Genomic DNA, 57,671 nt, shown 5'->3' on the forward strand with positions numbered 1-57,671 from the left:
GACCGAATTCCTTTTCAATTCATTGTCTCTAAACCTAAAATTGGGCCCGGAAGTGTAAAAAATCAAAGTTGCCTAATTACTTTTTCAAATATAGACGCAATTGGTGAAAACAGTGGGGTATACGCATTCCAAAGCTCTGACAGTGATGTAATTAACAATCTTGCTGCAATCTACAACACTTACAAAAACCAACAGTTAACAAGAAACAATTCTGAAGAATTCACAAACTGGATTACTTTTATAAAACTTTTTGATTTAAATGAAGATAGTGAAGTTTACACTGTACTAAAATTTAAGCCGATTGATGAAAAAGAAATTGAATTACATCACGGAGTAGCTTTGTCAGACTTATTAGCTTTTTCCGAAATAGAAAAATTATTTTTAAATTTCCATGACAAACTCGCAATTGAACAAATGCCTCTATTAAAATATCATTCGAGAAAGGATGAATCAGGAAGAATTACGAGCAATGATTTTGGACTTTTTTCATTTAGGAGAGCAATTTACTTTGCTATTGGGTTATTTGGAAGCGCTAAAAGCGAATCAACATTGGCTGAATACATCTGCAATAATTTTTCGAATGGAATAATAAATCTTCAAAGAAAACCTTTAGAAGGGAATGAGGCAGAAAAGAACACCCTCATAATAAAAAACTTAGGAACCTTCGAAAGTATTTGGAAATTTAACAAACCAGAAGATATAGGAATGATCGCAAAACTACAAGTACATATAAACGGAGGAAATTCTACTTTTTTTATTCTTGGAGGACTTAATCATTATGGTACAGAAAAAATAGCAAACTATCTACGAGACAACTGGTTAAGTATTGCAAAGGAAACCGAAGGAAAACCATTTGTAAAAACTTACAAAATCACTGGAAATTTAATTGAGAAAAATGGTTTCACATTTTTGTAACCTGAAAATTTTAAAACTTTAAGGTAGCCTTTTTCCTGTATAAATCAATTTATATTACTACAACATATTTTGAATTTTTTCTATTTTAGCTTTAACTAGCGATGTTACTATAATTATTTCGACATTTTAAATCCTAGAACAAATCTTGTCCTATCAATTAGTTCCAACAACTTAGATTTTCGCCAGAAACCATCTAATACATGATGCTTTCCGGCGATTTTACTTCCTACTTGGACTACTTCCGGCAGTGGGCTTCGGCCCACCCCGATCTGAAATTCTTCCTCTACGGCGGGGTCGAAAAGGGTATGGATTACGCCCGATCCTTTCCCGATTTCGATTACCCCCTGGCCTGGCTCGAACAGCCCATCATCCTGCCCGGCGACAACTTTGCCGCCAACCACATGGCCGTCTACAAAACCGGCCTGTCGGTGCTGGTGCAGGCCCCGCTCGACGACAACGACGCCCAGGTGGCCGCCTATGATGACTCGTTCCGGATCATGCTGGCCCTGGTGAAAAAACTACGGCTGGACAACCGCAGCAAAACCATCCTCTGTGATCTCAACAGCATCCGGCTCGAAGCCGTCAGCCTGCTCTGGGTCGACTCGCATTACGGCTGGCGCATGGAACTGAATGTGGAAATGAACCTCAACGAATTTCTGTACTGACCTATGGACGCCCTGGCCACCCTGACCCATTACCCGGTCCACCTGACCGGCAACCCCATCGTCGTCAACACCGAAGCCGCCGACCCGATCACCTATCCCGACCGCACCGGCTTGCGCTACGGACTGACCCTGATGACCCCGCCCTATTTTCTGGCCAACACCTTCGAGGAGCTCGATACACTTGTGGCCTCAGAAATCCCCCCCGAGGTGCTGGCCACCGGTTCGGTGTACAAAGGCGCGTATTTCGATATTGCCCGGCACCTGGATTCGCTCTTGATCCGCACCCCGCCCACCTTCCGGCAACCCACCATCGGGATCTGTGAGAGCCTGACGACGCCCTACTACGTGCGCCGGATTCGCACCCACGACGATGCGCTGATCGACCAGGTCGATTCGCCGGTGGCCTATGCCATCAAAGCCGGGGTGGCCGAGCGGGATTACGCAGCTTACCACGATTTCTTTTTCACCGAGTACATCGGCAAAGGCAAACGGTTTCTGACTTGGGCTGCCAACGCCCGCACCGTCCACGCCGATCAGCCCGAATACCTCTACCTGCTGACCCACTTTTCACCCCTGCCCACCAGCCTCAAGCTGATCAGTCAGGTTTATTACACCGATGGCACCTCGGAGCGACTCGTGGCCAATCAGCTCACGACGGTGTACCCCTACAAAGTCTACTGCTTTCCGGTAGGACCCCAAGCCCTGGAGCTGACCAGTCGCCCCAAACCGGTGAGTCCTTACGAAGTCTGGGTCAGCAACCAGGACGACGAGCGGCTCACCGAAATCCGCTGGTACCGGCTGGAAACCCAGTACCGCCGAACTGTGCGGTTTCTGCTGTTCGCCAACAGCCTGGGCGGATTCGATACGCTTTACTGCACCGGTAAAGGCGTCGAGCAGGTCAGGTACGTGCGCCAGATCACCGAACGCTTTACCGGCTATGATTACCGACCCGAATTCTCCGAAAAGGAAATCAACGAGGTCACCGGTGAACGGGAACTGACTGTCTCAACCGGCTGGCTGAGCAAAGCCCAGGGCGACTATTTGCAGGAGCTGGCCCTATCACCCGAAATCTACCTGGTCACCGATCGGGCCTACCTGCCGGTGATCCCGGTCACCGACAGTTTGAAAACCGCTGATGACGACGAGACGCTGCTGGGCCGCAACTTTGTGTTCCGCTACACCAATCCGGAACAGCACTACAGCCGCCTGCCCTCGCCCGACCACCTGCCGAAGCGCCCCACTGGCTGGCGACCCAAAGCCATTACCTGTTTGCTGGATGCCAACGGCAAACGCACCGGCATGAAAGCCGCCGTCTTGCTGGAGAAGTATTACGTGGATGACAACACCCGCGTACCGGAAGCTCCCATCAAATCCAACGTGCCCGGCACGGAAGGCTACTTGCCCCCCGTCCCCAGCGCCGACTGTCTGGCGTCGCCCTTTCTGAGCGCGGCCATCAGCCGGTCGGGCACCTTTCAACGGAGCAACTGTGGTGCCGATCAGGTGGGTGGTCCCGCGCTGATCACCGTTCCCGCCGGTTTGTTTGGTTCCGAGGTCAGCCAGGCCGATGCCGACAGCAAGGCGGAAGCGGAGTTTACCCGGCTCATCACCCAAAGCTACGCCGATCAGTATGGCTCCTGCACGACGGCTCCGAAGCTGTACGCCTGGGACGTTCCCGCCGGTCACTGGCATTACCGTTCGGGCAGCCCCCAGCAGATGCAGGTGTATTTCGGCTCGCAGCCCTGGGGCAATAGCTGGACAGAGCAGGGCCAAACCGGCCCGTACGTTTTCCCGCAAAATGCCAACGATCTGAATTTCCCGGTGCAGGGCGATCTCTACTGGTGGTTCCTGATGCTTACCGGCAAAGCGGGCCAAACCTACCGCATCGAAGTATTTTCAAATGGAACACTTGTCATCGACCGGTCGGTGGTGCTCAACCACGAAGGGGGCGAACACCTCTGGCTGTTCGGTACAGACGGCGTAAGCTTCTACAACCCGCTCAGCGGGTCGAAGGTGTACGTTAAAATGACGGAGCAATGAGCGACGATCTGGATTTACTCGATGAGCTGGCCGATCTGGCGCAGGAAATCGTGCACGACGGCGTGGTGATGTTCCAGCGGGCCATTGAAGAAAAAGGGTTGGTACTGACCGAAGAGCTGCTCCAGCAGTTCCAGGCCACCGTCAGCCGCTCGGCGTTGCAGTTGGTGGCAGAAATCTCCTTCCATGAATACGGCCGCTTCAAGGATATGTCCCAGGTGCGCTACGGCGACAAGTTGCCGCCCCTCGATGCGCTCGAGTCTTTTGTGAAAACCGTGGGGCTGGGGCAATTCGGGCGGGTGCCGGGCTACCGGGGCCGCTCGGTGAGCAGCATCAACGAAGCCGCCCGCCGGATTGCGGCCGCCATCCTATTCACCCGCCGGAAAGTGCCGGTAGTTAAAAAACAGTACAGCGGCACCTGGTACAACAGCACCAAGATGCGGCTGATCAACTCGGCCCGCTACCGGCTGCGGGTTCGGACGGCGGAAGTGGTTAATGGGTGGTATACCAGGTTACTGGAACGGGCGGGCGAGAATCAGGTTAATTAAGGTTCAGAGAATCTACAGGGCTATTTGGTAAAACAATCGTAAAGGTTGTTCCCAGCCCTTCATCACTTTGTACACTTAGGGTACCCCCGTGAAGTTCTACAAACTGACGGGCGATGACAAGCCCCAAGCCGGTTCCCTGAATAGAGGTGGTATTACCAGCTCGAAAAAAGGGTTGGAACAAGGATGAAAGATCACTGGCGGGAATGCCGATACCCGTATCGATCACCTGAATCATAACCGTTTCGGACGTAAAGCGTAATACCAGTTGCGGGTTGTCCGGAGCGAATTTAAAAGCATTGGATAGCAGGTTGACCAGGACATGACTCATCAGTTTTTCATCCAGGAAAGTGTTAGATGGTTCCCCTTCCACCGAAAAATCGACTACCCGGCCATCAACTCGGTTACTAAAATACCGGTCAATAATGTGTTGGCATACCATTACGGCATCGGTCCAACGCGGATGAAACGCAATTTTTCCCGCTTCAACGGTTCCCATAGTCAGCAGATCCGTCATCAACTCGTTTAAATGCCCAATCTGTTTAGCAATAACCCCTGTGTATTTTACGATGGCGGGCGTAGCAATATCCGGGGGTTTGACTAGATACAGTTTGATCAAATCCGTACTACTCTGGATGACAGTCAGGGGCGTGCGAAACTCATGAGAAGCGATGGAGACAAACCGGGATTTGAGTTGGTTAAGCTCCTGTTCCCGCTGCAAGGATTGTTGCAGGATGAGTTCATTTTCTTTTTGAGAAGTCACCTCGGCAGCCAAAATCATCACCCCGATGATGGTGTCGGATTCATCACGAAGAGGTGTATACGTATAGTTAAAATAAGCCTCCTGAAACGTTCCGTTCCGCTTTATCCGAACCCGCTCACCCGAGCCGAAGTAGGGCACTCCGGTGTCGTAAACCGTCTCCAGTAGTTCGATAAACCCCTGCCCTTTGAGCTCGGGCTGAAATTGAATCAATTCCATACCAACAACGGAGAAACGTTCCTGCCAGATTTCGTGCATGGCTTCATTCACCACATTAATGACCATATTCCGACCACTCAAAAGAGCAATTCCCAGAGGAGCCTGTTCAAAAAGGGTACGGAAGCGTTCTTCACTTTGCCGTATTTTTTGTTGAGCAATTACCAATTGCGTGGTTTCCTGGCAAACGACCAAAATTCCACCGATTTGGCTAGAATCCGTCAAAACGGGACTGTAACCAAACGTCCAATAAACATTCTCAATTTGACCATTTCGGTAAATAGGAAGGAGTTGGTTTTCACTCCTGGTAGATTCCCCACCGGCAAGCACCTGATCGATCAGGGGCTTTATGACCGGCCAGATCTCAGGCCAGCAATCCTGACCCCGCTGGCCCAACGCCCCCGGATGTTTCCCCAGATTGCCTAAGCTAGGCCGGAAAGCGTCGTTATAGAACTGAATCAACTCGTCACCCCAATACAGTACCATGGGAAACTTGGATGAAAGGAGTAGTGATACCGTGGTAAGCAGACTTTGGGGCCACACATCGGGATTGCCCAATGGGGAATTTTCCCAATCAAAAGCGCGAGTTAGAGCACCCATTTCTCCCCCACCACTCAGGAAATTGACCGATCGTGTGCGATTTTCCGACATAAGTTCAAACTAAAAAAGATTTAATTAGCCTATGAACTGGGCATAGCGTGCAGTGAGGATCAAACTGGATGAGGCTTGGTGCAGATAAATTTACTTCTTTAATTTGATTAATACACCCCTTATTTTACCGCTTTTTAACGACTGATCGATGTGAATGGACATGGATCGGGGGTTTAAACTATCCACTCTGGTTAAAGTTTGGTTTGGTAGACCAAATCGAAAATCCCTTTATAACCAATGGGGCACTTGGTTATACGTACTTTCTGAAATCATAATTATCCTTACCTCTGTAATTTCGGAGTGAATACCCTTTTGCTCGGGTCTATTTAATCATGACCCGCCTGGGTAAAGGATTTTAAATTTTACATAATTTTTGAGTCGTCCCGAAAATATCGACATAGGCGTGCTTTAGGTTTCCGAATTCAAACTGGCAATTACAGGCTCGCTTGGCTTCAAGTCGGCATAAAAAACTAATGTTTTTATGCCGACTTGAAGGACTTAATTTAATTTCCAGTCTTAAGCCGTCCTGTTTCCACTCAGGGCGGCTTTTCAATTTGGTGGCCAGTCCACTACTGCCACCCCATGAATCAGGTTGAAGAGAGTAAAATCAAGCTCATCATCGACGGCGAGGATGCCGAGCGGAGCCTGGCCGGACTGCGCCAGGAAGCCCGCGAAATCACCGCCGAAATGCGCCGGATGAAGGAAGCCGGGGAAGAAAACACCGGCGCCTACCCCCAACTCGCCGAGCAGAAAAAGCAGCTCAACGTCGAGACCCGCGAATACCCCCAGAATCTGGACCTCGAAAACGCGTCGATCAACGAACTCCGGGCCCGCAAGCGCCTGCTCATTGGCGAGCTAAAAGACCTCAAAGTCAACTCCGATGACTGGCTGGACAAACTGAAGGAGGTCGCCGATGTCGATCAGCGGCTCGACGCCGTCAACGCCGAAATGCGCGCCCTCAAAGACCACACCGACGACAACGTTTTGGTCTGGAGCCGCCTGAAAGAAACGTTTCTGGGTACTTTCGCGGCTTTTGCCCTGGACGACATCATTCAGGAGGTCGTTCAGTTTGGCCGCGAGTCGATCCAGGCGGCCGCCGAAACCTCGGATGCCTTCGCCGATATCGCCAAAAGCACCCAGATGACCACCGACGAAGTCGCGGCCCTGGATGCCCAGATCCGGCAGATCGACACCCGCACCGCCCAGGCTGAGCTGCTGGAGATTGCCAAAGTCGGCGGGCAAATCAATATTGCCAAAGACGAGATGCTGGGCTTCGTGCGGGCCACCGACCAGGCCGTGGTGGCCCTGGGCGATGAATTTTCCGGCGGGGTCGAAGAAGTCACGTCCAAGCTGGGAACGATGAAAAATCTCTTTCAGGAAACCAAAGAGATGGATGCCGGAACGGCTATTTCCAAAATCGGTTCGGCCCTTAATGAACTTGGCTCAGCGGGTACCGCTACCGCCCCGGTGGTCGCTGATTTCACCACTCGAATGGGGCAACTCGGCGATCTGTCGCCCCAGATCAGCCAGACGCTGGGATTAGGGGCCGCCTTTCAGGAACTGGGTCTGAGTGCCGAAATCTCCGCCGGTGGTCTATCCAACATCCTGCTGACGGCCGCCCAGGACACGGCCACCTTCGCCCGCCAGCTCGGTCTCACGGAAGGTGTGATGAAAAAGCTCATCAACACCAACCCCAACGAGTTTCTGTTGAAACTGGCCGAAAGTCTCCGGGGTTTACCCGCCGATCAGGTCGCCAAACAGTTGTCCGATCTGGGCATCAAATCGCAGGAAGCCACCAAAGTCATGTCGCTGCTGAAAGACCAGACCCAACTGGTGCGCGACAATCAACTGCTGGCCAACACGGCGATGAAGGACGGCACGTCTCTGACCAAAGAGTTTGAAATCAAGAACCAGACGGCGGCCGCCCAACTCGCCAAATTCGGCAAGGAAGTGCAATCGGCCTCGGTCGATCTGGGCAATAAACTCCTACCGGCGGTGCTCAAAGGGGGTGAACTGGCCCTGACCTTTGGCAAAGCCATCGGAGCCTTACCCGGTTTTTTGAACGAAAACAAAGTCTCGATCGGTTTGCTGGCTGCGGACCTGATTACCTTCAACGCCCAGGCCATTCTGGCCGAAGCCAACTCCCTGCGCCTGGCAGCCGCCGAGAAAATCCGCACCATCGCCACCGAAGGAGCCGCCATCGCCCAGCGGCTGTTGAACGTGGCGATGTCGGCTAACCCCATCGGGGCCGTCATCGCCATTCTGCTCACGCTGGGGGCGGCCCTGGTGGCGGCTTACCAGCACAGCGAAACCTTCCGGGCGAGCGTCAACGGACTCTGGCAGGCGATGAAAACCGCGGCTGACGTCGCCATCCAGTTTGTCAAAGCCTTTGTCACGATGGACATCAAGGGCATGGCCGACGCCATGCTCAACAGCGGCAAACGGGTGGCCGATGCCTTCAGTACCACCTACCAGGCCACCCTCAAAGCGGGTCACGCCAAAACCGAAGCCGATCACCAGACCCACGTCGACAAAAAAGCCACGGCCTCCAAAACCGGGGCCGAGAAAGCCGCTAAAGATGCCCAACTCGCCAACCAAACGGGTCTCACCCAGATCACGCTGGACAATGCCGGTTTTCTTTCCGAGGATGCCAAAAAGCGCCAGGAGCACGAAAGGCAGCGGGCCGAAGAAAAGAAAAAGGCCAATCAGGACGCCATCGATGCGGCCCGCAAAGCCACGATCGAAGCCATCGCCGATGAAAAGGAGCGCAAAATCGCCCAGCTTCGTTTCGAAACCGATCAGGAAAAACAGCGTATCTGGGAAAGTGAAGCCGACCACAAATTGAAGCTGACGCAGTTTGCGGCCGCCGAAAGTGCCTACGAAACCTGCAAAGCCCAAATTGAAAAAGAGTACCGGGATAAAAAAGAGAAAGAGGATCGCGAAGCCGCCGAGAAACAGCAGAAACTGCTCATCAGTCTGATCGCCGATGAACACGAGCGGAAACTGGCCGAGCTGACCTTCCAGGCCACCCAGGCCCGGGCCGAAGTCGAACTTACCATCACCGATGGAAAAAAGAGGGCCGACGCGCTCGACCAGATTAACAAGAAACTGTCGGCGGATATTCAGAAAGAAAACGAGGACCACCGCCAGCAGGAGCTGAAACGTAACCAGGAGAAGCGCGACAAGGAACTGGCCGCCGAAAAACAACTGTTCGATCTGCAGTTTCAGGCCGCCGTTGCCAATGCCGAGCTGTACCTGAATCTGGCCAAGAATAACGCCCAGGCCATCTACGACGCCAAAAAACAGCGGCTCGATGCCGAATACCAGTACAACCGTCAGAAGCTGCAGAACGAAGCCGCCGAAGAAAAGGCCAAGAACGCCGAGCTGATCGCCGATCACGACAAACTTGCGGCCGCCGACAAAGCCATCGACGACCGGCTGAAAGCCCAGCTTACGGCCAACGACCAGAAGTACGAAGCCGACAAAACGACGCTGACCCAGGAACGCACCGCCCAGCGGCTGGCCAACCAGCAGCAGTTTTTCAATGCGGTGGATGGCCTGATGAAAGGCGACTATACGTCGTTCATGACCCTTTTGAATCAGAAACTCGCCAACGAGCAGGCCAGGAACCAGAAAGCCCTGCAGGACTTCACCGCCAAAGGCCAGGAAACCCTGCAGGTGGCCGGCCAGGCCGTGGCGTCTCTCCAGCAGCTCAACCAGAAATACCTCGACAGCCAGCTCAAAAAGATCGAGAAAGAGAAGGAATCCCAGCTCAAATCGTGGAAGGACCAGTACGACAAAGGCAAGATCTCCAAGGAGCAGTACGAGAAAACCATTGCCAAGATCAACGCCGATGCGGCTGAGAAAGAGAAGAACGAAAAGGTCAAAGCCTGGAAACGGGATCAGGCCATGCAGATTGCCATGGCGCTGATCAATGCCGCGATGGCGGCTCTCAAATCGCTGGCGACGATGGGTTTCCCGCTGGGGCTGATCGGTGTGGCGGCCCCGGCGGCTATGGGGGCTATCCAGATCGGGATCATCAAATCCCAGAAACCGCCTTCCTTCGCCCAGGGTGGCTATTTACGCAACGGCGGGGTGCCGAACGGACCCGGCCACGGAAGTGCCTACGGCCAATCGGGCATTGCGCTGGTCCGGCGCGATTCGGGTCAGGAGGTCGGCGAAATGGAAGGGGGTGAACCCATCATGATTCTGTCACGTAACACCTACCGCAACAACCGGCCCATCATCGACAAACTGCTCAACTCCTCGCTGCACCGCAACGGCGCACCCATCATGGCCCGAAACGGTGCCTTGTATACCGATGGCGGAGATTACCGCTCCTACCTGGAGCCGCTACAAGGCGGGCGTAAGTATCTGTTTGGGTCGAAAAAAGCCAAGAAAGCCGCCAAAGAAGCCGAAGAAGAGGCCAAACGAATGGCGGCCGAAGCCGAAGCGGAAAGTGCCAGCTATGATACGGGCGGTTACGATGCAGGGGACTACGGTGATTACGGCGGAGGTGGCGATTTGGAAGGCGTCGATGGCGATGCGGCCGGAGCGGTCTCGATGACCAACGCCGAGATTGGCAAGTCCCAGCAGATGATGACGGCCATCGCCCAAAACACGGAAGAAACCGTCGAGATGCTGTCATCCACCAACGCCACCCTGGTCGGTCTTGCCAACCAGTTGAGCACGGCCAACGGCTACCTCGACCGCATTGCCGCCAAAGAACTCAGCGTCAGCGTGCACAACGTGGTCAACGTCATGAATGCCATCAACGTAGTCAATAACGACAGCAACCTGAAATAATGTTAGACATTCGCATCGAAGGCGTGTCGGTCGACCGCAAACCCGGCATGGTGCTGACGCTGGAGCAATTCAGCCCCTTTTTGATTTTTCGACCGTGCAGGGCAGTCGCATCTATGATTTCCAGTTGCCCAGCACCCCCACCAACCGGCGGGTGCTGGGGCACCTGCACAACCCGCAGGTGGAAAGCAGTAAACGGCGCTGGTACTGCGAGAAGTACCATAACAGCACCATCGTCGAGCAGGGCTACGTCAAAATTCGGGAAACCACCCCCGATTACAGTCTGTATTTCACCCAGAACCTGGGCGATATTTTCGGCGATTACCAACTAATCCCGCTTTCGCAGCTCACCGCACTGGGCAGCGAACCGGTTCCGGCATCGCCGGTCGCCAGCGTCGATCCGCTGGTGGACCGGTATTGCTTTCCCACCCTTCATAACCCGGCCTTCTACGGCAACCAGGTCGTGGGCGGTTTTACCGGCAAAGTCAATGAGCAGGAAGCAGGGCTTTATAAAACGACCGCTCGCGTGCCGATGTTCTTCGTGCACCAGATCCTGAAACGCTACGGGGAACTGACGGGCTGGCGGTTTGAGGGGGCCTTCATGGATAGCCCCGCCATGCAGCGGCTGGTGTTTTACAACCTGTACCCGCTCGATGAGCAGACCACGCTCACCTACAGTAATCATTTGCCGGAAATTACGATGGGCGGACTCTTGATCGAACTGCGGAAACTCTTCAACCTGTGGCTGGATTTCAACGTGCGTCGAAAGATCTGCACGATTGACTTTGTCGATGACGTGCTGGCGCAGCCCACGCTCACCAACTGGAGCTACAAAACCGGCCCGGCCCACCTGCGCATTCCCGACCAGCACGGAAGGCTGGAGCTGAGCTACGAGATCGACGGCAATGATGCAACCATGAAACCCATTCCAGCGGTAATGGACAAGTACCAGACGCCGGAGAACGACGAGAAAGCGGGCGGGGTGCTGTTGCCCGTCAAGTCACGGTTTTCCACGCTGCTGACTGACCCAGCCACAGGCCTGGCCACCACCAGCCAGACCGGGTTTAGTGTCCTGAACAAAGACAGCAAACCGGTTCTGAGCAACCGGCTGTTGTTCTACAACGGTCTGGTGGCCGGGGTGCCCACGGCCACCAATGCCTACGCGGGCCAGACCCTGCTGTGGTCGGGGGCGGGCAACCTGGTGGACACCCACTGGCGCCGGTTCGAGCGTTTCAAGGGCCGCACCTTCCCGATCCGGCGGAATCTGTATCTGTCGGCGGCCGATCTGGCCCGCTTCACCCTGCGCCAGAAGGTCCACATCCAGGGCGTCGATTACCTGATCAGCTCCCTGAAAACCGCCCTGGGTGATGATCCGATCCTGATCTGCGAAGCGGAGCTGTGGCGGGTTTAGATGGTCGGAAACTCGTTGAGCTTTTCGGGTCGGATGACCAGGCCCAGCTTGCGCAGATAGCGATCGGTTTGGTTGATCGTGGAATGGCCGCACTGCTCCTGGATCAGCTTCATGTCCAGGGTGGCACTCCAGAGCGCAATGACCCCGGTCGGTTTCCAGGAATAGATATCGTAATCCTTGCCGAATAAACCCAGTTTCTTCAGGTGCCGGACGTGGCGGTTGTAATAGCTATTCTGGCCCGGCGGGGTGGGTCCCGGAACCACCTTGAAATTATCCGGATGATTGGGGTTGTCCGAATTACTGGCGTTGCTGAACACGAAGTAGTCCGGCGGATATTTCCGTAAACCGAGACGAATGATTTCGGCCTCAAGGGCCGGGGAAAGAAAAGGGTACCGAAACCGGTTCGTTTTTCCCCGTTTTGCCGTAATCCGGATGCTGGTTGGCATCAAGTCTTTCACCTGGAGCAAGCGAATCTCCTGCCCCGGCCGGGCGAAGGTGTAGTAAATAAACTGGCAGAAAAGCCACAACTGCTCGTCGCCCCGCTCCAGAATCGATTCCTTCAATTCACGGATCTGCTCCGGGGTAAAGGGCAAGTGATCCTCCGATTCCTCCAGGGAGTCTTTTCGGATCTTTGCCGCCGGATTCTTCTCGATCACTTCCCGCTCGACGTACATCTCAAAAAACGAGTGCATAAAACCCAGGATGTTATTGCGGGTCTTGCCCGCCAGCCTGACCTGGTCCATGAACGCCAAAACGACGGGTTTGGTGATCTGGCGTAACTGCACCTGGGCATTCCCCCGTTCCTTGAAAAACGCCAGGAAATGGTTGCTGTAATTGGTGTACAGGATCGCCGTACTGTCGGCAATATCGCGTTTGGTTTGAAAGAAGTAGGCCACCGCCTGGGTCAGCGTCAGGTTTTTACTGAGGGTAACGTCGGAGGCCGCGGGTTGGGGACTCGGTTTGGGGGTGCCGACATAGGCCCCGCTTTGTAGTTCTTTGCTTACCCAAGCAATTATTTCCGACGCATCCTGCTCGCGTTCGGCGTCGGTACGCCCTTCGACCGAAACGCGCTTGCGAACGAGCTTCTGGGTATCCACATTCCAGACGTAGTACAGGATATACCAGACATTGGTGGTTTTGATCAACCGGGGGAGTTTGTAGGGGTAGGGACTACGGTTCGAATTTTGGGTTCTTTTTGTCACAATTCACTCTTGGAAAAGTACAATTACGGGCAGTTGTTACAAAAAAAACCGCCCAAATCGTTAAATTTAGGCGGTTTTTAGCGTCGGGGTGGCAGGATTCGAACCTACGACCTCCTGGTCCCAAACCAGGCGCGATACCGGGCTACGCTACACCCCGATTACTTTCGAGAGCACAAAGGTACGATTTTAATTCGGAAAAGAAAATCGGGGCCTCTAAAATCCCTTCTATTTAAATTCTGGCGGAGAGAGAGGGATTCGAACCCTCGGTACCGTTGCCAGTACGACAGTTTAGCAAACTGTTCCTTTCGGCCACTCAGGCATCTCTCCAGAACAATCCCAAAGCCGCTTTGGCGTCATTGGGGTCACAAATATAGAGGTATTCCCACCGTTTCGCCAAGATTTCAGCCAAAAAAGTTTCGCAGCAATTTGTGATCTCCGGTAGCGCATCCGGTCATTTCCTCCTAATTTCGCAGCTTCACGGAGTCAATCCAACGGCCTACAGTTCGTTGATGTCCTGATCCTTTGCGAATTGCATGAACTGGAATCACAGCCTGACCCAAACCGAATACCTCTTCATAGCCGTCTTCGTGCTGCTCTATGGCTATTATTTTTTTCGAACCTTTCGGGTTGCGCGCTTGCTGGGCAGCACCGCCTGGGCCACCATTCCGAAGTTTTTTCTGCGAACCGGCTACTTCATCCTCCTGCTGATTGCGTTGCTCGGCCCCTCTTTCGGGGTCGTTGAAAAAGAACTGGTTTCAGAAGGAAAAGATATTTACATCGCCGTCGATCTTTCCAAATCAATGGACGCGACCGACATTCCGCCCACACGGCTGGAAAAAGTAAAGTATGAACTGAAACGGCTGGTCGATGCGCTGCCCGGCAACCGGTTTGGCCTGCTGGTTTTCTCCACGGAAGCCTACGTTCATGCCCCGCTCACGTCGGATCAGGGGGCACTGACGCTGTTCATTCAATCTCTCAATACCAAGCTCGTCCCCGAATCCGGCACCAACCTGTGTTCCGCCGTGGAACTGGCCCTGCGGAAACAACTGGCCGAAACCTCGGATCTGACCCAAACCAAAGTATTAATTCTGCTGACGGACGGCGAAGATTTTGGGGAATGTGACCCGGCCCTGGCCGGTCAACTGCGGAGATACGGTATTGCGCCTTTTGTCGTTGGCGTCGGTACCGAAAACGGCAGCACCATTCCGACGCCTAAAGGAAACCTGCGCGACAAAGACGGCAAGGTTGTGCAAACCCGCCTGAATCGCAGCTATTTACGGCAGTTTGTGAAGGAAACCCGCGGCTCATACCTAGAACTGGCGTCGTCGTCCGGCGACCTGACTCCCCTCATTTCGGCCATCCAGACGATGGAAAACCGGCTGGTCGACCAGCGCAAACTGGAGGTGACGACCAATAAATACTATTACTTTCTGGTCGTGGCGCTGGTTCTGATCGCCATCGACATCCTGGTGACGGTTCGAACGTTTAAGCTGTAAACCCGTTCCAGTTGTCCAAAAGAGTTCGTATTTTTGCGAACGTTTCAAGCCCAAACATGACCTACCTGATTTTATCGGTTTTGCTCTGGTTGTACGACAATCGTTCTTTCGATAAGATTTCGCATGATAACATCGCGCGGATTGAAGGGCTACGGGCCTACCAGGCCGGTAATTACAAACGGGCTACCGAGCAATACGTCGCCCTGGTCAACTCGGCGCTATTTGTGGAGCCATCGGCCCGGCTGAATCTGGCTCACTCCTATTTTCAACTCCGGCAATACGCCCAGGCCCAGAAACATTACCGGTTGGTGGCGCAGGTCAGCCAACCCGACCTGGCCGCGGCTGCCGAAATCCAACTGGGTGTTATTGCGGTTTTGCAAGGCGATTCAACCGCTGCGCTGACCTTGTTCCGGAAAGCACTGAATACGGTTCCGGCCCTTGAGCCCGCCCAGTTTAACTATGAACTGATCAAAAAAACCTACTCCGGCAAGCCCATTCCCAATAGCGCTCAGCGACCTAAACCCAAACCGCGTCAATCACAGCAGGAAACGGAAACGGCGCTGGAACGGGGAAAAGAAAGTGGTACGGAAGTGGAACAGGGGGATACTAAAAACGAGTTGTTGCGTCGGCTTCGGTCGCTGAATCTGTCGGAAGAACAGGCTTTGTCGATTCTGAATTCCATGCAGGCCAATGAAGTGCAGTACATCCACCAGCGAAAACAAACGGCCAAAACGAAAGACCGGCTTACATTCAACACCTATTAGATCGCCCAGACAAACCCATTGACTATGAATGATGTAGTGATTGTCTCGGCTGTCCGCACGCCGATTGGTAGCTTTGGAGGAACGTTGGCTCCCCTGACGGCTACCGAACTGGGTGCGATGGCGATCCGGGCGGCATACCAGCGAGCCGGACTTCTTCCCGATCTGGTGGAAGAAGTCATTATGGGGAACGTCGTGTCGGCCAATCTGGGGCAGGCCCCGGCGCGGCAGGCGGCTTTGAAAGCCGGTTTGCCCGTAACCGTCCGCTGCACGACGGTCAATAAAGTGTGTGCGTCGGGAACAAAAGCCATCATGATAGCGGCTCAAACCATTCAACTGGGCCAGGCCGACGTCATCATTGCCGGTGGTATGGAAAGCATGTCGAATGCGCCTTATTACATCCCGAAAGCGCGGTTTGGGTATAAATATGGCGACGGGCAGTTGATCGACGGGCTGGCAAAAGACGGCTTGGTCGATCCGTTTGACCAAAATGCCATGGGCGTTTTTGCCGATCAAACCGCCATCAAATACAACATCAGTCGCGAAACCCAGGACGCGTTTGCGATTCAGTCATACCAGCGGGCGGCAGAAGCCACGAAAAATGGTAGTTTTGGAGCCGAAATCATCCCGGTTGACGTTCCGACCAACAAAGGCAACCTGACAGTGAGCGAAGATGAGGAATATAAAAACGTATTTTTTGATAAAATTCCGAAGCTGAAACCGGCATTTTCGCCCGACGGTACCGTCACGGCGGCCAACGCATCGACCATCAACGACGGAGCATCGGCCCTAGTGTTGATGAGTCTGAAAAAGGCGGAGGAACTGGGACTGAAACCCATCGCCCGCATTCTCGGCTATGCCGATGCCGAACAGGAACCGGCCCTGTTTACGACCTCCCCCACGCTGGCCATTCCGGCTGCTTTGAAACGGGCGGGGGTAAAACCGGAAGACGTTGACTATTACGAAATTAATGAAGCGTTTTCAGTCGTGGCCCTGGCGTGCAGCCAGATTCTGGAAATACCGCAGGCAAAACTGAATGTCAACGGCGGGGCGGTTTCACTGGGGCATCCGCTGGGCGCGTCTGGTGCGCGAATCGTAACGACCCTGGCTAATGTCTTGCAACAACGAAATGGTCACATTGGAGCCGTTGGCATTTGCAACGGTGGCGGGGGCGCGTCGGCGCTGGTGATTGAGAAAATATAATTTTAAATGTAAAATGTAAAATGAGGAATGATAAATGTAAAAGTTAGAAATCGAGACCCGCACTTTTACATTTATCATTCCTCATTTTACATTTATAATTGTTTTGACTTCGAAAATGAGTAATCCCAAGCAGGCGATAAAAGAAACCAATTTTAAGTTTGACGGACAAACCGGTTTCTACCGGGGTAAAGTTCGCGATGTGTACCATTTCGACGACCGCCTGATTATGGTGGCCAGCGACCGGATTTCGGCTTTCGATGTGGTGTTGCCCGTCCCGATTCCGTACAAAGGACAGGTGCTCAACCAGACAGCAGCCCATTTCCTGAAAGCCACCGCCGACATCGTCCCGAACTGGCTGCTGGACGTTCCCGACCCGAACGTGAGTGTGGGCCTGAAATGCCAGTCATATCCCGTCGAGATGGTGGTGCGGGGCTATCTGGCCGGTCATGCGTGGCGCGAATACCGCGCGGGAAAACGGACGCTCTGCGGAGTGGCGTTGCCCGACGGTCTGAAAGAAGCCGATCAACTTCCCGAGCCGATCATTACGCCCTCCACCAAAGCTCAGGAAGGACACGATGAGGACATTTCGCGGGAAGAGATTCTGGCTCAGGGCATTGTCCCCGAAAACGAATACGTTCAGCTTGAAAAATACGCCCTGGCCCTGTTTAATCGCGGCACCGAAATGGCCGCCGAACGCGGGCTGATTCTGGTCGATACCAAGTACGAATTCGGGATGCTCGATGGGCAGATTTATTTGATCGACGAGATTCATACCCCGGATTCATCCCGGTATTTTTACGCGGATTCCTACGCCGAGAACCAGGAGAAAGGCATACAGCAGAAGCAGTTGTCGAAGGAGTTTGTCCGGGAATGGCTGATCGCCAACCAGTTCCAGGGCAAAGAAGGCCAGACGATTCCGGCGATGAGTGACGAATGGATCGACCAGATTTCCAATCGCTACATCGAACTCTACGAGACCGTGACCGGCCAGCCTTTTATCCGGTCGGAAACTGATAATATTTACGACCGCATTGAAGAAAATATCCGCCGTTCGCTAACTGTTACTTATTTTTGAAACGGACCAAGGTTATCCACTATGAATTATGCCATTGAAAAAAACGAGCAGTATTCGCTCGTTACGCTAAATGAAACGGTATTTGGCGGGGAGGTTCCGACGACCTTCGAAACCCTCAGCCGAAACCTCTTCCGGGAAGGCTACAGCAACATCATCGTCGATTTTACGGCGGTTCAGGAAATCGAAGATGGCGGGGTTCCCACCATCCGGAAAATCAACCGGCAATGCTCCAATGAATCCGGTTTGTTGATTCTGGTGACGAAAAACGAGGATGTCATCGACTTTCTGGACGGTTCAAAAATTCCGGATCTGACCATTTTGCCAACGGTTGAAGAAGCCGTCGATGCCGTGTTTATGAATGAACTCGAAAACGACTTCCGCAGCGAAGACGACGACAGTTACGAATTTGGGGGAAGTTCAGACGATTAAGTTGTCATAGAGAGCCATTCCATTTTTCCTTGTTTATTGTAACCTCATCCTTGAAATTTAAAGATTGAATTTTTAAATTTCAAGGATGATATATCGGCAATTCACGCAAAGATTTTCGTTCGGAAATCCAACTTTCTACCGTTCCGCCGACGCGTAAATCCGCTCCACGACTTCCTGCAAAATCGCGCCCTGCTCCGCCGTGCAGACGTTGGACGGTTTTCCCAGACAGGCATCCAGAAAAGCCGCCGTATTCTTGAGCTGAATATCAACATCTTCCAAATACGGAAAGTGAACATCTGCCAGTTCGCCGGCCACTTCGGTGTAGAGTGAAAACGGAAACAGCTTTGCCCCGCCTTTGCTGCCAAACACCTCCAGATTACGGTCTATATCGGTTTTCGTATTCAACGCAAACGAAGCCGAGAGCATAATGGACGCTTTGTTCGGGAACGACAGATAGGCCATGCAGGCATCTTCCACTTCAAACTTCTGCGGGTCCCAGGAACCCATCAGCCCTTTGCCCCCGGTTTTCCCGATGAAATCGTAGGTGTTCGCCAGAATGTTTGCCGGAACCGCATAGTCGAGCGCACACAATGCCAGATCGAGCACGTGGACGCCCAGATCCATCAACGCTCCTCCGCCCTGCATTTCCTTGTTCGTAAAATATCCCCAGCCCGGAATGCCCCGCCGACGCAGAAAATTCGCTTTGATGTGGTAAATGTCGCCCAGTTGACCGTTGGCTTTGCACCGCATCAGCAACTCCCACTCGCTCGTTTGCCGCAGTTGCAGGTTATAGGCCAGAATCAGTCCTTTTTGAGCCGCCAGATTAGCCATTTCACGAGCCTGGTGAGCGTGGAGCGCAGGCGGTTTTTCGCACAAAACGTGGCAATTGTTTTCCAGCGCCTGCATCGTGAACGGATAATGCAGGGTATTCGGGGTGCAGTTGATGACCACGTTTGGTTGACACGTCCGGTACATTTCCGCAGCGTCGGCAAAGGCGTGCGGAATCCCGTGCTGATCGGCCAGCGCCCGGGCTTTCGATCCGTCGCGGCTGCAAACGGCCACGATGTCGACCAAATCCGAAAGATTTTTCAGCGCCGGAATGTGGTTTTTATCGGCAATACTTCCTCCGCCAATGATGGCAGCTTTAAATTTCGACATGCGGGTTACGGAAATTAAGTTAGGGAAAGAGTTGTTTCGCAGAGTTAAGCGGAGGAAAGCAGAGTTACGCAGAGTTTTTTCTCTAATGAACTCTGCGTAACTCTGCTTTCCTCCGCTTAACTCTGCGAAACAAAAATCAATATCAGGCCAGAAACTGGCTCAGGTAATTGCGTGCGGTGAGAATGGCCGTCTGTACGTCTTCGGGACTGCCTTCGTAGGCTTTGTCTTCCACTTCGATGCAAACCGGGCCGCGGTACCGGACGTCGGTCAATGCCGTGAAAAATTCCCGCCAGCGGACGTCGCCCAAACCGGGTAGTTTCGGCGAATGGTATTCCAGCGGATTGGCCATGATGCCGACGCGGTTCAGCTTGTCACGATACAGTTTTACGTCCTTGAGGTGAATGTGGTGGAGCCGGTCTTTGTAGTCGTAAATGGGCCGCACTTCGTCCATGATCTGAAAAATCAGGTGCGACGGATCGTAGTTGAGACCCAGAATCCGCGACGGAATGATCTCGAACATCCGGTCCCAGATCGCGGGCGTCGTCGCCAGATTCTTCCCGCCTGGCCATTCATCATTCGTGAACCACATGGGACAGTTTTCGATGCCAATTTTTACGTTATTTTCCTCGGCAACTTTCACAATTTCGGGCCAGTGAGCCGCGAACAACTTCAGGTTTTCCGTGATGTTGAGCGACGGATTCCGACCAATGAAGGTATTGACTACCGGCACATTCAGCTTCGCAGCCGCCCGGATCACTTTCTTGATGTGTTCGCGGAAGTAGGCGGCTTTTTCCGGATTCGGATCGAGCGGATTCGGATAATAGCCCAGGCCCGAAATGTAAACACCATATTTTTGCGTCAGTAACTGAATGTGTTTGACATCCAGGTTGTCGACGTCGATGTGCGACACGCCCGCATACCGCCGGGCGTCCGCGTGATCCGTCGGCCAGCACATGACCTCCACGCATTTGAAGCGTTGCTCCGATGCAAATTGTAACACATGTTCCAGATCGTAGTCCGCCAGAATGGCACTTACAAAACCAAGATGCAGCATAGAGTGGGTTTTACGGTTTTCAGTTATAAAGGTTTCAGGGATGCGCATCTGATGCGCATCCCTGAAAGAATAAGTTGAGATTCGGAAACTGAATGGATTCCCGGCAAGTTTACAAAAAATATGACATTCAACCTGACTATACTTGGCAGCGGTTCAGCAACGCCCATCCTGAATCGCCACCCGACCGCCCAGGTCGTTGCGATTGAAGGCGATTATTTTCTGATCGACTGTGGGGAAGGAACGCAATACCGTTTGATGGAAAACCACCTCCGGCCCGGTCGGCTCAAATACATTTTCATCAGCCACCTCCACGGTGACCACTATTTCGGGCTCGTCCCGTTGCTGTCGAGCCTCAACCTGTCCGGCCGAACCGATGATCTGTGGCTGTTCGGCCCGCGCGGGCTTTGGGAGATTATCACCACGCAGTTCCGGTACTCGGACACGAAGCTGAATTATCCGCTTCATTTTCAGGAAACCGACCCGCACCAGCCAACGCAGCTTCTCGACCACCCGAACGTCCGGGTTGAAACCATCCCGCTCCAGCACCGCATCGACTGCACCGGTTTTCTGTTTCGGGAGAAAAACCGCAAACGGAAACTGATTGCCGAAAAACTGCCCGCTGATTTGCCGGTGGCTTTCTACCGGCATTTAAAAGATGGCAACGATGTTCTGGATGACCTTGGGCAGGTTCTGTACCGTGCCGAAGACTACACCATCCCCGCCCCACCGGCTCGCTCCTACGCGTTTTGCTCCGATACGCGCTACCATGAAGCCATGTTCGACCAGATTCGGGGCGTAGATTTGCTGTACCACGAAGCCTCGTTTCTGGACGATATGGAAGCGCTAAGCGAAAAATACTTCCACTCTACCGCCCGGCAAGCAGCATTAACGGCGGTTCAGGCGGAAGTGGGCCGGTTGATGATTGGGCATTTTTCATCGCGCTACAAAACCACCGACGAGTTTCTGGTTCAGGCCCGGTCCGTTTTCCCGGAAACGGTTCTGGCGGTTGAAGGGGAAACGACGGAGGTATAATCGTCGGTAAAAACCATTCCCTTACACCAAGCCGGGTAGAAGGATAGCGCCGTTTTCACCCTTTTGATTATTCATGAGGGAACAAAATCGACCGGGAATCCTGGCAGGCATTACCCGTTAAATAAATATTTTGCGTTTTTTAATATCGTATTGAAAAACCGGTATTTTAGCATAAAAAACCGCCTGAATTTCCTGTGTCAGTCTCAGCTTATACCAAAGCAGCGTCGTAAACCCTTGACTGGCCCTTCATTGAATTTTGCAGCCTTATTTTTGAGGTAATCCATTGCCATTCATGCTTTGTAATGTGATTATAGCCTTGCTATTCCCTAAATCTATCCTCTTTTAAAATAGTTTTTATGGCTGATTTTATTGATGATATCAGAAAACTTATTGCTGATGGCAAAATGAGTCAGGCGCTTGAACAGCTTACAAATTACTTACATTTCAACAGCCCTGACCATTACAATGAAATTATCCTTCATACAGCGAAGTACAACCGATTGTTACTAAGCGAACGGAAAGGGTTAATCACCCAGGAGCAGTTTGAAGTCGGGCAAGTCAAAATCTCCCATGCTCTACTACAATTACTTGAAGTGCTCCCGAAAGAAGTCGACCGCAGCCTATTTCCACTTGACATCAGAATTGAATTGCAGTCAGCTTTCACAACGGCAGTAAAAAAAATTAGCAGGGAAAAGATTCTCGGCATCAATAATCTTAAACAAATTTCGTGGATTGAAACAGGAATCAAAGCGACCAAAAGCGTGTGTCGTATTTTGACTCCGGTTGGTCTTGGAACCGGCTTTCTAATTGATGAAGGCATCCTGATGACTAACCACCATGTCATTCCAACGGCATCAATTGCAGAACAGACCAAAGTTGAGTTTAATTATCAATTGAATGCGTCAAATGAATTATTGACAACTTACCGGTATAGACTCGACCCAGCCTATTTTTATACCAATCCTGCCCTCGATTACACCATTGTACGGATAAAAGCCGATGCATCAAAACCTCCTTTAGAACAGTGGGGCAAACTGCACCTTAATCCCGATGCAGATCCGGTTCCCGGCGAACACGTATCCATTACACAACATCCCAACGGTGGACTCAAGCAAATCGTATTGACCTCCAGTGTAACCATCAATACGGATTCCTACAAGCTACGTTACACCAGTGACACCATGGCCGGATCGAGCGGTTCTCCCGTATTCAACGACCTTTGGCACGTCATTGCGATTCACCATGCCTCCACTCCAATTCAGGACGACAGCGAATACAACTCGCTTAACGAAGGGATTTTAATGTCATTTATCAAGCCGGATTGTGGAACCTTCTGGCCGTAAAAGGTCGATTTTCGAGTACGTATTTAACAGATCATAAATTGAAATAAAAGTTTTACGGCTCATGGTCTTATCTGAACCTTGTGAAAGAATCAACCAGATTCGCAAAGAGATACAAAAAGGTGACACAAAAAAAGCGCTTCTTGAATTTATAAATTTGGTCGAATTTGTAAAAGATGCGCCACTACGGGACAAGCTAATTACGCTAATCGCTCGATTTGAAAATAATTCAGAAGACGAAAGAATAGCACTCATAACGCAGGAAAATAGTCAGAGTATAATTAATCAAATAAACAATTCTGCTCTCGGATACGCCAATGATTTTGAAAATAAATACTGCAAATCTAGTAATAAGAATGAACAAAAAAATCCAGGAAACCTATCTGATTACCCTGATTTAATCGGTTTTAAAAAAGAGCTGGAAGAAATCACCTCTTTTTTAAAAAATGGTATTCGGTGGGTTGTGCTGCACGGTCACGGCGGTGTCGGCAAAACCCGAATAGCCATACAGGTTGCTAAAGACATCCGCAACGAGTTTGACGATGGAATCTGGCTGATTGAGCTTGATAAGATCAAAACCGCAGAACAGGTTCCCTGGGCTATTTCGAAAACACTGGCCATTAAAGAAACCAGTGACGATTCTGCCGATGAGCAGCTCTTTCAGTTCCTGAGCACAAAAAAAATGCTGCTCATTCTGGATAACCTGGAGCATATAACCGGCGCGGCAGATTTCATAAAAACACTACTGCAAAGATGCCGTACGATCCAATTGATCGTTACCAGCCGGAAACTCATCCGCAGCAATTTGGGATGGGCACAAAACTACTTTATTAATTCGCTGGAGTTTCCGTATCCAACGCCGAAAGACAAACCCATGCCGCCCGCTGAATGGATAAAAGAAACATTAGAACTTGAAAGGCTATCCCAATACGACGCTGTAAAATTATTCATTCATACGGCCCGAAGAATTGATCAAAAGTTTGATTTAAGTACCGAAAATGCAGCTGCCATTGCGGAGATCTGTTATCGTCTGGAAGGACTGGCGCTGGCCGTAGAGTTGGCCGCGGCAAATGTCAATCGATTTGATAGTCCTTTGAAATTATTACAAAATTTATCGCTGAATGATTTTGACCGGGAACCCGGCAACGGCCGCCAGAAAACGATGAGCGCCACGATCGAATGGAGTTACCGGTTACTGACTACCGGAGAAAAACAGCTTTTTCGGTTTCTATCGGTCTTTAAAGGCGGATTTACGGAGTCATCAGCCTTGAAAATTTCTGAGAAAACCGAATTAATCCTGAAAAATGTAAAGGATATGCTGGATTCTCTGGTTGAAAACAATTTGATCAGCAAAGACAAGAAACAGGGTCGAACCCGCTACCGAATGCATAATTTGATCAAGGAGTTTGCTTACAAGCGGTTGATCGAACACAAAGAGCAGGGAATGTTGCTGAAACGACACACCGAATGTTATCTCGCCCAGGTGGAAGCTGCGGAGAAAGTCATAACCAGTAGCCATCAGAATGATTCGTTGCAAGTACTGGAAGAAGAACATGCTAACCTGCGAACCGCACTCGAATGGAGTTTAAGTTACAAAGGAAAGGAAGAGTTTGCCCTTCGAATTGCCGGTAGTTTATTCTGGTTCTGGAATCTTCAGTCGCATTTCAGTGAAGGACGGATGTATGTGGAGAAAGCATTACAAGCCAGGAACAGTTTAACGGCCGCCCGGGCAAAAGCGCTTTACTGCGCCGGTGGGCTGGCTTTTTTGCAGGGAGATATGACCACCAGCAATCGTCATTTGACCGAAAGTGAATCCATCTGGCGTTCGCTCAATCCCAGCCCGGAACACCAGAGGGGACTAGCCTTTACCCTGGTTATTCTGAGCCAGGTCAAGGTAGATCAGGGGGAATCAATGGAAGGGCTTACCCAGATTAAAGAAAGCGAGTTGATTTTTGAAAACCTGAATGATTCCTGGGGTCTTGCCCTGGCTTTGAACGATCATGGAAATGTGCTGCGAAGTAAAGGTGAATACCAGGCTGCACTGCACTACTACAACCGGGGGCTGGGTTTATGGAAAGAATTGCAAGACCCCTGGGGACTTCCCCTAACGCTAAGCAACATCGGCTTTGTTGCCAGTTTGATGCAGGATTACAAGGAATCACAGCGCTGTCTGAACGAAGCTCTGGAATATCAACGGAATGTAGCGGATAATTGGGGACTTGCAGAAACCCTAAAATGCCTGGGCGATGTCGAAATCCATTTAGGCCAGTACCAGAACGCCCGGGAGAATTATTGCGAAAGCATGAAGTTAAACCGGGTAACCGGTCGTAAACAACTCCTGGTTGCCTGTCTGGAAGGCCTTTGCATTGTAGCTCATGCCCTCCAGGAAACGGAGCAAGCAGCCTTGTTATTTGTAACCACAGACTTTTTACGTGATTCAATTGGTCTATTCAAGAACCTCACAGACAACGCATTGAACGAAAAATATGAGTCGGCCCGAAAGAACTACACCGGTGCCGCTGCTCTTCGTCCCGCGGAAACCAGAACCAGAAAAACGCTCGAAGAAATCACCGATTATGCGTTGTCCTTTGGGAAGGAAGTGTGAATACGCGTTGTTCCCCCGCCATCAGTCACTTTTCCCACCAACCTGCACCCTCAGGTACTACACAGGCAGCAGGTTGATGGGTAGCTAAACGCTGAACCAATCCTGCCAGTTGGGTAGGCTGCAAACGACCCGCTTTCAACGTAAATACACCCGGTTCGTAGTGTCCTTCCCGGCGCGTTACCAGGCAATGCCAGTCGAATGAACCCAGCAAGGCCCATACGGTTACAGCCTTTATATCGACTCCCGCGTTCCTGCACGTCAGGGCTTGATTCCAGACATACCACAACCAGCGCATTCGTTCCTCATCGGCAGCCCCCAGATGGGCCTCGGTAATGGCTATCGGTATTTTGTAGCGCTCCCACGCCTGAGTCACCAGAGCCGCTACACCCATCCGCCGATCAGGGGCTGCCCGAACGACTTCCGTATCGGCATAGTGATGACGGCCATTAGTTCCACACAGGTGTGGGGGATAATTCACCACATTTTCATCCAGGTATCTTTCACTTGTGATGTAGTGGTTGACCCCCAGTACAGTGGGAGGACAGGGATTTTCGGCCAGGTACAGGACTTCTCGTTCCGGAATGCCCACCCGTTGAAAAAAACGCCACATGGGATGCCCCGGAACGACCCGGCCACACAGCAGATCCCAGCTTAACCAGCGCCTTTCATTCTCCCAATCAGCTTGATAAAGCAACAATGGCGTGCTATGAACTTCGCCTAAATCTTCGGTTTGGATGAGTTGGGCGTCAGGTCTAACCTGGCGGATTTGTTGCATCGCTTTCACCGTCGCCCGGCACTGCCGAAGCAACAGGGTTGCAAACCATCGATCAGATTTACCGTGGGGATACCAATGCCCGTACAATCCGGAAAACCGGGCTGTGGTAAGGGGTTCATTGATGGGCGTGTAGGCATCCACCCAAGGGTATCGTTCCGCTATCTGCCGGGCATAATCAGGCATTCTCCTTTCGAACTCCTCCCCTTTAAAGGTAGCATAACGCGGACCGCACCCGTGATGCACCAACCCGATGACAGGTTGAATACCTACTTGCTGCAGCAAATGCATTCTCGCATCGGCCCACTTCCAGTCCGGATCTTGGTTCAACTTGGGCAATAACCGTTCCCACAGCAAGGGATAGCGCAGGGTCTTCAAGCCTAAATCCGCAAAATGCTGAATATCATCAGCCCGTTTGTGATGGCCATTCCGGACAAGCTGATCATGGTACCTGTTCTGAACCCGGTTTACGGTGCACTCGATCCCTCCCCAAAGTGCTAAAGGTGAGGCTACTCCACCCGATGTATCCATACGCAACGATCCGGAGGTATATCGACGTCTCCGCTCCACCGACCAATAAACGCCTTATTAGGCGGTTTACCAAATGGTAAGTGCTTTGTCACAATCAGGTTCACCGTTTCACCACCTTCCGATGCACCACGCCTTTTGGCGTTTGCACCTTCAGAACATACAAACCAGACGGCAACTGGCTCGTATCCAGCGTCGTCTGACTGGCCCGGTTTTTCAAAGGCTGTTCCAGCAGGGTTGCTCCCGAAACCGTGGTCAGGGTTACGCCTTCAAAATACTCACCCGTCGGCAATTCGACGGTCAGTGATGCGCCGACCGGATTCGGATAGACCTTCAGCACGTCAGCCCAGGTGGGCTCGGTCCCCGTGACAGCCAGCACGTTGAATTTCCGTTCGACCGGCGTGGCCGCCGAAAATTGCTCATTCCCGGCCTGCGTAGCCCGAACCGTCACCACCCCCGGTTTTGTTGGCGTCAGGCGGTTTCCCGAGAGCGTAGCCGATCCGGAAACGATTTCAAAACTGACGGTCAGTTTAGACGAGGCCGTGGCCGTCAGGTTGAACGAACCATCATCGGCATACCGATCCGGCAAAGCATTGAACGTGATGGTCTGAGCGGTTTTGCCGGTTTCAGCCCGCGTTCCGGCGGCATACCAAACCGCCCACTTCGCATTTTCATACAACGCCTTCACCTCTCCTTTCGCCGTCATTTTATCAGCTTGCAAGTCCAGCGACGCCACCATTTCTTTGTCGCCCCCCGAACTCAGCGTATTGAATATGAGCCGGTCATCCAGTCGTGAATAGGCCGGAAAGCTCAAGGTGACGTTGGTCAACACCGTGTTCAATGTACCAGTCTTCAGATCTCCCACCCAAACCTTGTAGCTGTCGTCGACGGCATTGTAATAATCAAAGGCAATGATGTTGGGCGAATTCCGGGAAAAACTGGGGTTACCGACGCTTTCACCGTCTTCCAGGTTCTTGAACAGTTTCAGAATGGCACCGTCGCTAAACGTTTTCTGTGCGTTGCTCCACACATCCAACAGACCGACATCCCAAAAGTCAATATCCTCACCGTCACCGCTTTTCAGTTTATTAAAGGCGTCATACACCAATACCTCGCCGGCAAAATCCCATTCGAACGAATCGGCATACTCTACTTCGCCCGTCGAAATTCCTTCGGCGGAGGTGGGGTTGCTCAGCGGAAACTGCTTCCATTTTTTCAGGTCATAGCTGTAGACCCAGATGGATTTATCCTTCTCTTTCGTCAAAGCCGCCAGCTTGGTGCCATCCCGTGAAATGGCCACATTGTCCCAGATCGGCTCGTCGGAAATAATGACCTCCTGAGCCGCCCCGGTCAGGGTCACGGCCCGAATCCGGCCGTCGGTCGTCACGTAATAGGCGGCTTTTCCGTCGTCCGTAATACTCGGGCGGTGGCTAATTTCCGCCTTGATCCGGGCCGTCAGATTGCCCGTGCTGACGGGCGCTGTATACAACTTCTGGTCGCCAATGCTATACAGAATGATCATGTCCTGACCGTTGTTGGCCGGCACATCTTTCGGTTCGTCCGGCTGCGGAGTGGTTTCCACAATGCCGACCGCGTCAAATGCGTCCCTGGCCGCTTTGGCTTCCGCACTGTTTTCGCCGTATAAATCACCCGCCGAACGGATGACGCCCAACCGCAAATCCAGAAACTTTGAATTCAGCGTCAGGTATTTGGTGAGTGTGCGGTAATAGACCTGCTCGGCTTTTTCCTTCCCGATTTTGGTAGCAAACAGGTAAAAGGCATGGTTGGTAATTCCGCTGTTCCGGTGAACTCCGCCATTGTCGTCTTTGGTGACGATAAATTCGGCCATCGTTCTGGGCTGATACCCCAGCGTTCCTTTTCCATTCTGATTCGGGTTCGACATGCTGCGCATGGCCCCGGACGTATATTTGCTCTTCAACACCACATCTTCCCCAATCAACCAGTCGTCCCGGTCCACCATCGCGCCAAAAACGTCCGCCATCGATTCGTTGATGGCCCCCGATTGATCCTGGTAAATCAGATTCGCCGTGTGGTCGATTACACCGTGGGTCATTTCGTGTCCGGCCACATCCAGACCACCCGCCAGCGGTTTGCAATACGCCTTCCCGTTTCCGTACACCATAAACTCCCCCGTCCAGAAGGCGTTGTCCATTGCTTCACCTTCTTCCAGCACATTCACAATCGACACCATCGTCCCTCCTTTGCCGTCCAGTGAATTCCGCTTGTGCGTTTTTTCGTAATATTCGTACGCCAGACTTCCGTTGGTGTGGGCCGAAATGGCGTTAGCATTCCAGTCGTTGTTATTCTTTGACGTGACATCGTAAAACCGAAAACCACCATCGGCTTCCTGCTTGTTTCTGGCGTCGTAGGTTACGATCGCTCCCACCGGTTTGGCAACCGTCGATTTCTTGGCATCGTACATCGCCCGCGTCGCATCCAGTAAGTAATAATTCGACCCCGACTGATACGTCTGAAAATTCCGCATCACCCCGTTCAAATCCTTTCCCGATGCTTTCACCGGCCCGTCCACCCCGCAGGTGTTGTTGTACTTGTTCAACACCGCGCCGGTTTGCGCATCGACCAGGTATTGCCACCGTTCGAGCATATTGGGCCGGATCGTCAGGTTGTAGGCCAGCGCCAGGTTGGAGCCCACCGGATACAGACACAAGGTTCCTTCCGACGGTTTGAGGTTAAACAGGTTCTGTCCGAATGGCCGAACAATCGATTCCTGGCCGATGTCCTGAAAAGCCCGGTCGGTTGCCTGCTGGAGCGAAAGCCGGGGCGTGGTCGAAACCGGTGTGGCAACCCGGTATTGTCCGTTCAGCAGCGTCACGGTTCCGTTGGTCAGGTGTGCCACCAGTTCGCTCCCATATACGGGAATGCCTTGAACCGTTTGCGCCATCCGGATGTGTGTTTGCCCCAGGTGATCGGTTTCGGTTTTGGTAATCTGAAATTGCTCTTCCGGTTTTTCGACCTTCAACAGCGATTTGATCTGGCTCATGAACGAGAAAGCCGATGCGCGGGCGCTCATGCGGGCGCCTTTATCCGAAGAAACGGGCGAACGGTTTTCAATGTAAACCGGCAGGTTCGTCGCCGTGTCGCAGACAATCCGGAGTTTTAGTGACCGGGCATCAAATTGGGGATTTTGGGTTGACGCTGCGAGCCGGAAGTTGCCCGTCCGGGTTGAAACCGGAGCCACATCGGCTTTCAGCTTTTGCGCCAAACCGGGCGTTGGAGCCTGGGTTTTGAGCTTGCGCCCGAAACCGGGTTGCGGTGCCTGCTGTGCCAGCACACCGAGGGAATACGCCAGTAAAAGACTGGATAAAATTAATTTCATGGATGTATTTGTTGTAAGTAAAAACGAAAGAAAACTACCGCTTTGGTTTTGGCATCTGCGCCAGAAACGACTGGTAAAACGTGACAAACCGGGCCGGGGGCGGTTGTCGCGGGTCACCCCAGCTTACGGTAAATTCCTGCTGGTTTTTCTTCCAGCTCACAAACTGGTAGCGGTTTCCCGGCTGGCTGAACCGGGTGGTTTTGATCCGGCAGGTTTTCTCCAGCTCATTAAAAAACCGCCGGGTGAGCGCGGCCGGTTTTCGGCCCAGCCGGGTATAAAGCGAGTCATGGTCAGACTTGACGTATAGAGATCCGTTTTCCAGCCAGCAGTAGACCGTTGACGCCCCGGTGATGCCGCCCCCTTGCCCCACAACGATCTGACGGTTTTTGTAGGTAAAAGGATCACGGGAACCGGTCTGCGCCCGGCACAGCACAATAGTGGCCAGCATGATCCATCCGAGAATAAACGTTTTGAGCATGATGCGATTTGTTCTGAAACTGGGCGAATGTAGCCAACAAATCACCCCTTCTGCTACCATTCTATGCCTGAGCCGTCAAAAATGGGTGTTGAAGTGTAGGTCGTTGAGCAAGCGGTTCGTAGCGTAGGGACGGGAATCCCGTTTGAGGATTTGACAGGAAACCGATCGATTGGCCGTTGCCCCTGGAGTGGACGGGAGAATTCGCAATGATCAACCAGCAGAAAACAAGACCAACTCAAGAATGCAAGCAATTCATAAAAGAGATTGTACTTCAACCTATTTTAGCCAAATTTAGTATAAAAATATCCACTTGTAGTTAAAATATGAAGCTGTTTTTTGTAAAACAAACCATTTTAAGATAAATCTACTTCATTTTTAAAGTAAATTATATTTTCCAGTTACATAGAAGACATTTTGGCTCGAAAGACTCGATAACTATCTTTTTAGGAGTTGTTTTAGATCACTTACCAACCCAATCGGCTCATTTTAATTCCTTCAATCCAGGACTATTTTCACTAAAATCTATTCACTAACCAAGACTATTTTGTACCAAAATTATAAAAATGGCTATGCAAACGAAATTTTGCATTTTGGACTTTTCACAAAATATATTTTAATGTAACTTGCACATCCAACGCAAAAACAGTAGTGTCTGCTGATTATAGTTCGTTTTTTTGTTACTCACCTGCAGATAGTTTGATTTGCCATTTTTTCAATAACAAAACCACAAACGAGTTTACGCCGATGTCTTCTTCTAACGCACCGCAACAGGGTCTGTACCGGCCTGAGTTTGAACACGACGCCTGTGGAATTGGATTCGTAGCGCACGTCAAAGGTCGCAAGTCGCATCAGATTGTCGAAGATGCGCTCACGATGCTTACGCGCATGGATCACCGGGGTGCGGTTGGCTACGAACCCAATACGGGCGATGGCGCCGGAATTCTGATCCAGATTCCCCACGAACTTTACGTCGATGAATGCCGGAAGCTCAGCTTCTCGCTACCGTCGGCCGGCGACTACGGCGTCGGGATGATCTACCTCCCCAAAGACGAGCGTCTGCGGAAAGAATGCCGTGATATTCTCAACCGAACCATCAAAAAACTGAACCTGGAACTGATCGGCTACCGCGTCGTTCCGGTCGATTCGTCCGATCTGGGCAACGGGTCACGCTCGGTGGAACCGGTGATGGAACAGGTCTTTATTCGAAAACCCGAAACCCAGACTTCCGACGAATTTGAGCGTAAATTATACATCATCCGAAACTACAGCAGCCGGATTATCAACGAAACCGTTGCTGGCGTTGAGAACAATTTCTATTACTCCTCGCTTTCGAGCCGGGTGATTACCTACAAGGGTCAGTTAACGACCAAACAACTCCGCGACTACTTCCCGGATTTGCAGCGGGAAGAACTGGTTTCGGCCCTGGGTGTGGTTCACTCCCGGTTTTCGACCAACACCTTCCCCTCCTGGAAACTGGCGCAGCCCTTCCGCTACATTGCCCACAACGGTGAAATCAATACCGTGAAGGGGAATGTCAACTGGATGAAAACGGCAGAAGCCATGCTCGAATCCAAGTTGTTTACGCCGGAAGAGTTGGCCATGCTCCGCCCGATCTGTAACCTCAATCAGTCGGATTCGGCCAACCTCGACAACGCCATCGAATTGCTGGTGATGTCGGGACGCTCTCTGCCGCATGTGATGATGATGCTGGTTCCGGAAGCCTGGGACGGCAACGAAAGCATGGACCCCGAACGGCACGCTTTCTATGAATACCACGCGGCCATCATGGAACCGTGGGACGGCCCCGCGTCGATCTCGTTCACCGACGGTCGCATCGTGGGTGCTACCCTTGACCGGAACGGGTTACGGCCTTCGCGCTACTGGGTAACGGACGAAGATGTGGTCATCATGGCTTCCGAAGCGGGTGTTAACGACATCGACCCGGCACGGGTGGTCAAAAAAGGTCGTCTGCAACCGGGCCGGATGTTTGTCGTGGATCTGGAACAGGGCCGTATCATCAGCGATGAAGAAGTAAAATCGGACATCTGCTCACGCCAGCCGTACAAGCAGTGGCTCGACGAATATAAAATCAAAATCACCGAGTTGCCGAAACCGGTCCGCACGTTCAGCCACATGCGGAAACAGGACATCACGCAGCGGCAACAGGCGTTTGGATTTACGTCCGAAGACCTTCGCATGATTCTGGCACCCATGGCCGAAACCGGTCTGGAAGCCCTCGGGTCAATGGGAACCGATTCGCCCCTGGCCATTCTGTCGGAGCAAAGCCAGCACCTGGCCAATTACTTCAAGCAGCTCTTTGCCCAGGTGACCAACCCGCCGATCGACTCGATCCGGGAACGGGCCATCATGTCGCTGATCTCGTTTGTCGGCGCCACCGGCAACCTGCTGAGCGAAGCCCCCGAACATTGCCGCCTGATCGAATTGACACAGCCGGTTCTGACCATCGAAGAGTTTGACAAACTGCGGTTTGTCGATAAAAACCACTTCCAGGCTAAAACCATCAATACGTATTTCCGCGCCGACGACAGCACGGGCCTCGAACGCGCCCTGGAACGGATTTGCCGCTACGCCGAAGACGCCATTGAAGACGGGTTTGAAATCATCATCCTGTCAGACCGCGCCATCGATTCCGACCACGCTCCGATTCCGTCGTTGCTGGCAACCTCGGCCATTCACCACCACCTGATTCGCCGGGGACTGCGTGGTCAGGTCGGTATTCTGGTCGAAGCCGGTGATGTATGGGAAACGCACCACTTCGCGACCCTGATTGGTTACGGTGCTTCCGGCATCAACCCCTATATGGCGTTCGAAACCATCACGGACATGAAGGAGCGCGGGTTGATTCAGGTCGACTACCCGGTTGAAAAACTCCACCAGAACTACATCAAGGCCGTCAACAAAGAGTTGCTCAAGATTTTCTCGAAAATGGGCATCTCGACGCTTCAATCCTACCAGGGTGCCATGATTTTCGAGTGCCTCGGTCTGAATAAGGAAGTGGTTGACAAGTATTTTACGGGAACGATTTCCCGGATTGGCGGCATGGGTCTGGAGCAAATCGGCCGCGAAATTCTGGTTCGTCACCGGCAGGCTTTCCCGGAAAATAATGTCCTCAATCCGCGTCTGGAAGTGGGTGGTGTTTATCAGTGGAAACAACGCGGAGAAGCGCACATTTTCAACCCCGACACCATTCACCTGCTGCAACAGGCCACCAAAAAGAACGATTACCAGATTTACAAAAAATACGCCAACCTGATCGACGACCAAACCCGGAAAGCGTTGACGCTGCGCGGTTTGATGAAGTTCAAAAAAGGCAACCCGGTCCCCATCGAAGAAGTAGAACCGATTGAAAGCATTTTCACCCGGTTTGCCACGGGAGCCATGTCGTTCGGATCCATTTCGTGGGAAGCCCACACGACGCTGGCCATTGCCATGAACCGCATCGGCGGCAAGAGCAATTCCGGCGAAGGCGGTGAGGACGAACTGCGGTATACGCCCCTAGCGAACGGCGACAACATGAATTCGGGCATCAAACAAGTGGCTTCGGGCCGGTTTGGCGTCACGAGTCATTACCTGACGAACGCCCGCGAACTGCAAATCAAAATGGCGCAGGGTGCCAAACCTGGTGAAGGAGGCCAGTTGCCCGGTCATAAAGTGGATGACTGGATTGGCCGCACGCGTCATTCAACACCGGGTGTCGGCTTGATTTCGCCCCCGCCCCACCACGATATTTATTCCATCGAGGATTTGGCGCAGCTCATCTTCGACCTCAAAAATGCAAACCGGGCCGCCCGCATCAGCGTTAAGCTGGTGTCGGAAGCCGGAGTCGGAACGATTGCCGCCGGGGTTGCCAAAGCCCACGCCGATCACATCCTGATTTCGGGTCACGACGGCGGAACGGGAGCCTCTCCCCTGAGTTCGATCCGTCACGCGGGTCTGCCCTGGGAACTGGGACTCGCCGAAACCCACCAGACGCTGGTTCGCAACAAACTGCGGGGCCGCGTAACGGTGCAGACGGACGGTCAAATCCGGACGGGCCGCGACCTGGCCATTGCCGCGCTGCTCGGTGCCGAAGAATTTGGTGTCGCCACTGCTGCCCTCGTCTCCGTCGGTTGCATCATGATGCGGAAGTGTCACCTGAACACCTGTCCGGTGGGTGTTGCCACGCAGAATAAAGACTTGCGGGCGTTGTTTACGGGAAAACCGGAACACGTTGTGAACATGTTCACCTTCCTGGCAACGGAACTGCGCGAAATCATGGCCGAACTGGGTTTCCGGACCATCAACGAAATGGTGGGTCAGTCGCAGATGCTCGAAATGCGCAAGGACATCAAGCACTGGAAATACGACCACGTCGATCTGTCGGCGGTGTTGTTCAAGGATGCCAACAACCTGGATGTGGCCCTCTACAAGCAGGAAGATCAGGATCACGGTATGACCGATATTCTGGACTGGGAACTGTTGAAAGTCTCCAAACCCGCGCTGGAAGCCGGCGAATCGGTCTATGCAGAATACCCGATTATCAACCTGAACCGGGCGGTGGGGACGGTATTATCGAACGAAATCTCCAAAGTATACGCCGGAAAGGGTTTACCCGAAGGCACGATCCATTTCAAATTCCGGGGAACGGCTGGCCAGAGCTTCGGCGCGTTCAACACCCACGGGATCAAACTCGAACTGGAAGGTGATGCCAACGATTATTTTGGCAAAGGACTCTGCGGAGCGCAGTTGATTGTGTATCCTGACCGCATGGCACCGTTCAAACCCGAAGAAAACAGCATCGTCGGAAACGTATCGTTCTACGGAGCGACCTCCGGGGAAGCTTACATCCGGGGTATGGCGGGCGAACGGTTCTGTGTCCGGAATTCCGGGGCCAAAGTGGTGGTCGAAGGCGTTGGTGATCACGGTCTGGAATACATGACGGGCGGTTTAGCGGTTATTCTCGGCTCGGTGGGCCGGAATTTCGCTGCCGGGATGTCCGGCGGGGTAGCCTACGTCTGGGATCAGGAAGGCGATTTTGCTTCCAAAGTGAACGGCGAAATGGTTAACCTCGAAGCCCTGGACAGTGAAGACGTCGCTCTCATCAAAGAATTCGTCGAAAAACACTTCCAGTATACCACCAGCAATGTAGCCCTGCAGCTGATTCAGGACTGGGACAACCTCATCAAACAATTTGTCAAAGTGATGCCGAGCGATTTCCGCAAGGCGCTGGCCGGACGCGGGATTTCCCTGGCCGACCAGATCCGCGACAAAAATGTGGTGTATCAGGACATTGTTGTGGACGTGGCGCACGGATAACAACTGATTTTCTTTCGTTATCTTTGTTTAAAAACCGTATACGCTTTAATCTACATGGGAAAACCCACTGGATTTTTAGAATTCACCCGCGAACTGCCGAAGAAACGCGACGTTCAGCAACGGGTTCATGATTACAAGGAAATCGAACAACCGTTCGCCGTTGAAGATACCCAGAAACAGGCAGCCCGCTGCATGGATTGCGGGATTCCCTTCTGCCACAACGGGTGTCCGCTGGGCAACATTATCCCGGAGTTCAACGACGCCGTCTACGAACAGAACTGGGAATATGCCTACGAAATTCTGGCATCGACCAACAACTTCCCGGAATTCACCGGCCGCATTTGCCCCGCCCCCTGCGAGTCAGCCTGTGTGCTGGGGATCAATAAACCGCCGGTCGCCATCGAATTCATTGAAAAATCCATTGCTGAAGCGGCCTTTGCGCGGGGGTTTGTTCAACCCGGTAAGGTTGCCAAACGGACGGGTAAAAAGGCGGCTATTGTGGGTTCCGGTCCGGCTGGGCTGGCTGCGGCTGCCCAGATGAACAAAGCGGGTCATGACGTGACTGTTTTCGAACGGGCCGACCAGATCGGTGGTTTGTTGCGGTACGGTATCCCCGATTTCAAGCTGGAAAAATGGGTGATCGACCGTCGGCTGGCCGTCATGGAAGCCGAAGGCATCACGTTCAAAACCGGCGTCAACGTCGGTGAACACATCAAAGCAAAAGAACTCCTTTCTGATTTCGACGTCATTTTACTAACGGGGGGGTCCACGGTTCCCCGCGATCTGCCGATTCCGGGCCGGGAGTTGAAAGGCGTTCATTTTGCAATGGAATTCCTGAGTCAGCAAAACAAACGGGTGGCCGAACGCCCGGTTGAGGTTGACCACCGGGGTGCCAAATACGAAAACGGCGACCTGCTGGCTACCGGCAAAAATGTCGTGGTTATTGGGGGTGGTGATACGGGTTCCGACTGTGTGGGAACGTCGAACCGCCACGGTGCCAAATCGGTAACGCAGATCGAGTTGATGCCGATGCCTCCGGCCGATCGGGCCGAAAGTACGCCCTGGCCGAACTGGCCGATGATGCTCCGTACCTCGACTTCCCACGAGGAAGGCTGCGAACGGCACTGGTCGATCAACACGAAAGCCTTTATTGGTGACGAAAACGGGAATCTGAAAGCCCTGCGCATTGTCGATCTGGAGTGGCAAAATGTCGACGGACGCATGAACATGGTCGAAGTGCCGGGTTCGGAACGCGATATTGCGTGTGAGCTGGCGCTGCTGGCAGCCGGTTTTCTGCATCCGCAACAGGAAGGCCTGCTGAACGCCCTCGAACTGGAATACGAGCGGGGCAACGTCAAAGCGGTAAATTATCAGACTACTTCTAATCCGAAGGTATTTGCTGCTGGAGACATGCGCCGGGGACAATCCCTGGTGGTGTGGGCCATTTCCGAAGGCCGTGAAGCCGCGCGAGCGGCCGACCTCTTCCTGATGGGTGAAAGCCAACTGGAAGCGAAAGCCAAGTCGATGTTCGCGACGGTCTGACCACGGAAAACGATACTACGTAGCCGCCGGTTTGACGACCGGCGGCTTTTTCTTTTTTCATACCTTTGCCCCACTTCTGTTTCCATTACCCATTATGACATTTTTGAAATCCAACCGGCTCAATGATTTACGCTACGAAATTCGCGGGCCGGTTTACGAGAAAGCGCTTGAATTAGAAAGTCAGGGCTATAAAATCATCTCGCTGAACATCGGCAACCCGGCTCCGTTTGGGTTCGACGCGCCCGATGAAATTGTTCACGACATCATCCTGAACATCCGCAATGCACAAGGGTATTCCGACTCGCGGGGGCTGTTTGCGGCCCGGAAAGCGGTGATGCATTATACGCAGAATCTGGGCATTAAGGACGTTGCGATCAACGATGTCTTTATCGGCAATGGGGTGAGCGAATTGATTCTGCTCACGATGCAAGCCCTCATCAACGAAGGCGATGAGGTGCTGGTGCCGTCACCGGATTACCCGCTGTGGACGACCTCCGTGGCACTTTCCGGCGGAAAACCGGTGCATTACCTCTGCGACGAACAGGCCGACTGGAACCCGGATCTGGAAGATCTGGAAAGCAAAATCACCTCCCGCACGCGGGCTATCGTGGTCATCAACCCCAACAACCCCACGGGCGCGGTGTATGACAAACACATTCTGCAAGGCATCGCCCGGATTGCGGAGAAACACCAGTTGATTCTGTTTTCGGACGAGATCTACGACAAAATTCTGTACGACGGTGCCGTGCATTACCCGATGGCGACGATGGTGGAAGACACGCTCTGCATTTCGATGGGCGGTTTGTCGAAGAACTATCGCGCGGCCGGTTTTCGGGGCGGGTGGCTCATTTTGAGCGGGGCCAAACACCGGGCCAAATCCTACATCGAAGGGTTGACGCTGCTGGCCAGCATGCGGCTTTGCGCCAACGTTCCGACGCAATATGCCATTCAAACCGCGCTGGGGGGTTATCAGAGCATCAACGACCTGATTATGCCCACCGGGCGGCTGTACCGGCAAATCCAGCTTGCGTACGACCGCATTACGGCCATTCCGGGTCTGACGTGCGTGAAGCCCAAAGGCTCGCTGTACATCTTCCCAAAGATTGACCTGTCACAATTCCGGATTGCCAACGATGATGATTTTGTCTTTGACTTGCTGGAGGAACAGAAGGTGTTGGTGGTGGCCGGAACGGGGTTCAATTACGTCCATGACGACCATTTCCGGATCGTCTGCCTGCCCTCTGTCGATGACCTGAACCCCGCCATCGACCGCATCGAAGCGTTTCTGGAAAGCCGTCGGAAGTAGGAAATCAGTTTATTAATTAAAAAAGGGAATATCAAATGTTAAATGATGAATGTAAAATGTAAAAGTCTCGCAATCCAGCACTTTTACATTTTACATTCATCATTTAACATTTAACATTCCCTTTCTCCTTTACCGCCCCATCACCAACCGCGTCTGGGCTGGGGATCGCTCGGCATCCTGAAGTTGAATGTTCAGGGATCCGTTCTCTTGCACGGCCCGGTCGATGGCCAGCGTGACCGTATGAATGCCCTGCGGCAGATCCGCCACAATGCCTTGCTCAGTGAGTTTGACCGGTTTTGTACCAATCCAGGCCGTAACCCCCGCTGTCGAACCAAATACCAGATTGACGTTGCCTTTGCTCACCACTTCGATGTCAAACCGGACAAAACTATAGCGTTTGCTGGCGGCAGTTTCAACCACCGGCAGTTCGTCGAGCGGCAGTTCCCCTACCACTTTGCTGTACGCCGGTTGAAAAGACACTTTCGCATTATCCTTCGCAACATACCCCAACCCTTCCTCGCGGATTTTTTTAGCCAGCTCTTTCGTCGGAAAAACCGTATTCCAGCGACGCACAAACCGGGTTGTCGGCACCCGGAACTGGCCCGATTCGCCCATTTTGGACAGAAATCCGACCAGATTGATAAACTCCTGTTTCTCCAGACTGGCCGTCAAACCCGCAGGCATGAGCGAACCGGGCACTTTTTCGATGACATTGATCTGGCTTTTAGGAACCGAAACCTCCATCCCGGCGACATCCCGAATCACAATATCCGACGTTCCGTTGCTGACAATGTAGCCCATGAGTTCACTTCCGTCTTTTTTCGCGATCCGCTGCAATTCGTAGCCTTCCTTAATGGACTGATTCGGATACAGCAACGAGCGGATGATCGTCTCAACCGGTGAACTGGTTCCTAAGCTGCTCAAATCCGGGCCAATGCGCCCCCCGGCTCCGCCAATCGCGTGACACGTCTGGCAGGTCAGGGCCGCCTTCCGGAACACCAGTTCGCCTTTCACGGGGTCCGCGGTTTCCTGAATGGTTTTGGCCAGGCTGCTGATTTCCGGGCCGGACAGTTCCTGCGCCATTCGCTCCACCGGCAGAACCCCGCCCGACGCTTCCAGCGCCTGGGTCAGCAGTTTGACGGTTTCATCGTTCCGGCGGTTGTAGGGAATCTGGCGTTGCAGGATTTGCCGCCCGGCTTTTGCCATACTTTCCGGTATTTTCCGGGCCGTCAGTTCATCAGCGAGGGCTTTGGCCCCCTGTTTATTGGACAGAAACGCCTTGAACAGGTCGGAGACATCCGTCTGAGATGGCAGGCTCCGCAGCAGGTCGCCCCCGATTCGGGCCGCTTCCGAAGCATTCACGGCAACCAGTTGCGACGTCGCGGCCAGTCGTAAATCGGCGGGATTCTTTGACCCGGTCAGGTCCGTCAGCACCTTCCGGCTATTGTCTGTATTCAGTGCCGCCAACGCTCCTAAAGCCGCTTTTTGTTTGTTTTTATCGCCCTTCTGGGCCAGGCTCACCAGCGTTCCGCTCAGGTTTTCCAGTTTCCACAAACCCATCAACCGAATGGCGCTGGTAGCAACGGCGTCCTCATCGCTCTCTACAAAACCGGAAATCCGATTGAGATCCTGGCTGGGTTTCACGCCCCGGCGGGCGGCTTCTTCGAGTGCGCCCAATTGAGCGGCTCCGTTTTTATTCCCTTCTACGGCTTTATTGAACAGAAGCGTCACATCGGCGGTGCTGCCAAATTTGGCAATCGACCCCAGCACGTCTTTCTGGTACTCGGCCGGAATCTGGTCTTTCTGGTACAACTGCGCCAGTTGCGAAACCGCTTCGGGACTGCTCACCGACTTAAGCGCAAAGGCGGTTTTCCGGGAATCACCCAAAAAATCGGGCTTCGCTTTCAGGCTGGCCATCCACAACGGCTCCAGTTCCCGAACGGTTTGCCAGAGGGCAAAATCCAGAAATTCATCCATGGGCTGCTCCAGTACCGACAAGGCGGTTTTGGCCGCTTCAGCGGTTTTCACGTTGCGGAGGGCAATGACGGCTTCCAGCCGCACCTGGGGATGAGGATCGCCCACGGCTTTGGTAAGCCGGGCCGGCACGTTACTTATTTTGGTATGCCACAATTGAAGTGCGCGCAAGGCAGCCGCCCGGGCGTTGTGGGTTTTGGCATCGAGGAGCGTCGACAGCAGCGGTTCGTTGACAACATCCAGCGTCTGGTACACCCAAAGGGCTTCCAACAGATTGTGCTCATAATCCGGGTTGGTTTTATCCAGTTCCTGCACCCATTTCTGCAGAGCTGGAATTACATCTTTGGCACCCCGGGCTTTCAACACCTGCTTGGCCTGCGAACGGGTCCAGTCTTCCGGCAACTTGAGTGTTTCCAGCAACTCGGTGATCGTGGCTTTACTCAATGGCGGTTTTTTAACCAACGGGCGGTTTTTCGCCACAATCCGCCAGATGCGTCCGTGCTCCTGATCCCGGCGTGGGTCGTGAAAATCGACCTCGCCGTGCTGAATAATCGGGTTATACCAGTCGGCCACATAAATGGCGCCGTCGGGCCCGACGTTGATATCGACGGGACGAAACGCGACGTTATCCGTCCACATCAAATCTTCGACCTGCCGGGAAGCGTAGCCGCTTCCCTGTTCTTCCAGCTTGAACCGGTTGATGCGATTGGCGCGGAAGTCGTTGGTAATCACGCTTCCCTGCCACGATTCCGGCAAGTGACGACCCGAAATCACGTCCAGTCCGCTGTGTTTGGGCTGCCCCGGATTCAAGCCCCGGATGATTCGGGCGGCCCCCGGTGAGGTCACGAACGTTGCCCCCGGAAAGGCGTAGTTGATGCCTTCGCCCCCCGCGCCGTCCGTCAGGAACGACTGGCCCCAGCGGTCGAACTGAAGGCCCCACGGGTTGATCAGTCCTTTGGCGTAGATGTCCAGATCGAGCGTTTGCGGATTTAATTGCCAGACGCCACCGCCTTCCAGCCGCCGGATGCCTTTGGGCGTTTCCACGTGGCTATAAATGTAGATCGACTGGTTGAAGTACAGCCGTCCTTCCGGTCCCCAGCGGAACGTATGAATCAGGTGGTGGGTATCCGCTGTGCCAAAACCGTTCAGAATCCGGCGTTTTTTGTCGGCTTTACCATCACCATCGGTATCAGCAAAATGCAGGATTTCGGTCGAATTGGCGACGTAAACGCCCCCGTCGCCGGGCAAAATTCCGGTGGGCGTCAGCAAGCCTTCCGCAAAAATGGTGGATTTATCGGCTTTGCCGTCGCCGTCCGTATCCTCGATGACAAAGATTTTGTCGTTGGCTTCTTCGCCGGTTTTCAGGTGCGGATAGGCCGTGCTGCTCACCACCCACAACCGGCCATCGGCATCCCAGTTCATCTGGATGGGCTTGGCGACGAGTGGTTCGGCGGCAAACAGGGTCACCTCAAAACCGTCTGCAATTTTAAACGACTCCAGTTCTTTCTTCACATCCGGGTCCGGGTTTTCCTTCCGGTCGTCTTGATTAACGGAAGAGGTAATAAGCAGAACCAGCGGTATGATAACGAGCCTTCGTACGATGTTCAGGGTTCGGGTATTTTTCATGACTTTCATGTTACTTCAAAGGGGTAAGTTGATACACGCTCGCTTTGGGCGTTCGGTTCAGGGCAATCTGGCTTTCCAGCCACTTGATCAGGATATTCTGCTCCTCCAGGCCCTTCACATGCCGCCCCTGTTCATAGGAACGGAAGCCCAGAATGTAGGTCGTATTCAGGGGGCGGTATTGAAAATAAAACAGGTCGTTTTTTTTCAGGATCATCTCCCGCAACCGGCTGGCCTGTTCAAATACTGCTCCCTGACGGATCGGCACCCCGGCTGCCCAGTCTTTGGCCGAAGCCGTGATCACATCGGTTTTGTCGTTGGTAAGGGTATAAAAGCCTTTTTTGAGGCCGGTAATTTTAATGACGCGCACAGCCTCCACGGTTTCCGGCAACGGAAGCGGCAGGGAACGTTCGTCGAGCGTAAACTTCAAATTGGCACTTTCCTGATCCGGGTTCAGGATCTTAACGGGCGTTGCCGCTTCGGCCCCTTGTTTAGAAACCGCGATTGCAATATTCCCGGTTCTGGCCGGAAGTCCCAGGCTTTTTTCCAAAAGGGTCGCCAGATAATAATAACCGGTTTCGTTGAGGTGAATTCCGTCTTCGGTGATCGCTGTTTTCTGGCTCACCTCCTGAATCGGTTTGAAGAGATTGATGAACGGCTTGCTCCGTTCCGAGGCCATTTTAGCCATCGCCGAAGCATACACTTCCAGCATGGCATTGCGTTTGGCCCGGTTTTCGGGCGTATCGGCGGAGAGAATCGGAATGGGCGACAACAGAATGGTTTTGGCCCCTAACTGGTCAATCTTGTCAATGAGTTTGGCCAAACCGTCGCGAAAAACCGGCAGACCGGCCTCGCCATCCTGGGCTTCGATGCCCCCAAAGCCAAGAAATACCAGGGTTGGTTTGGCTTTCGTGAGGTGTTCCATCAGCAGATCGTAGCCGGTGGGCGGGTTGGTGATGGTGCTTCGGGCTACACCAAAAACGTTGTCTCCGGTCCAGCCCAAGTTGCGGAAGGTAACATCACGGTCGGGAAAGCGGGTGGTCAGGGCGAGTTCCAGATAACCGAACTGCATGTCATCCTCGAAAAGTGAATTTCCGAGGAAAACCACCCGGTCGCCATTTTTAAGTTCAAAGGGGGGATTAGGTGCCACGGGGGTAGTCTGAGCAACGGCCAATCCAACGGGGAGGGTAATCAGCAATGCAAACAGGAAACCGAATGTGGCCGATACTGTAATCTTTCTCATGCATGTGAATTTTGGTAATCCTCAAAGGTAAAGATGGATTAAAGCCTTTCCATCCGGTTGACACCTGTATTTATACGATTTGGGAGAATTCCGTCAACAATCTGTATTCAGTCCTCAAAATTAGTTAAAATACGAAGCACTTCCGGGGAAGATTCCGGGGGAAATATAAATCGGTCAGGGGTTCTGAATGAAGCGTTATGAGTTAAGCATTCTGCGTTATATCTTGTCATTGCTTTCACTCTTCACTCCTAACTTTTAACTCCCTGATGGCCTCTTTTACCAGCAAAAAAACCAACCTCTACATTTTTCTCAGTGCGGTTTTCTTAACCAATGCGATCATTGCCGAAATTATTGGAGTTAAAATCTTCTCCGCCGAAACTCTGTTGGGCGTCCCTCCGGCGCAGTTGCACCTGCTCGGCGATTTTGTGCTGGATTTTAACCTGACGGCGGGCGTCGTGATCTGGCCTTTTGTGTTTATAACGTCCGACATCATCAACGAATACTACGGGATCAAAGGCGTCAAACAAATCTCCTACATTACAGCCGGTTTTATCGCCTACAGTTTTTTAATTATCTACTTCGTCACCACGCTTCCACCGGCGCAGTTCTGGCTCGACGTCAACAAAACCGATGCTGTCGGGAATCCGGTAAACATCAACAACGCGTTTGCCATGATTTTCCGGCAGGGACTCGGCATCATCATCGGTTCGATTACGGCCTTCATGGTGGGACAATTGCTGGATGCCACGGTTTTTCAGTCGCTGAAACGAATAACCGGTAGTCGCAAAATCTGGCTCCGCGCCACCGGTTCGACGCTCGTTTCGCAGTTGATCGACAGCTTCGTCGTGCTGACCATCGCCTTCTATATTTTCGGTAACTGGTCGTTTTCACAGGTGGTAGCCGTGGCTATTGTCAACTACATCTATAAGTTTTTTATTGCCGTCGTGCTAACGCCGGTTCTCTATGTCGCTCATTTTCTGATTGATAACTACCTCGGAAAAGAACACGCCAAAGAATTGGCAAACGAATCGAGCATGAGTTCGTTTATGTAGTATGAAAACGTTTTTCCTGTCAATCTCACTCCTGTCGGTGGCCGGTTTGTCCCTGGCGCAGAGTCCGTTGCTGACCCTGGTCAACACGGAAAAGAAATTTGCCCAGCAATCCAGAGACAGCACGACCAAAGCGGCCTTTTTATCCTATCTGGCTCCGGACGGTATTCTGTTTACCAAGGGCAAAGTGACCAACGGGCGGGAATTGTTTGAAAAAGGCCCCGAAAACTCCGGAAAGCTGACCTGGCAACCCATTGCCGCTGACGTGTCGGCCTCGGGCGATCTGGGGTACACGACCGGACCCTGGGAATCCCGGCCGAAAACCCTGGCGGACAAGCCAACGGGTTATGGCCATTATGTTACCCTTTGGGAAAAACAGAACGATAATACCTGGCGGATTGCCCTGGACATCGGCATAACGCACCCGGCTCCAGATTCTCCACCCGTTAACACCATTCGGGCGGCCACCGGTATTCGCAGCGTGACGAGCCCGGACACGGCCAAAAACCGGGAAGCCCTGCTGGCTTTCGATACGCAATTTAGTAAGGTGCTGGAAAAAATCGGAGCAGCCGCAACCTACAAGCAATACCTCGCCCCCCAGGCCCGACTGTACCGGATGAACCAGCAACCGTACGTGGAACGCACCGCAATCGACTCGCTTCTAAAACAGCCCGTCACTATGGGTTTCTTACCGCTGAATGCCTCCGTAGCCGAATCGGGTGATTTGGGATATGTGTACGGAAATTCGCAGGTGATGGCAACGATAGCCGGCAAAGCCGTTAAACAGAGTGGCAATTACCTCCGAATCTGGAAAAAAGACAGTCAGGGACAGTGGAAAATTGTGCTGGATCTGATCAATCTGGAACCAGCGGAGTAAAGAAAAAGAGTTATTTCGCGGAGTTTTTTCTCCGCGAAACTCCGCGAAATAATTCTTCAATTAAAAAATCCCCCGCTGCGAAGAACGACGTAAAAGAGCGGCCTTCTTTTACGCGCGTTACCTCCGTTAGCGGGGGATTAATTAGGACGGCCAAACCGATCATTCATTCAGCAGGGACACAAACCGGGCGGGTTGCTTTACCTCCACTTTTTGCGTTTCAAGTCGGAAAGCCTTCGTGATTTTGGTGAACCCATCGCTCACTTCGAAGGTATACAATCCGTCTTTCATCGTCTCCATGTCAAATTTCCGCCAGTATTTTTTCAGCCGCTTCCCCACTTTCTCGGCGTGAAGCACTTCCTGGTCCTCATTCCGCAACGTGACCTGGATCGGGACTTCAATGTAGTTTTCGATCATCAGATTCATCTTGGCGGTATTGATGGACCGGTAAATGGCAACCCCCATGGATTTGGTCCGGGTTACGTTCGGCGCAGTCGAGACTGACCCGGTTTCTTTGTCGTCGCCGGGAATCGGTGTTGGCGACACAGTTCCGGCTAAAACCGGAGCACTCAGGATCAGAACCAGAGCGGCTGCTTTCAGGATGCGATTCATAGTATTTGTTGTTTTTTAGGTACCAATGATTCATTTCCGGCAAACTTTCAATGGTCTAAAAGTACCCGAATCGCTCCTGCCACACCTACCGCAAATGAGGTGATTTTAAGCAGATGCGCTGAAAGTGTGATGAGTGGTCGAAAGAGCGGATAAAGAAAAAACCAGCCCAATCGGCTGGTTTTTGTTCGTATAATTTTCGTTCCCTATGCACCAAAAATACGGATACGGCTCAATCGACATCCCACCAAACGGGGGTGAGCACGTCGCCGGGCGCAATGCCGGTAGTCGCAATACTCGGATTTCGCTGGAGTTCCGAATCGACGTACGGCAGCCTTTTCATAAATCGGTTTCCGGTCAGGTTCACCACCGGCAGGGTCGGTGCCGGGAAACCGGTCCGGCGTTGTTCCACCCAGGCTTCTACCCCATTCAAACCGTACAAGGCCAAATATTTTTGGGTAAGGATCGCCTTGATTTTATCGGTTTGTTTGGTATAATCGACACCCGGTTTCGTCAGGTAATCACCGACCTGAACCCCAAACCGGGTCATCGACGCGGTGATGGCTTCGTTGTAGAGCTTGGCTGGATCATCGGCAGTGGTCCCGGCCCAGCCTCTGGCAATGGCTTCGGCCCGCAGCAGCAGGCTTTCTTCGTAGGCCAAAAAAACCACCGGTCGCGCCTTGGCCGCATTGTCGTCCGACGTCGTTACCCCACTGGTGGCTGCGGTTCCGTTGATCGCTCCGTTGAGAAACCGTTGTCCGATAAAATACTTACCCGGATACGAACTGAGGACCGCCGTATTGGTCGAGGTCGTGCCGTTGGGTGTAAACACGTACTCGATTTCGGGCGTCCGCAAATCGGCATCCAGAAAAAAGACCGGCATCCGGGGATCGTTGTTCGGTTGCATCAGGTTGCCAATGGTCGTGCTGGCCGTCAGGTTATTGGGCGAACGGAAATTGGCCTGCCAGAGCGGATTTTCCGAATTCGTCACGGTTCCGTTCACGAGTTGCAGGCTTTCGCCGGTCCGCATCAAAGCCGTTCCGCTGGCAGCATACAGGGCCTGAACGCCGGTTCGGGCCGCCGTCGGGTCCACCTGACTCATCCGCAGGTAAAACTTTAGTTTCAGCGTGTTGGCCAACCGCACCCACCGATCCATCCCGGCCTCGTTCCCAGCCTGGTATAGCATGTCCGCCGTTCCCGGAAAGCGCCCCTGCCGCTTCGCTATGTCAGTTTTGGCCTCATCCAGCAGCGTTTGTAAACCGGCGTAAATATCCTTTTGAGCATCGTATTTGGGAATAATGGTTTTGTCGGCATCGAGGGCTTCCGAAAACGGAATGTCCCCGTACAAATCCGTCAGCACACCGAAGCCGTAGGCCTTCATGATTTTCGAAATCCCCACCATGCGCCACTCGTTCTGCTGACTACCCTGGTTGATGACGTACTGAAAATCCTGCAAAGCCCCCGCGTAGAAATTGGCAAATTGCCCACCCTGCCCGTCGAGTGTGGAGGAAGTGATGTTGTACTGGTCCCAGGTCCGAAACTGATTACCCCCTCTCGGGATCGACCAGTACTGCGACAGAATACCGCCGAGGATGTTGAGTTGCCCGCCCACAATAAAGGCCACCTGCGCCTGACCCGCCGGTAACGCCAGGTTGATGTCCGCTTCGGAGGGGTTGTTGGGATCGGTATTGATGTCTAAATAATCTTTTTCACAGGCGGTGTTCAGTCCGACAAACAGGGACAGCAAAACCGCTTTTAAGAGGATCCGTTTCATAGAATTGAAAAATCAGGAATCGGTTATAACACAATTTTCAGACTGGCCCCGTAGCTCCGGGTCGACGGATAGGCCAGGTATTCGTAACCCTGGCTGTTGCCGGTGCCGAACGAACTTACTTCCGGATCGACGTTGGGTTGTGATTTGGGGGTCCACAACATCAGGTTCCGGCCAATCAACGATACCTGAATCGTGGAGAACGGCGTCTTGCCAATCAGCGATTTTGGCAGGGCGTAGCTCAGGCTCATTTCGCGCAGTTTCACAAACGAGGCATCGAACAGCGTATTTTCGCCGAAGTTCGACACCGTCGACCAGTACTCGTATCCGCCGTTCGTTTTGACGGTCGTGTTGGGCGTAAAGGTGCCGTCCTGGTTCTGAATCACCGAGTTTGGATAGACGAACGGTTCGCGGTCGTTGTAGGTCGTTTCTTTGGTATAACCGGCAAACCGACCCAGGTTTGCGGTTTGGGAGAAGAATTTACCACCCTGACGCGTATCCACCAGCACATTGAAAGCCAGCCCTTTAAAGGAGACCGTGTTGCTCAGACCGGCTGAAAAATCGGGTTGAATGTTGCCCAGCACCTGCAAAACCGGGTCGGTGAGCGGTCGGCCGGTGGTTGCATTAACGACCACGCGACCTTCGGGATCGCGCAGCATTTTGCTACCAAAAAACGCCCCGTACGGTTCTCCCAACCGGGCCTGCAAACTCGGCGAAGACAAACCACCCAGGCCAACCGGCGCCAGCGGATTATACAACTCGGTGACTTTGTTGCGGTTGCGGGTAAAGTTCAGTGAAACATCCCAGCGAAACCCGGAGGGCGATTTCACGGGTGTTCCCGTCAGCAGCAACTCGATGCCCTTGTTGGTCATTGCTCCGGCGTTCAGCGTTTGCGCCAGAAAACCGGACGTACTCGAAATGGGCACATTCACAATCTGCTGCTCGCTTTTGGAGTTGTAATACGTAAAATCGACACCCAGCCGGTTGTTGAAGAACAGAATTTCGGTCCCAATCTCCCAGGAAGTGGTCAGCTCCGAGCGCAAATCCGGATTGCCCCGGATGTTGCCGACCGAGAAGCCCGCAATGCCATTGAGCGGAAACTGATACGCTGCCTGAAACCCGTCGGTGGTCGCCGTTCGTGTAAATACCGGGTTGATCTGGTAGGCGTTGGCCACCTTCCCTACCTGGGCGATGTTGGCCCGGAGTTTCATGTAACTCAACGCATTGTTTCTCAAATCCAGAAAAGCCGAGGTGGGAATAAAGCTCACGCTGGCACCCGGATAGAAAAACGACCGGTTTTTCTTCGGCAACGTCGAGGAATAATCATTCCGCCCGGTTACATCCACAAACAGGTAGTCCTTGTAGGCCAACTGCACATCGCCATAGATCCCGTACAGCCGCGTACGGCTATCGACCCGCGTGGTGACAATCGTGCTGGCATTGCTGAGGTCGTAGAAACCCGGAACAATCAGCGGCTGACCATCGTAAACGCCCCGCGACGAGTTGTAATCCTGCAGGTTATGGCCAAGGATCACTTTCAGATTCAGGTTGGGGCTCAGATCCCGGTTGGCCGTAACGATAAAGTCCGAGAGCAGACTCTGGAAGTTCGTATTGTCTTCTACGAAACGGCCGCCAACCGTGGCAATGGTACCCTGCGCAAACCGCTGCGTCCGCAAATCCGAGTACATATCAGTTCCGATCCGGTACATCAAATTCAGCCAGGGCACCGGGTCGTAACTAATCTGGGCATTTCCAAAAAACCGGTTCACCTTGTCTTTCAGCAGGTTATTCTCCAGAAGCCAGTACGGATTGTTTCGAAATCCAGCCAGGTAATAGCCTTCCAGGTTGTAGCGCGGATCGTTAAAATCTTTCTGATCCGTAATTTCAATGTCGCGGGGCGTGTTGTAAATCGTTTGCAGGATGTTCGACCGGCCCTGACCCTGCACCCCCCGGTCACCACCGGAACGGGTGAAGGTGGCCGACAGATTGGTTGACACCTTGTTGTTGAAAAACTTGGTTCCAGCCCCCACGTTCACCGCCGTCCGGTGGTAGTTCGTGTTGGGAATCATGGATTTGGTGTTGACATCCGAAACCGTCAGAATGTAATTGGACGTTCCGTTGTTGTTCCGCACCGAAAACGAATTGTTGAGCGTCACCCCGGTATCGAAAAAATTGCGGACGTTGTTGGGCCTGGCCACCAGCGGAATCGAATCCGGATTGTCCAGTTGCCCGAGGGCATACAAACCGTAGGTACGCCAGTCGGCCACTTTCTGGCCCCGAATTTTCGGTCCCCAGCTCACATTTCCGGCATCGTTGAGGTCATAAACCCCGTCGAAACCGGCTGCAAAGGTGTTCTGGTAATCGGGTAAACGCAGCGGATTTTCAAAATTGACCGAGCTGTTCAGGCTGATCTGGGGTTTGTCGGTGACGGCCTTGCTGCGGTTTTTGGTCGTAATGATGATCACCCCCGAAGCCGCCTGCGAACCGTAGAGTGCAGCAGCAGCCGGGCCTTTCAGAATCGAAACCGACTCGATGTTGTTGGGGTCGATGTCGGCCGCACGGTTGGTAATGTCCACGCCGTTGTTGAGGTCGCCACCGGTTCCGGCCGCCGACAGCGTTCCGTTTCCGTTGATGATGGCCGTAGTGGTGTTGTTGTTGCTGACAATAATTCCATCGACAACATACAGCGGCTGGTTGTTGCCGTTGAAGGATTGCGCCCCGCGAATCACCACGCGCGTGGCCCCCCCGGCAGCTCCCGACGCGCTCGAAATCTGAACCCCCGGCACCCGGCCCTGCAATGACCGCAGCATGTTCGACTCATTGGCCCGGATCAGGTCCTCCCCTTTTACGTTGGTCACCGCGTAGCCCAGCGTCTTTTTCTCGCGCTCGATGGCTGACGCCGTCACCACCACCTCGTTCAGAATGGCCGCACTTTCTTCCAGCACAATGTCGAAGTTTGTCCGGTTTCCAACGCCGATCTCCTGCGTTTTGTAGCCGATGAACGAAAACACCAGCGTGGCATTGTCCGGGATACCGCTGATTCGGAAGGCACCGGTTCCGTCGCTGGTGGCCCCCTGGGTGGTTCCTTTGATGCCGATGGTCACCCCGGGCATCGGCAATTTGTCGGACGCACTCCGGATGGTTCCGGAAACGGTTTTTGATTGGGAAAGCCCATACTGGTAGCATAAGAGCACCAGTACGATCGCTCGTAGCAGTATTTTCATTGGTTTGCTGATTAGTGTCTTTCACAAAGGTCACGAACCTAACCAGTCTGGAAATCCCGCAGGAAGGGTGATTTTTAAACAAAAAAAACCAGCCGATTCGGCTGGTTTTTCTGTTTACGTTCATCTCATAGAGTAGGTTCAGAAGGCTCGGAACCTGACTTCAAACTTTGTCGAAACGCACATTGCATTGGCCCTGCCCACGCATCAACATCACAAAAGTACAGCAAGGGCTGGGCGGCACTCTACCCCATAAGAGGGGATTTTACCGCCTAAATCAGCCTTTCTTTGATCGCTTTCTCGATGGCTTCGGCTTTGGAATGGACTTCCAGTTTCCAGTAAATGTTCTTGATGTGCGTCCGGATGGTCTCTTTGTCAACAAACAGTTGCTCGGCGATGGTGGTATAACTTTTGCCTTTCGACAGCAATTCCAGCACCTCGGTTTCGCGGGCCGTCAGGGGCGAATTGCGGTTTTTCTGAAACGACGCCACCACCATCCGCGCAATGTTGGTGCTCATCGGTGCGCCCCCCTCCTGAATGTCCCGAATGGCTTCCAGCAGGCGCGTCGGCTGCATGTTTTTGGTCAAATAACCGCCCGCTCCGGCACACAAAGCCTTAAACACCAGTTCATCATTTTCGTAAACCGTTACCACGATGATGTTGGTTTTGGGGCGAAGTTTCTTGATTCTGGCAATCCCCTCGATTCCGTTCATGCCCGGCAGTTCGATGTCCATCAAAACCACATCCGGCGAGTCGGAATGAATGTTTTTTAAGGCATCCTCGCAACGATAATACGTATTGATGATCTTAAAACCGTACGTACTGTTGATGAGCAAGGCGAACCCGTCGCGAATCAGATTGTCATCCTCCACAATGCAAATTCCGATCGTTTGCGGACTGCGTAACAGTTGAGTTCCATTCATAGTGTGTTCATTAGAGTTTGCAAGGTAAATAACTACTTTTTTAGGGCATGTTCCACCGTTATTACACCAACGGGGCAATTGTCTTTACGAAAGGAAGTTGATGAAGCGGGGGATTGGGCTTTCACCCAATGTGCGGGATGTCCATTCTGAAAATAACCGTGGTCCCTTCCATGGTTTCGGACTGAATATCTACTTTTCCGCCAATTTTTTCGGCCCGGCTGCGGATATTATACAATCCGTTGCCCGTTTTGGCCTTGTTATTTTCCTGAATACCGATTCCGTTGTCTTTCCACAACACTTCGATCCGCCGGTGCAGCATCGCAAAGTGAATCTGCGAAACCGTAGCGTGGGAATGTTTGAGGGTGTTGCTCATGGCTTCTTTAAACAGAAAAATCAGGTGGCGGCTTGTGCCAACCGGCAAAATGGCCTTCCGCAGATCGTCGGTGATGCCAATGGCCTCGAACGTGATCTGACTCCGGTCGAAAACGTCATCCCCAAAATCTTTCAGCCGGATGGCAATTTCCAGAAAATTGTCGTGTTCGGGGTTGATCGCCCAAATGAAATCCTTGGTACCCTGATACAGCCGGTTGCTGTTGTCGCTGATTTTGGTCAGCAGGGGCGAAATCTCCGCGCCGTGGCCATTCAGTTTGCTTTTGATGATTTCGGTGAGCATCGAAATCCGGGTGATCGTGTTGCCAAATTCGTCGTGCAGATCCTGGGCGGCCATTTTCCGCACGCGCTCGTTCTCGGCCAGGGTCACCCGTTCCAGTTCGAGCAGGTGTTTCACTTTCACTTTGACCCGGTAATTGTACACCAGCCAGACCGCTCCGCCGATCACGGTGACAAGAATCGCCAGAAACCACCACGTTTGCCAGAAAGGCGGCAAAACCGTGATCGGAATTCGCAGCATATTGGCATCGCTCCAGACGCCGTCGCTGTTGGAACCCCGCACTTTCAGCACATAATCACCGGGTTTCAAGTTCGTAAAACTCACGTACCGGCGCACCCCGCTTTCAATCCAGCCGTCGTGGAAACCTTCCAGCATATACGCATACTGGTTTTTATGCGAGTTGGTATAATCCAAGGCGGCAAATGAAAACGAAAAGAAATTCTCGCCCGGCCGGATCTCGATCCGCCCCTTCCTGGCCAGCACGCTATCGACATTCACCGGTTTTTCAAACTTCTGAAACGAGGTCAGCACCGTGCGGGGCAAGTGCCGGTTTTTCACCATGCGCGTCGGCAGAAAGCTGACCAGGGAGCCAATACCGCCAAAAAACAGTTCCCCGTCTGCGGCCTGGTGGTAGGCATTCATATTAAACTCGTTGATGGTCAGCCCGTCGTTGATATCGTAGTTTTCAAACTTCTCGGTCTGCGGATCGAAACACGACAGCCCCAGATTCGTACTCATCCAGATGCGCCCCCGGGCATCTTCCAGCGCACCGTAAACCAGCTCATTCGGCAGTCCGTTGCGTTCGGTGTAGTGAATAAACTTCTCCTCGCCCTTCTCGCCGTACACCATTTTACTAAACCCTTTGTTGCTGCAAATCCAGAACCGCTCTTTGCTGTCGCGCAGGAACCCCAGCACCTGTTCGCCAATCAGGCTGTTGGGGTCTTTGGAGTTGTTTTGATAATGGGTGATTTTCCCGGTTGCCGGATTCAGTTTATTCAGCCCGAATCCCGTTCCCACCCAAATCATTCCGTTCCGGTCTTCCTGCACGGCGTAGACGATCAGCGCCCGCAAACTGTTCGGGTCTTTCGGATCATGGCGATACGTCGTCACCTGCCCGGTTTGGGCATCAATCCGCCGTAAACTGGAATAGCCACCCACCCAGAGATTGCCTTTTTTGTCTTCGTACAGACTCAGAACCCCATCGCCTTTTTCGCTGCTCCGCGAACCCATCTCCTTTCCCATTCCCGCCAAACGACGCTCGAACCGGTTTTTCTGCCGGTCATACCGATACAGTCCTTCCGTGGTGCCGATCCACAAATTCTCCCGGCGGTCTTCGTGCAAACACTGAATCCGGTCGCTGGCGAGGGCGTACGGATCAGCCGGATTGGCCCGAAACCGCTGAACGGCCGATGTCAGCCGATCCACCTGGATCAGCCCTTCGTGCGTACCGATCCAGAGTTTCCCGGCATGATCCGTCGTGACGGCAAACACCAGCCCGGCTGCCGACGACTGCTGCCGGTTGGTGATTGTGGGCCACTGCCGAAAGCTGTTTTTAGACCGGCTGTAGAGCTGCACGCCCGCGTCGTGTGTGCCGATCCAGACGATGTCTTCCAGCGGTGCCGGGCCTTCGTAAACCACGTTAATGGCGCCGGTTTTCAGTCCTTTTTTGCCAAATAAATCCTCCTGAATGCTGTTGATGTAGCGAATGTGCTGATCGCTGGCTATTTTAAAGCGGTAGATCCCGTGCTGGGGGGTTCCGATCCACAGCACGTTGTAGCGGTCGATGTGGATTGAGGTGATGGGGCTATCACCCATTCGTTCGCCAATTTCCGGGTACATTTCCGACTGCTTCAATCCCGGATTGATGCGAGCGATGCCACCGGGCGTTCCCACCCAAATCGTCCCGAACGTATCCAGGGTCAAGGTTTTCACCCAGGCATCGGGGAGTTGATACGGCAGTCCGGAGGTGCAGGCCACGAGTTTAACGGGCAACGGTCGGGATGGCTTCAGGTTCGGCGGGGTGATGGGCAACTGCGCCAGACCGCTCGCGGTTCCTGCCCACAGCAGGCCACTCCGGTCGACCAGCAGGGCATTCACCATCTGGGCGCGTCGGTCGTCCTCGTTTTCGATGGTGTATTGAACGACCTCGTATTGCGTCGTATTTTTGAAAACCATCCGTTTGAGCCCCCAACTGGTAGCCAGCCACAGGGTTCCGAAACGGTCGGCGGTGATGGCGTTGATGGTTGTCAGGCCGTAGCGCCGTTGTTTGGGTTCCAGCAAATCCCAAAACCGTCGGAATTTTCCGGTAACCGGATCGTATTGATTCAGGCCGTTGACGGTGCCGACCCAGATTTTTCCGCGGGCGTCCTCATACAGCGACATGATCTGGTCGTGTGAAACCGAGCTGCTATCGAACGGATTGTGTTTGTAGTGGGTGATCTGGTAACCGTCGTAGCGGTTTAAGCCATCCTGCGTCCCGAACCAGACGTAACCGCGGCTGTCTTTTAACACACAATACACCTCGCTTTGGGACAGGCCATTATCGACCGAAATCTGATCCAGAAACTGCATCACCGGTCCCCGCGATTCGAAGGAATTTCCCGACGGCAAACTTTTAACCGCCTGGGTGAACGCGGTCACCCAACTGACGCAGAGGAATAGGATGCCTATAAGTGTTCTCATCGGGTTTGGGGGAGAAAATCCCCCAGTTTCACAAATTTACGCCATATCCTCTTTTGAATAAATCCCCCATATTGGGGTAAATGTCGTGCAAGTCTTCGGTCGTATTTTTGTAAACAATATGTACATTTAGTTTAGGTTAAGAAAGCAGTAAAAGTAGCCTTGCGTTGAACAGGGCTACTTTTATTTTACGCTCTTCCGACCAGTTTCCACCCGCCTGAGATTATCACAGATAATGGCCGTGGCAATGCCGACATTCAGGGATTCAGCCTCTCCGTAGCGGGGAATCGTAATCCGCTGACTGACAAGCTCCTCCACCTCCGCACTGATCCCGTTCGCTTCATTTCCCATCACCAGATACCCCGCCGTTCCGAAGTCGAGCGAATGAACCGAAGCTCCATCCAGAAACGCGCCGTAGACCGGACCCTGTGCCTGTTCGGCCAGATACGTTTTCAAATCGCAGTAATACCAGGCTACCCGCGTAAAAGAGCCTTTGCTGGCCGAGATCACTTTAGGGTTATAGACATCGGCGGTTGAAAGCGAACAGATCAATTTACGAATTCCGTACCAGTCGGCAATGCGGAGAATAGTTCCCAGGTTGCCGGGGTCGCGGATGTCGTCCAGAACCAGCACATATTCGTCAAGATCGGCCACTAAAAACCGGTTTTCTTTCGTTTTGACCACGGCCAGCGCACTGTCGTTGACCACCAGCGAGCCCACGCGCTTGAGGTCGTCGGCCGAAACCATTTCCAGCCGAACCCGTTGTTTATCCAACAGCAGCGCGTTTTCTTTGTAAAAGGGCTCCGTGACCAGCATCACTTCAATCTGATAATCCGACGCACACAGTTCCAGGACATTGATGGCACCCTCGACCAAAAAGGCTGCCAGCTCCTGCCGGTATTTTTTCTGATGCAGTGACTGAATATATTTGTTGAGCGATTTGGAAATCATGGGAAGAAATTACGAAGTAAAGGGTACGAATGACGAATTTGGAAAACGCCTGCTGAGCCGTAAGCCGCAATTTGCCATTCGGACTGTCTATTTTTTAGTTTTTTGCCTGGTTTTGGGCGTTTCCCTTTCGGGCTGTGTAAGTTCGGAAAATTTACAAAAAAACCAGTACCTGCTCTTCAGTCAGACCGTCCGGGGAAACCGAACCCTGCCCAGTTCCGACTTTGAAGCCCTGATTCCGCAGAAACCCAACCGCCGGATTCTGCGGCTGCCCATTACCCCCGCGCTCTGGTTCTACCGTCTGGGATCACGCACCTACGACCCGGAAGCCGCCCAGCGTGAGCTCGAAGCCAAACGCAAAGAATATGATCAGTTTACCGAAAAACCGGATTCCACCAAATCGTACCGGAAACAGGAACGACGCTACAACCGTCAGCTCACGCGCCTGCGCCGGCGAGCCGAAGAAGGCAACTGGGTGATGCGTTCGCTGGGTGAACCGCCCGCCTATTTTGTTGAAACGGAGGCCAAAGAGAACGCACAAAAAATGCAGCGGTTTTTGTTCAACAACGGTTTTTTTCTGGGCAAAGCGTCGTATTCGGTCGATAGCAGTAAAACGCTCGGACGCCGGGTGCGGGTGACTTACAACATCGTCGAAAACGTTCCGTTTCACCTCAACCAGATTACGTACCAGATTGCCGACCCCCGGGTCGATTCCATTGTGCGGCCCACGCTCAACCGCTCGGTTTTGAAATCCGGGGAACGCTATAATGCCGAAAAAATCGAAAACGAACGCATCCGGATTGAAGAACTGTTGCGCAACAACGGGTATTACAGCTTCACGCGGCAATACATTCCGTTGCCGCTCAACGTCGATTCGTCCCGAACCCTCAGCACCGACTCGGCCTTTCGCAACCTGAACCTCTGGCTCCGGATTGCCAACCCGCCCGGACAGTCGCAACACCCGGTTTACACCATCGGCGAAGTGGAAGTCCGCGTGGCACGGGCCGAAGACCGCTCGTCGCTCGATACGGTTCAGTACCGGGGACTAAAGTTTTTGCTGGGGAAACAGAACTACGCCATCCGGTTGCTCGACAGCCGGATTTTCCTGCGCCCCGACAGTTTGTATCGTCTCAAAAATTACCAGGAATCCCAGCGGCAGTTGTTTTTGCTGAACCAGTTCCGGTTTGCCAACATCAGCTTTACAGACACGACCGGTCGGCGACTGCGCACGCGGTTTAACCTAGTCCCCATCGATAAATACGAACTGAGCAGCGAAGGCGGGGTTTTCGTTTTGTATCAGGGACAGGGTTATCCGGGGCCTTTCGGGACAGCTTCGTTCCGGGTTCATAATATATTTGGCGGGCTGGGCACCTTCGAAACAGCTTTGCGATACGGTTTCGAAGCCCAGACCGGTTTCGCATTAACCAGCAGT

Annotated in this window: 35 protein-coding genes and 2 tRNA genes (2 of these 37 cut by a window edge); 20 read left to right on the forward strand and 17 right to left on the reverse strand. The window is 52.8% G+C overall.

The features are described 5' to 3' along the window. The 4 genes from F0P93_RS29065 to F0P93_RS29080 form a co-directional block, all read left to right on the forward strand. A protein-coding gene (locus F0P93_RS29065) for a hypothetical protein (protein ID WP_150881314.1) crosses the window boundary here: on the forward strand, positions 1-915 show its 3' portion. It extends 1,182 nt beyond the left edge of the window; the window shows 915 of its 2,097 coding nt (coding positions 1,183-2,097); its start codon lies off the left edge, out of view; its stop codon occupies positions 913-915. Between the two features lie 200 nt (positions 916-1,115). Beyond that, entirely contained in the window at positions 1,116-1,580 is a 465-nt protein-coding gene (locus tag F0P93_RS29070) for a hypothetical protein (RefSeq protein ID WP_150881315.1), read from the forward strand. A gap of 3 nt (positions 1,581-1,583) precedes the next feature. Continuing rightward, on the forward strand, positions 1,584-3,617 hold the full coding sequence (locus F0P93_RS29075; RefSeq protein ID WP_150881316.1) for a DUF5977 domain-containing protein: 2,034 nt from the start codon (positions 1,584-1,586) through the stop codon (positions 3,615-3,617). Then, complete coding sequence (locus F0P93_RS29080) at positions 3,614-4,162, forward strand: hypothetical protein (protein WP_150881317.1); 549 nt, start codon at positions 3,614-3,616, stop codon at positions 4,160-4,162. The genes F0P93_RS29075 and F0P93_RS29080 overlap by 4 nt, the downstream gene beginning before the upstream one ends. Here F0P93_RS29080 and F0P93_RS29085 read toward each other — a convergent pair. Further along, the gene (locus F0P93_RS29085) at positions 4,155-5,786 is read right to left on the reverse strand and encodes a PAS domain-containing sensor histidine kinase (RefSeq protein ID WP_150881318.1); all 1,632 of its coding nucleotides are present in this window, start codon (positions 5,784-5,786) and stop codon (positions 4,155-4,157) included. The genes F0P93_RS29080 and F0P93_RS29085 overlap by 8 nt on opposite strands. A gap of 582 nt (positions 5,787-6,368) precedes the next feature. On the opposite strand from F0P93_RS29085, the gene F0P93_RS29090 reads away from it, so the two are divergent. Next, the gene (locus F0P93_RS29090; RefSeq protein ID WP_150881319.1) at positions 6,369-10,592 is read left to right on the forward strand and encodes a phage tail tape measure protein; all 4,224 of its coding nucleotides are present in this window, start codon (positions 6,369-6,371) and stop codon (positions 10,590-10,592) included. A 94-nt stretch (positions 10,593-10,686) separates the two neighbouring features. Continuing rightward, on the forward strand, positions 10,687-12,000 hold the full coding sequence (locus tag F0P93_RS29095; protein ID WP_225309697.1) for a hypothetical protein: 1,314 nt from the start codon (positions 10,687-10,689) through the stop codon (positions 11,998-12,000). Here the strand turns inward: F0P93_RS29095 and F0P93_RS29100 are convergent. The 3 genes from F0P93_RS29100 to F0P93_RS29110 form a co-directional block, all read right to left on the reverse strand. Then, positions 11,997-13,202, reverse strand: a complete 1,206-nt coding sequence (locus F0P93_RS29100; protein WP_150881320.1) for a tyrosine-type recombinase/integrase — start codon at positions 13,200-13,202, stop codon at positions 11,997-11,999. The two genes, F0P93_RS29095 and F0P93_RS29100, sit on opposite strands and share 4 nt — an antisense overlap. An 83-nt stretch (positions 13,203-13,285) precedes the next feature. Continuing rightward, positions 13,286-13,359: transfer RNA gene (locus F0P93_RS29105), tRNA-Pro, on the reverse strand. 80 nt (positions 13,360-13,439) lie between these two features. Next, positions 13,440-13,529: transfer RNA gene (locus F0P93_RS29110), tRNA-Ser, on the reverse strand. 206 nt (positions 13,530-13,735) lie between these two features. Between F0P93_RS29110 and F0P93_RS29115 the strand changes: the two genes are divergently transcribed. From F0P93_RS29115 to F0P93_RS29135, 5 genes are all read left to right on the forward strand, one after another. Then, entirely contained in the window at positions 13,736-14,698 is a 963-nt protein-coding gene (locus tag F0P93_RS29115) for a vWA domain-containing protein (RefSeq protein WP_150881321.1), read from the forward strand. A gap of 56 nt (positions 14,699-14,754) precedes the next feature. After that, complete coding sequence (locus F0P93_RS29120) at positions 14,755-15,462, forward strand: tetratricopeptide repeat protein (protein ID WP_150881322.1); 708 nt, start codon at positions 14,755-14,757, stop codon at positions 15,460-15,462. Positions 15,463-15,486: 24 nt separating this feature from the next. Then, positions 15,487-16,662: an acetyl-CoA C-acyltransferase gene (locus tag F0P93_RS29125; RefSeq protein WP_150881323.1), complete on the forward strand. Its 1,176-nt coding sequence runs from the start codon at positions 15,487-15,489 to the stop codon at positions 16,660-16,662. A 115-nt stretch (positions 16,663-16,777) separates the two neighbouring features. Then, positions 16,778-17,737, forward strand: a complete 960-nt coding sequence (locus tag F0P93_RS29130) for a phosphoribosylaminoimidazolesuccinocarboxamide synthase (RefSeq protein WP_150881324.1) — start codon at positions 16,778-16,780, stop codon at positions 17,735-17,737. A gap of 21 nt (positions 17,738-17,758) precedes the next feature. Continuing rightward, positions 17,759-18,166: an STAS domain-containing protein gene (locus tag F0P93_RS29135; protein ID WP_150881325.1), complete on the forward strand. Its 408-nt coding sequence runs from the start codon at positions 17,759-17,761 to the stop codon at positions 18,164-18,166. A gap of 135 nt (positions 18,167-18,301) precedes the next feature. Here the strand turns inward: F0P93_RS29135 and F0P93_RS29140 are convergent, their stop codons facing one another. Together F0P93_RS29140 and F0P93_RS29145 are read right to left on the reverse strand one after the other, a co-directional pair. Continuing rightward, entirely contained in the window at positions 18,302-19,324 is a 1,023-nt protein-coding gene (locus tag F0P93_RS29140; RefSeq protein WP_150881326.1) for a Gfo/Idh/MocA family protein, read from the reverse strand. A gap of 142 nt (positions 19,325-19,466) precedes the next feature. Further along, on the reverse strand, positions 19,467-20,378 hold the full coding sequence (locus F0P93_RS29145; RefSeq protein WP_150881327.1) for a sugar phosphate isomerase/epimerase family protein: 912 nt from the start codon (positions 20,376-20,378) through the stop codon (positions 19,467-19,469). Between the two features lie 120 nt (positions 20,379-20,498). On the opposite strand from F0P93_RS29145, the gene F0P93_RS29150 reads away from it, so the two are divergent. From F0P93_RS29150 to F0P93_RS29160, 3 genes are all read left to right on the forward strand, one after another. Then, the gene (locus F0P93_RS29150) at positions 20,499-21,410 is read left to right on the forward strand and encodes a ribonuclease Z (protein WP_150881328.1); all 912 of its coding nucleotides are present in this window, start codon (positions 20,499-20,501) and stop codon (positions 21,408-21,410) included. A gap of 356 nt (positions 21,411-21,766) precedes the next feature. Further along, the gene (locus F0P93_RS29155; RefSeq protein WP_150881329.1) at positions 21,767-22,753 is read left to right on the forward strand and encodes a trypsin-like peptidase domain-containing protein; all 987 of its coding nucleotides are present in this window, start codon (positions 21,767-21,769) and stop codon (positions 22,751-22,753) included. Positions 22,754-22,814: 61 nt separating this feature from the next. Beyond that, a complete protein-coding gene (locus tag F0P93_RS29160) occupies positions 22,815-25,355 on the forward strand; it encodes a tetratricopeptide repeat protein (RefSeq protein ID WP_150881330.1) in 2,541 nt (846 codons plus the stop codon). 25 nt (positions 25,356-25,380) lie between these two features. Here the strand turns inward: F0P93_RS29160 and F0P93_RS29165 are convergent, their stop codons facing one another. The 3 genes from F0P93_RS29165 to F0P93_RS29175 all read right to left on the reverse strand — a co-directional run bounded on the left by F0P93_RS29165 (position 25,381) and on the right by F0P93_RS29175 (position 30,491). Next, positions 25,381-26,658 (reverse strand): family 1 glycosylhydrolase, encoded by a 1,278-nt coding sequence (locus tag F0P93_RS29165; RefSeq protein WP_150881331.1) that lies wholly within the window; start codon positions 26,656-26,658, stop codon positions 25,381-25,383. Positions 26,659-26,758: 100 nt separating this feature from the next. Continuing rightward, complete coding sequence (locus tag F0P93_RS29170; protein ID WP_150881332.1) at positions 26,759-30,013, reverse strand: M4 family metallopeptidase; 3,255 nt, start codon at positions 30,011-30,013, stop codon at positions 26,759-26,761. A gap of 34 nt (positions 30,014-30,047) precedes the next feature. Beyond that, positions 30,048-30,491, reverse strand: a complete 444-nt coding sequence (locus tag F0P93_RS29175) for an FAD-binding oxidoreductase (protein WP_150881333.1) — start codon at positions 30,489-30,491, stop codon at positions 30,048-30,050. Positions 30,492-31,235: 744 nt separating this feature from the next. On the opposite strand from F0P93_RS29175, the gene gltB reads away from it, so the two are divergent. The 3 genes from gltB (at position 31,236) to F0P93_RS29190 (ending at position 38,655) form a co-directional block, all read left to right on the forward strand. Then, positions 31,236-35,807, forward strand: coding sequence for a glutamate synthase large subunit (gene gltB, locus F0P93_RS29180; protein ID WP_150881334.1), 4,572 nt, complete (start codon positions 31,236-31,238; stop codon positions 35,805-35,807). A 54-nt stretch (positions 35,808-35,861) separates the two neighbouring features. Continuing rightward, on the forward strand, positions 35,862-37,349 hold the full coding sequence (locus F0P93_RS29185; protein WP_150881335.1) for a glutamate synthase subunit beta: 1,488 nt from the start codon (positions 35,862-35,864) through the stop codon (positions 37,347-37,349). Positions 37,350-37,443: 94 nt separating this feature from the next. Continuing rightward, entirely contained in the window at positions 37,444-38,655 is a 1,212-nt protein-coding gene (locus tag F0P93_RS29190) for a pyridoxal phosphate-dependent aminotransferase (protein ID WP_150881336.1), read from the forward strand. Positions 38,656-38,784: 129 nt separating this feature from the next. On the opposite strand, the gene F0P93_RS29195 is transcribed toward F0P93_RS29190, so the two are convergent. Together F0P93_RS29195 and F0P93_RS29200 are read right to left on the reverse strand one after the other, a co-directional pair. Continuing rightward, positions 38,785-42,264, reverse strand: coding sequence for a PVC-type heme-binding CxxCH protein (locus tag F0P93_RS29195; RefSeq protein WP_374756794.1), 3,480 nt, complete (start codon positions 42,262-42,264; stop codon positions 38,785-38,787). Position 42,265: 1 nt separating this feature from the next. After that, positions 42,266-43,495, reverse strand: a complete 1,230-nt coding sequence (locus F0P93_RS29200) for an SGNH/GDSL hydrolase family protein (RefSeq protein ID WP_150881338.1) — start codon at positions 43,493-43,495, stop codon at positions 42,266-42,268. A gap of 266 nt (positions 43,496-43,761) precedes the next feature. On the opposite strand from F0P93_RS29200, the gene F0P93_RS29205 reads away from it, so the two are divergent. Both F0P93_RS29205 and F0P93_RS29210 read left to right on the forward strand, forming a co-directional pair. Beyond that, positions 43,762-44,547: a queuosine precursor transporter gene (locus tag F0P93_RS29205; RefSeq protein ID WP_191908952.1), complete on the forward strand. Its 786-nt coding sequence runs from the start codon at positions 43,762-43,764 to the stop codon at positions 44,545-44,547. Position 44,548: 1 nt separating this feature from the next. Next, a complete protein-coding gene (locus tag F0P93_RS29210; protein WP_150881340.1) occupies positions 44,549-45,421 on the forward strand; it encodes a YybH family protein in 873 nt (290 codons plus the stop codon). Positions 45,422-45,580: 159 nt separating this feature from the next. On the opposite strand, the gene F0P93_RS29215 is transcribed toward F0P93_RS29210, so the two are convergent. The 6 genes from F0P93_RS29215 to F0P93_RS29240 all read right to left on the reverse strand — a co-directional run bounded on the left by F0P93_RS29215 (position 45,581) and on the right by F0P93_RS29240 (position 56,242). After that, the gene (locus F0P93_RS29215; protein WP_150881341.1) at positions 45,581-46,030 is read right to left on the reverse strand and encodes a hypothetical protein; all 450 of its coding nucleotides are present in this window, start codon (positions 46,028-46,030) and stop codon (positions 45,581-45,583) included. A gap of 229 nt (positions 46,031-46,259) precedes the next feature. Then, positions 46,260-47,801 carry a SusD/RagB family nutrient-binding outer membrane lipoprotein gene (locus tag F0P93_RS29220; RefSeq protein ID WP_150881342.1) on the reverse strand — a complete coding sequence of 514 codons (1,542 nt, stop codon included), beginning with the start codon at positions 47,799-47,801 and terminating at the stop codon, positions 46,260-46,262. Positions 47,802-47,824: 23 nt separating this feature from the next. Continuing rightward, positions 47,825-51,022 carry a SusC/RagA family TonB-linked outer membrane protein gene (locus F0P93_RS29225; RefSeq protein WP_150881343.1) on the reverse strand — a complete coding sequence of 1,066 codons (3,198 nt, stop codon included), beginning with the start codon at positions 51,020-51,022 and terminating at the stop codon, positions 47,825-47,827. 269 nt (positions 51,023-51,291) lie between these two features. After that, on the reverse strand, positions 51,292-51,942 hold the full coding sequence (locus tag F0P93_RS29230; protein ID WP_114409795.1) for a response regulator: 651 nt from the start codon (positions 51,940-51,942) through the stop codon (positions 51,292-51,294). Positions 51,943-52,063: 121 nt separating this feature from the next. Then, a complete protein-coding gene (locus F0P93_RS29235) occupies positions 52,064-55,294 on the reverse strand; it encodes a ligand-binding sensor domain-containing protein (RefSeq protein ID WP_150881344.1) in 3,231 nt (1,076 codons plus the stop codon). Positions 55,295-55,474: 180 nt separating this feature from the next. Continuing rightward, positions 55,475-56,242, reverse strand: coding sequence for an RNA methyltransferase (locus tag F0P93_RS29240; RefSeq protein ID WP_150881345.1), 768 nt, complete (start codon positions 56,240-56,242; stop codon positions 55,475-55,477). Here F0P93_RS29240 and tamL point away from each other — a divergent pair. Continuing rightward, positions 56,241-57,671: the 5' portion of a translocation and assembly module lipoprotein TamL gene (gene tamL / locus F0P93_RS29245; protein ID WP_150881346.1), read on the forward strand. Its footprint extends 1,263 nt past the window's final position; 1,431 of the gene's 2,694 nt are visible here — the first part of the coding sequence; the start codon lies at positions 56,241-56,243; the stop codon falls past the right edge of the window. The genes F0P93_RS29240 and tamL overlap by 2 nt on opposite strands.

It is taken from the genome of Larkinella humicola, assembly GCF_008727875.1.
Classification (GTDB): Bacteria; Bacteroidota; Bacteroidia; order Cytophagales; family Spirosomataceae; genus Larkinella; species Larkinella humicola.

Bases quoted from the DNA above. Each gene is read 5' to 3' on its own strand.
- F0P93_RS29155 (WP_150881329.1), top strand. From the start codon at position 21,767: ATGGCTGATTTTATTGATGATATCAGAAAACTTATTGCTGATGGCAAA.
- F0P93_RS29220 (WP_150881342.1), bottom strand. From the start codon at position 47,801: ATGAAACGGATCCTCTTAAAAGCGGTTTTGCTGTCCCTGTTTGTCGGA.
- F0P93_RS29115 (WP_150881321.1), top strand. From the start codon at position 13,736: ATGAACTGGAATCACAGCCTGACCCAAACCGAATACCTCTTCATAGCC.
- F0P93_RS29075 (WP_150881316.1), top strand. From the start codon at position 1,584: ATGGACGCCCTGGCCACCCTGACCCATTACCCGGTCCACCTGACCGGC.
- F0P93_RS29140 (WP_150881326.1), bottom strand. From the start codon at position 19,324: ATGTCGAAATTTAAAGCTGCCATCATTGGCGGAGGAAGTATTGCCGAT.
- F0P93_RS29080 (WP_150881317.1), top strand. From the start codon at position 3,614: ATGAGCGACGATCTGGATTTACTCGATGAGCTGGCCGATCTGGCGCAG.
- F0P93_RS29130 (WP_150881324.1), top strand. From the start codon at position 16,778: ATGAGTAATCCCAAGCAGGCGATAAAAGAAACCAATTTTAAGTTTGAC.
- F0P93_RS29195 (WP_374756794.1), bottom strand. From the start codon at position 42,264: ATGAAAGTCATGAAAAATACCCGAACCCTGAACATCGTACGAAGGCTC.
- F0P93_RS29230 (WP_114409795.1), bottom strand. From the start codon at position 51,942: ATGAATGGAACTCAACTGTTACGCAGTCCGCAAACGATCGGAATTTGC.
- F0P93_RS29070 (WP_150881315.1), top strand. From the start codon at position 1,116: ATGATGCTTTCCGGCGATTTTACTTCCTACTTGGACTACTTCCGGCAG.
- F0P93_RS29120 (WP_150881322.1), top strand. From the start codon at position 14,755: ATGACCTACCTGATTTTATCGGTTTTGCTCTGGTTGTACGACAATCGT.
- F0P93_RS29225 (WP_150881343.1), bottom strand. From the start codon at position 51,022: ATGAAAATACTGCTACGAGCGATCGTACTGGTGCTCTTATGCTACCAG.
- F0P93_RS29215 (WP_150881341.1), bottom strand. From the start codon at position 46,030: ATGAATCGCATCCTGAAAGCAGCCGCTCTGGTTCTGATCCTGAGTGCT.
- F0P93_RS29125 (WP_150881323.1), top strand. From the start codon at position 15,487: ATGAATGATGTAGTGATTGTCTCGGCTGTCCGCACGCCGATTGGTAGC.
- F0P93_RS29190 (WP_150881336.1), top strand. From the start codon at position 37,444: ATGACATTTTTGAAATCCAACCGGCTCAATGATTTACGCTACGAAATT.
- F0P93_RS29090 (WP_150881319.1), top strand. From the start codon at position 6,369: ATGAATCAGGTTGAAGAGAGTAAAATCAAGCTCATCATCGACGGCGAG.
- F0P93_RS29205 (WP_191908952.1), top strand. From the start codon at position 43,762: ATGGCCTCTTTTACCAGCAAAAAAACCAACCTCTACATTTTTCTCAGT.
- F0P93_RS29235 (WP_150881344.1), bottom strand. From the start codon at position 55,294: ATGAGAACACTTATAGGCATCCTATTCCTCTGCGTCAGTTGGGTGACC.
- F0P93_RS29175 (WP_150881333.1), bottom strand. From the start codon at position 30,491: ATGCTCAAAACGTTTATTCTCGGATGGATCATGCTGGCCACTATTGTG.
- F0P93_RS29210 (WP_150881340.1), top strand. From the start codon at position 44,549: ATGAAAACGTTTTTCCTGTCAATCTCACTCCTGTCGGTGGCCGGTTTG.
- F0P93_RS29135 (WP_150881325.1), top strand. From the start codon at position 17,759: ATGAATTATGCCATTGAAAAAAACGAGCAGTATTCGCTCGTTACGCTA.
- F0P93_RS29150 (WP_150881328.1), top strand. From the start codon at position 20,499: ATGACATTCAACCTGACTATACTTGGCAGCGGTTCAGCAACGCCCATC.
- F0P93_RS29160 (WP_150881330.1), top strand. From the start codon at position 22,815: ATGGTCTTATCTGAACCTTGTGAAAGAATCAACCAGATTCGCAAAGAG.
- F0P93_RS29185 (WP_150881335.1), top strand. From the start codon at position 35,862: ATGGGAAAACCCACTGGATTTTTAGAATTCACCCGCGAACTGCCGAAG.
- F0P93_RS29170 (WP_150881332.1), bottom strand. From the start codon at position 30,013: ATGAAATTAATTTTATCCAGTCTTTTACTGGCGTATTCCCTCGGTGTG.
- F0P93_RS29085 (WP_150881318.1), bottom strand. From the start codon at position 5,786: ATGTCGGAAAATCGCACACGATCGGTCAATTTCCTGAGTGGTGGGGGA.
- F0P93_RS29165 (WP_150881331.1), bottom strand. From the start codon at position 26,658: ATGGATACATCGGGTGGAGTAGCCTCACCTTTAGCACTTTGGGGAGGG.
- F0P93_RS29240 (WP_150881345.1), bottom strand. From the start codon at position 56,242: ATGATTTCCAAATCGCTCAACAAATATATTCAGTCACTGCATCAGAAA.
- gltB (WP_150881334.1), top strand. From the start codon at position 31,236: ATGTCTTCTTCTAACGCACCGCAACAGGGTCTGTACCGGCCTGAGTTT.
- F0P93_RS29145 (WP_150881327.1), bottom strand. From the start codon at position 20,378: ATGCTGCATCTTGGTTTTGTAAGTGCCATTCTGGCGGACTACGATCTG.
- F0P93_RS29200 (WP_150881338.1), bottom strand. From the start codon at position 43,495: ATGAGAAAGATTACAGTATCGGCCACATTCGGTTTCCTGTTTGCATTG.